Annotated in this window: 58 protein-coding genes and 1 pseudogene (2 of these 59 running past the window's edge); 33 read left to right on the top strand and 26 right to left on the bottom strand. The window is 65.9% G+C overall.

The window, feature by feature from the left end; genetic code table 11:
• Together metX and QA600_RS03780 are read right to left on the bottom strand one after the other, a co-directional pair.
• Nucleotides 1-886: the 5' portion of a homoserine O-acetyltransferase gene (metX, locus tag QA600_RS03785; protein WP_278290623.1), read on the bottom strand. 323 nt of this gene lie to the left of the window's left edge; only the first 886 of its 1,209 coding nucleotides appear in the window; the start codon lies at nt 884-886; its stop codon lies off the left edge, out of view.
• A gap of 3 nt (nt 887-889) precedes the next feature.
• Complete coding sequence (locus tag QA600_RS03780) at nt 890-2,230, bottom strand: O-acetylhomoserine aminocarboxypropyltransferase/cysteine synthase family protein (RefSeq protein ID WP_278290622.1); 1,341 nt, start codon at nt 2,228-2,230, stop codon at nt 890-892.
• A 113-nt stretch (nt 2,231-2,343) separates the two neighbouring features.
• Between QA600_RS03780 and QA600_RS03775 the strand changes: the two genes are divergently transcribed.
• From QA600_RS03775 to QA600_RS03765, 3 genes are all read left to right on the top strand, one after another.
• Nucleotides 2,344-3,576 (top strand): MFS transporter, encoded by a 1,233-nt coding sequence (locus QA600_RS03775; RefSeq protein WP_278290763.1) that lies wholly within the window; start codon nt 2,344-2,346, stop codon nt 3,574-3,576.
• Nucleotides 3,577-3,703: 127 nt separating this feature from the next.
• Nucleotides 3,704-4,402: a twin-arginine translocation signal domain-containing protein gene (locus tag QA600_RS03770; protein WP_278290621.1), complete on the top strand. Its 699-nt coding sequence runs from the start codon at nt 3,704-3,706 to the stop codon at nt 4,400-4,402.
• A gap of 405 nt (nt 4,403-4,807) precedes the next feature.
• Nucleotides 4,808-5,833: a DMT family transporter gene (locus tag QA600_RS03765; protein ID WP_278290620.1), complete on the top strand. Its 1,026-nt coding sequence runs from the start codon at nt 4,808-4,810 to the stop codon at nt 5,831-5,833.
• Here the strand turns inward: QA600_RS03765 and QA600_RS03760 are convergent.
• Nucleotides 5,803-6,147 carry a hypothetical protein gene (locus QA600_RS03760; protein WP_278290619.1) on the bottom strand — a complete coding sequence of 115 codons (345 nt, stop codon included), beginning with the start codon at nt 6,145-6,147 and terminating at the stop codon, nt 5,803-5,805. The genes QA600_RS03765 and QA600_RS03760 overlap by 31 nt on opposite strands.
• Before the next feature lie 98 nt (nt 6,148-6,245).
• Here QA600_RS03760 and QA600_RS03755 point away from each other — a divergent pair, with 98 nt between their 5' ends.
• A complete protein-coding gene (locus QA600_RS03755; RefSeq protein WP_278290618.1) occupies nt 6,246-7,358 on the top strand; it encodes an alanine--glyoxylate aminotransferase family protein in 1,113 nt (370 codons plus the stop codon).
• A 422-nt stretch (nt 7,359-7,780) separates the two neighbouring features.
• Nucleotides 7,781-8,062, top strand: a complete 282-nt coding sequence (locus QA600_RS03750) for a hypothetical protein (RefSeq protein WP_278290617.1) — start codon at nt 7,781-7,783, stop codon at nt 8,060-8,062.
• A 100-nt stretch (nt 8,063-8,162) separates the two neighbouring features.
• Here the strand turns inward: QA600_RS03750 and eif1A are convergent, their stop codons facing one another.
• Nucleotides 8,163-8,453 carry a translation initiation factor eIF-1A gene (eif1A, locus tag QA600_RS03745; RefSeq protein ID WP_278290616.1) on the bottom strand — a complete coding sequence of 97 codons (291 nt, stop codon included), beginning with the start codon at nt 8,451-8,453 and terminating at the stop codon, nt 8,163-8,165.
• Nucleotides 8,454-8,578: 125 nt separating this feature from the next.
• Between eif1A and QA600_RS03740 the strand changes: the two genes are divergently transcribed.
• Nucleotides 8,579-8,758 (top strand): hypothetical protein, encoded by a 180-nt coding sequence (locus QA600_RS03740; RefSeq protein WP_278290615.1) that lies wholly within the window; start codon nt 8,579-8,581, stop codon nt 8,756-8,758.
• A 39-nt stretch (nt 8,759-8,797) separates the two neighbouring features.
• Here the strand turns inward: QA600_RS03740 and QA600_RS03735 are convergent, their stop codons facing one another.
• The 3 genes from QA600_RS03735 to QA600_RS03725 are packed head-to-tail and all read right to left on the bottom strand — an operon-like array spanning nt 8,798 to nt 12,684.
• Nucleotides 8,798-10,771 (bottom strand): DUF460 domain-containing protein, encoded by a 1,974-nt coding sequence (locus QA600_RS03735; protein ID WP_278290614.1) that lies wholly within the window; start codon nt 10,769-10,771, stop codon nt 8,798-8,800.
• Between the two features lie 51 nt (nt 10,772-10,822).
• Nucleotides 10,823-12,067, bottom strand: coding sequence for a DCC1-like thiol-disulfide oxidoreductase family protein (locus tag QA600_RS03730; RefSeq protein ID WP_278290613.1), 1,245 nt, complete (start codon nt 12,065-12,067; stop codon nt 10,823-10,825).
• Complete coding sequence (locus QA600_RS03725; protein ID WP_278290612.1) at nt 12,064-12,684, bottom strand: hypothetical protein; 621 nt, start codon at nt 12,682-12,684, stop codon at nt 12,064-12,066. The genes QA600_RS03730 and QA600_RS03725 overlap by 4 nt, the downstream gene beginning before the upstream one ends.
• 175 nt (nt 12,685-12,859) lie before the next feature.
• Here QA600_RS03725 and QA600_RS03720 point away from each other — a divergent pair, with 175 nt between their 5' ends.
• Entirely contained in the window at nt 12,860-13,834 is a 975-nt protein-coding gene (locus QA600_RS03720; RefSeq protein ID WP_278290611.1) for an aldo/keto reductase, read from the top strand.
• A 34-nt stretch (nt 13,835-13,868) separates the two neighbouring features.
• Here the strand turns inward: QA600_RS03720 and QA600_RS03715 are convergent, their stop codons facing one another.
• From QA600_RS03715 to rnz, 4 genes are all read right to left on the bottom strand, one after another.
• Entirely contained in the window at nt 13,869-14,597 is a 729-nt protein-coding gene (locus tag QA600_RS03715) for a type 1 glutamine amidotransferase (protein WP_278290610.1), read from the bottom strand.
• A 6-nt stretch (nt 14,598-14,603) separates the two neighbouring features.
• Nucleotides 14,604-15,797 (bottom strand): glutamate-cysteine ligase family protein, encoded by a 1,194-nt coding sequence (locus tag QA600_RS03710; RefSeq protein WP_278290609.1) that lies wholly within the window; start codon nt 15,795-15,797, stop codon nt 14,604-14,606.
• A gap of 350 nt (nt 15,798-16,147) precedes the next feature.
• Nucleotides 16,148-16,417: a hypothetical protein gene (locus QA600_RS03705; RefSeq protein ID WP_278290608.1), complete on the bottom strand. Its 270-nt coding sequence runs from the start codon at nt 16,415-16,417 to the stop codon at nt 16,148-16,150.
• Nucleotides 16,418-16,584: 167 nt separating this feature from the next.
• Nucleotides 16,585-17,511 (bottom strand): ribonuclease Z, encoded by a 927-nt coding sequence (gene rnz / locus QA600_RS03700; RefSeq protein ID WP_278290607.1) that lies wholly within the window; start codon nt 17,509-17,511, stop codon nt 16,585-16,587.
• A gap of 153 nt (nt 17,512-17,664) precedes the next feature.
• Here rnz and QA600_RS03695 point away from each other — a divergent pair, with 153 nt between their 5' ends.
• Both QA600_RS03695 and QA600_RS03690 read left to right on the top strand, forming a co-directional pair.
• Complete coding sequence (locus QA600_RS03695; RefSeq protein ID WP_278290606.1) at nt 17,665-18,801, top strand: DUF4179 domain-containing protein; 1,137 nt, start codon at nt 17,665-17,667, stop codon at nt 18,799-18,801.
• A gap of 51 nt (nt 18,802-18,852) precedes the next feature.
• The gene (locus tag QA600_RS03690; RefSeq protein WP_278290605.1) at nt 18,853-19,857 is read left to right on the top strand and encodes an AAA family ATPase; all 1,005 of its coding nucleotides are present in this window, start codon (nt 18,853-18,855) and stop codon (nt 19,855-19,857) included.
• Here the strand turns inward: QA600_RS03690 and QA600_RS03685 are convergent, their stop codons facing one another.
• Complete coding sequence (locus tag QA600_RS03685) at nt 19,858-20,436, bottom strand: hypothetical protein (RefSeq protein WP_278290604.1); 579 nt, start codon at nt 20,434-20,436, stop codon at nt 19,858-19,860. It abuts the gene before it with no gap.
• Nucleotides 20,437-20,524: 88 nt separating this feature from the next.
• Between QA600_RS03685 and QA600_RS03680 the strand changes: the two genes are divergently transcribed.
• The gene (locus QA600_RS03680) at nt 20,525-20,959 is read left to right on the top strand and encodes an acyl-CoA thioesterase (protein ID WP_278290603.1); all 435 of its coding nucleotides are present in this window, start codon (nt 20,525-20,527) and stop codon (nt 20,957-20,959) included.
• A 68-nt stretch (nt 20,960-21,027) separates the two neighbouring features.
• Nucleotides 21,028-21,480, top strand: coding sequence for a RidA family protein (locus tag QA600_RS03675; protein ID WP_278290602.1), 453 nt, complete (start codon nt 21,028-21,030; stop codon nt 21,478-21,480).
• Nucleotides 21,481-21,561: 81 nt separating this feature from the next.
• On the opposite strand, the gene QA600_RS03670 is transcribed toward QA600_RS03675, so the two are convergent.
• Both QA600_RS03670 and QA600_RS03665 read right to left on the bottom strand, forming a co-directional pair.
• Nucleotides 21,562-21,984 (bottom strand): nucleoside 2-deoxyribosyltransferase, encoded by a 423-nt coding sequence (locus QA600_RS03670; protein ID WP_278290601.1) that lies wholly within the window; start codon nt 21,982-21,984, stop codon nt 21,562-21,564.
• A gap of 85 nt (nt 21,985-22,069) precedes the next feature.
• Nucleotides 22,070-23,155, bottom strand: coding sequence for a TIGR01177 family methyltransferase (locus tag QA600_RS03665; RefSeq protein ID WP_278290600.1), 1,086 nt, complete (start codon nt 23,153-23,155; stop codon nt 22,070-22,072).
• A gap of 202 nt (nt 23,156-23,357) precedes the next feature.
• On the opposite strand from QA600_RS03665, the gene QA600_RS03660 reads away from it, so the two are divergent.
• Both QA600_RS03660 and QA600_RS03655 read left to right on the top strand, forming a co-directional pair.
• On the top strand, nt 23,358-23,918 hold the full coding sequence (locus tag QA600_RS03660) for a TATA-box-binding protein (protein WP_005554970.1): 561 nt from the start codon (nt 23,358-23,360) through the stop codon (nt 23,916-23,918).
• A 312-nt stretch (nt 23,919-24,230) separates the two neighbouring features.
• Complete coding sequence (locus QA600_RS03655) at nt 24,231-24,629, top strand: hypothetical protein (protein ID WP_278290599.1); 399 nt, start codon at nt 24,231-24,233, stop codon at nt 24,627-24,629.
• A gap of 533 nt (nt 24,630-25,162) precedes the next feature.
• Here the strand turns inward: QA600_RS03655 and hisG are convergent.
• Complete coding sequence (gene hisG / locus QA600_RS03650; RefSeq protein WP_278290598.1) at nt 25,163-26,020, bottom strand: ATP phosphoribosyltransferase; 858 nt, start codon at nt 26,018-26,020, stop codon at nt 25,163-25,165.
• A 158-nt stretch (nt 26,021-26,178) separates the two neighbouring features.
• On the opposite strand from hisG, the gene QA600_RS03645 reads away from it, so the two are divergent.
• Nucleotides 26,179-28,170, top strand: coding sequence for an acetate--CoA ligase (locus QA600_RS03645; RefSeq protein WP_278290597.1), 1,992 nt, complete (start codon nt 26,179-26,181; stop codon nt 28,168-28,170).
• 34 nt (nt 28,171-28,204) lie between these two features.
• Here QA600_RS03645 and QA600_RS03640 read toward each other — a convergent pair.
• Both QA600_RS03640 and QA600_RS03635 read right to left on the bottom strand, forming a co-directional pair.
• Nucleotides 28,205-28,432 (bottom strand): annotated as a pseudogene (locus QA600_RS03640) (heavy metal translocating P-type ATPase); the annotation flags it as partial.
• Entirely contained in the window at nt 28,408-28,539 is a 132-nt protein-coding gene (locus QA600_RS03635; protein WP_278290762.1) for a hypothetical protein, read from the bottom strand. The pseudogene QA600_RS03640 and the gene QA600_RS03635, both read right to left, overlap by 25 nt.
• A 326-nt stretch (nt 28,540-28,865) precedes the next feature.
• Between QA600_RS03635 and QA600_RS03630 the strand changes: the two genes are divergently transcribed.
• From QA600_RS03630 to QA600_RS03620, 3 genes are all read left to right on the top strand, one after another.
• Nucleotides 28,866-29,450, top strand: coding sequence for a MarR family transcriptional regulator (locus QA600_RS03630; protein ID WP_278290596.1), 585 nt, complete (start codon nt 28,866-28,868; stop codon nt 29,448-29,450).
• A 196-nt stretch (nt 29,451-29,646) separates the two neighbouring features.
• Nucleotides 29,647-29,910: a hypothetical protein gene (locus QA600_RS03625; protein ID WP_278290595.1), complete on the top strand. Its 264-nt coding sequence runs from the start codon at nt 29,647-29,649 to the stop codon at nt 29,908-29,910.
• Nucleotides 29,911-30,166: 256 nt separating this feature from the next.
• Nucleotides 30,167-32,779: a heavy metal translocating P-type ATPase gene (locus QA600_RS03620; RefSeq protein ID WP_278290594.1), complete on the top strand. Its 2,613-nt coding sequence runs from the start codon at nt 30,167-30,169 to the stop codon at nt 32,777-32,779.
• Nucleotides 32,780-32,858: 79 nt separating this feature from the next.
• Here the strand turns inward: QA600_RS03620 and QA600_RS03615 are convergent, their stop codons facing one another.
• Complete coding sequence (locus QA600_RS03615; RefSeq protein WP_278290593.1) at nt 32,859-33,146, bottom strand: DUF2795 domain-containing protein; 288 nt, start codon at nt 33,144-33,146, stop codon at nt 32,859-32,861.
• A 147-nt stretch (nt 33,147-33,293) separates the two neighbouring features.
• On the opposite strand from QA600_RS03615, the gene QA600_RS03610 reads away from it, so the two are divergent.
• Both QA600_RS03610 and QA600_RS03605 read left to right on the top strand, forming a co-directional pair.
• Complete coding sequence (locus QA600_RS03610; protein WP_278290592.1) at nt 33,294-34,070, top strand: PHP domain-containing protein; 777 nt, start codon at nt 33,294-33,296, stop codon at nt 34,068-34,070.
• Nucleotides 34,071-34,128: 58 nt separating this feature from the next.
• Nucleotides 34,129-34,293: a DUF6757 family protein gene (locus QA600_RS03605; protein ID WP_005554955.1), complete on the top strand. Its 165-nt coding sequence runs from the start codon at nt 34,129-34,131 to the stop codon at nt 34,291-34,293.
• Here QA600_RS03605 and QA600_RS03600 read toward each other — a convergent pair whose 3' ends face one another.
• Entirely contained in the window at nt 34,294-34,617 is a 324-nt protein-coding gene (locus QA600_RS03600) for a ferredoxin family protein (RefSeq protein WP_005554954.1), read from the bottom strand.
• Between the two features lie 98 nt (nt 34,618-34,715).
• Nucleotides 34,716-35,504 carry a helix-turn-helix domain-containing protein gene (locus QA600_RS03595; protein WP_278290591.1) on the bottom strand — a complete coding sequence of 263 codons (789 nt, stop codon included), beginning with the start codon at nt 35,502-35,504 and terminating at the stop codon, nt 34,716-34,718.
• Between the two features lie 388 nt (nt 35,505-35,892).
• Between QA600_RS03595 and QA600_RS03590 the strand changes: the two genes are divergently transcribed.
• From QA600_RS03590 to QA600_RS03560, 7 genes are all read left to right on the top strand, one after another.
• Entirely contained in the window at nt 35,893-37,371 is a 1,479-nt protein-coding gene (locus QA600_RS03590) for a sodium:solute symporter family protein (protein WP_278290590.1), read from the top strand.
• A 190-nt stretch (nt 37,372-37,561) separates the two neighbouring features.
• Complete coding sequence (locus QA600_RS03585) at nt 37,562-39,169, top strand: succinic semialdehyde dehydrogenase (RefSeq protein ID WP_278290589.1); 1,608 nt, start codon at nt 37,562-37,564, stop codon at nt 39,167-39,169.
• Complete coding sequence (locus QA600_RS03580; RefSeq protein WP_278290588.1) at nt 39,166-40,263, top strand: SDR family oxidoreductase; 1,098 nt, start codon at nt 39,166-39,168, stop codon at nt 40,261-40,263. Before QA600_RS03585 ends, QA600_RS03580 begins: the two co-directional genes overlap by 4 nt.
• Before the next feature lie 49 nt (nt 40,264-40,312).
• Complete coding sequence (hemB, locus tag QA600_RS03575; RefSeq protein ID WP_278290587.1) at nt 40,313-41,341, top strand: porphobilinogen synthase; 1,029 nt, start codon at nt 40,313-40,315, stop codon at nt 41,339-41,341.
• Between the two features lie 474 nt (nt 41,342-41,815).
• A complete protein-coding gene (locus QA600_RS03570) occupies nt 41,816-43,567 on the top strand; it encodes an ammonium transporter (protein WP_278290586.1) in 1,752 nt (583 codons plus the stop codon).
• 126 nt (nt 43,568-43,693) lie between these two features.
• Complete coding sequence (locus QA600_RS03565; protein WP_278290585.1) at nt 43,694-45,040, top strand: glutamate-1-semialdehyde 2,1-aminomutase; 1,347 nt, start codon at nt 43,694-43,696, stop codon at nt 45,038-45,040.
• Nucleotides 45,041-45,113: 73 nt separating this feature from the next.
• Nucleotides 45,114-45,800, top strand: a complete 687-nt coding sequence (locus QA600_RS03560; RefSeq protein ID WP_278290584.1) for a hypothetical protein — start codon at nt 45,114-45,116, stop codon at nt 45,798-45,800.
• A 6-nt stretch (nt 45,801-45,806) separates the two neighbouring features.
• Here the strand turns inward: QA600_RS03560 and QA600_RS03555 are convergent, their stop codons facing one another.
• Nucleotides 45,807-46,172: a group 1 truncated hemoglobin gene (locus QA600_RS03555; protein WP_278290583.1), complete on the bottom strand. Its 366-nt coding sequence runs from the start codon at nt 46,170-46,172 to the stop codon at nt 45,807-45,809.
• A 188-nt stretch (nt 46,173-46,360) separates the two neighbouring features.
• Between QA600_RS03555 and hemC the strand changes: the two genes are divergently transcribed.
• From hemC to QA600_RS03530, 5 genes are all read left to right on the top strand, one after another.
• Nucleotides 46,361-47,482: a hydroxymethylbilane synthase gene (hemC, locus tag QA600_RS03550; protein WP_278290582.1), complete on the top strand. Its 1,122-nt coding sequence runs from the start codon at nt 46,361-46,363 to the stop codon at nt 47,480-47,482.
• Nucleotides 47,482-48,273 (top strand): uroporphyrinogen-III C-methyltransferase, encoded by a 792-nt coding sequence (cobA, locus tag QA600_RS03545; protein ID WP_278290581.1) that lies wholly within the window; start codon nt 47,482-47,484, stop codon nt 48,271-48,273. Before hemC ends, cobA begins: the two co-directional genes overlap by 1 nt.
• 4 nt (nt 48,274-48,277) lie before the next feature.
• On the top strand, nt 48,278-49,021 hold the full coding sequence (locus QA600_RS03540) for a uroporphyrinogen-III synthase (protein WP_278290580.1): 744 nt from the start codon (nt 48,278-48,280) through the stop codon (nt 49,019-49,021).
• 146 nt (nt 49,022-49,167) lie between these two features.
• Nucleotides 49,168-49,518, top strand: coding sequence for a hypothetical protein (locus tag QA600_RS03535; RefSeq protein ID WP_278290579.1), 351 nt, complete (start codon nt 49,168-49,170; stop codon nt 49,516-49,518).
• Between the two features lie 60 nt (nt 49,519-49,578).
• Entirely contained in the window at nt 49,579-51,081 is a 1,503-nt protein-coding gene (locus tag QA600_RS03530; protein WP_278290578.1) for a DHH family phosphoesterase, read from the top strand.
• Here QA600_RS03530 and QA600_RS03525 read toward each other — a convergent pair whose 3' ends face one another.
• Complete coding sequence (locus QA600_RS03525) at nt 51,082-51,837, bottom strand: PHP domain-containing protein (protein ID WP_278290577.1); 756 nt, start codon at nt 51,835-51,837, stop codon at nt 51,082-51,084. It lies immediately after the preceding gene.
• Nucleotides 51,838-52,092: 255 nt separating this feature from the next.
• Nucleotides 52,093-52,473, bottom strand: coding sequence for a hypothetical protein (locus QA600_RS03520; protein WP_278290576.1), 381 nt, complete (start codon nt 52,471-52,473; stop codon nt 52,093-52,095).
• Nucleotides 52,474-52,636: 163 nt separating this feature from the next.
• Between QA600_RS03520 and QA600_RS03515 the strand changes: the two genes are divergently transcribed.
• Both QA600_RS03515 and QA600_RS03510 read left to right on the top strand, forming a co-directional pair.
• Nucleotides 52,637-52,954 (top strand): DUF5783 family protein, encoded by a 318-nt coding sequence (locus QA600_RS03515; RefSeq protein ID WP_278290575.1) that lies wholly within the window; start codon nt 52,637-52,639, stop codon nt 52,952-52,954.
• Nucleotides 52,955-53,002: 48 nt separating this feature from the next.
• On the top strand, nt 53,003-53,359 hold the full coding sequence (locus QA600_RS03510; protein ID WP_278290574.1) for a NifU family protein: 357 nt from the start codon (nt 53,003-53,005) through the stop codon (nt 53,357-53,359).
• A gap of 55 nt (nt 53,360-53,414) precedes the next feature.
• Here QA600_RS03510 and QA600_RS03505 read toward each other — a convergent pair whose 3' ends face one another.
• The 3 genes from QA600_RS03505 to QA600_RS03495 all read right to left on the bottom strand — a co-directional run.
• Complete coding sequence (locus QA600_RS03505) at nt 53,415-54,314, bottom strand: ketopantoate reductase family protein (protein WP_278290573.1); 900 nt, start codon at nt 54,312-54,314, stop codon at nt 53,415-53,417.
• Nucleotides 54,315-54,354: 40 nt separating this feature from the next.
• Entirely contained in the window at nt 54,355-54,654 is a 300-nt protein-coding gene (locus QA600_RS03500; RefSeq protein ID WP_278290572.1) for a hypothetical protein, read from the bottom strand.
• 261 nt (nt 54,655-54,915) lie between these two features.
• Nucleotides 54,916-55,642, bottom strand: partial view of an alkaline phosphatase gene (locus QA600_RS03495; RefSeq protein WP_278290571.1) — the final stretch only. 809 nt of this gene lie beyond the right edge of the window; the window shows 727 of its 1,536 coding nt (coding positions 810-1,536); its start codon lies beyond the right edge, outside the window — the gene reads right to left on this strand; it ends in the stop codon at nt 54,916-54,918.

Here is a 55,642-nt window from a genome sequence, read left to right as displayed (position 1 = left end):
AGCCGGCCGAGAGATCGAAGTCGTCCATCGCCCGCGTCAGGTAGAGGTAGCTGTTGGCGTCGAAGCGGTCGGTGAACTTCTCGGCCTGGTAGTCGAGGTAGGACTCGACCTCGCGGTAGGGGAAGAAGGCGGCCGCGGGGTCGGACGGAGTCTCGTGAACCGTCTCGCGGCCCGCCGATCGGCGGCCGAACTTCCGGGCCATCGAGGTCTTCGAGAGGTACATGATGTGACCGATCTGACGGGCGCGGGCCAGTCCCTCCTCGGGCTCCGCCCCGCCGTAGTAGTGGCCGCCGTTCCAGTTCGGATCGCTCGTGATCGCCCGGCGGGCAACGGTATCGAGCGCGAGACACTGAGCGTCGAGCCTGGCGGCCGTGGCGACCCCCGCGGCCCGCTCGACGTCGTCGGGGTAGCGTCGCAGCCAGTCGAGCACGTTCATCCCACCGACGCTACCACCAACGACGGCGTGGAGCCGGCCAACGCCGAGTTCGTCGAGCAGCAGCCGCTGAGCACGGGTCCAGTCCCCAATCGTCACGGGCGGGAAGTCGGTGCCGTACGGCTCCCCCGTCTCGGGGTTCGTACTCGAGGGGCCCGTCGTCCCGTAGCACGAGCCCGGCGCGTTCGCACAGACGACGTAGTACTCGGAGGTATCGATCGCCTTCCCGGGGCCGACGACGTCGCCCCACCAGGCTCGAGCCTGGCCCGCAGTCCCGTCGCCAGCGTCGGGCCGACGGGCGACGTGGGCACTGCCGGTCAGAGCGTGACAGATCAGCACCGCATTGTCGCCGGTGAACTCGCCGTACGTCTCGTAGGCGACCTCGAGGCTCGGGATCGTCTCGCCCGAGCGGAACTGAAACTCGCCGAGGTCGGCCGTCTCCTTCGTCGTCACGAGTTATCCCTCGTCGCCGGCGCGTGTAGCTTCGTCGATCGCTCCCTCGAGATCGGCGAGGATGTCCTCGGGGTCCTCGATCCCGACCGACATCCGGACGAGGTCGGACGTGACCCCGGCCTCTTCCTGTTCTTCGGGAGTAAGCTGACCGTGAGTCGTGCTCGCGGGGTGGATGACCAGCGTCTTCGCGTCGCCGATGTTCGCGAGGAACTGGGCAACCTCGACGTTCTCGCAGAACGTCTTGCCCGCCTCGTACCCGCCGCGCTCGCCCGCGCCCTCGAGCCCGAACGCGATCATCCCGCCGTAGTCGGAAAGGTACCGCGAGGCGTTGTCGTGGGTCGGGTGGGACTCGAGCCCAGGGTAGGTGACCCAGGCGACGTCCTCGTGGCTCTCCAGGTAGTCGGCGACGACCGCGGCGTTCTCGCAGTGTTTCTCGACCCGAAGAGACAGACTCTCGAGGCCCTGCAGAGTCTGCCAGGCGTCGAACGGCGACTGCTGGTTGCCGAGGCTTCGCAGCGAACGATATCGTGCGGCCGCAGCGAAGGGGGCCTCGGGAAAGTCCCGCGAGAAGTCGACGTCGTGGTAGGCGTGGTTCTGGCCGGCGATCTCGTCGTAGCCGTGTTCCCCCCAGGGGAAGGAGCCGCCGTCGACGAGGATCCCGCCGACCGTCGTCCCGGAACCGTGGAGCCACTTCGTCGTCGACTCCCAGACGACGTCGGCGCCGTGTTCCAGCGGGCGACACAGCGCGGGCGTCGCGAACGTGTTGTCTACCACGAGCGGGACGCCGTTTTCGTGGGCGATCTCGGCGACGCGCTCGAAGTCGGGCGTCACCAGCGAGGGGTTGCCGACGGTCTCGACGTGGACGAACGCGGTGTCCTCGTCGATCGCCTCCTCGTAGGCCTCGTACTCGAGCGTCGAGACGAACCTGGTCTCGATGTCCCGGCGGGTGGCGGTCTTCGAGAAGTAGGCCGTCGTCCCGCCGTAGGTGTCCGTCGAACAGACGACGTTGTCACCCGCCCTGGCAAGGAGCAACACCGCCGAGTCGAGGGCGGCCATCCCGCTACTGGTCGCGACCGAGCCTGCACCCCCCTCAAGCGAGGTCAGGCGGTCTTCGAGCACTCGCACCGTGGGGTTGGCGATCCGCGAGTAGATGTACCCCTCTCCCTCGAGGGCATACAGCTCCGCGGCGGCGTCGGCGTCGTCGAAGACGTAGGAGGTCGTCTGATAGAGTGGCGGTGCCATCGCTCCCGTCGAGGGATCCGCCGACTGGCCGGCGTGGACGCTCCGCGTCCCGAATCGACAGCCCTCCCGATCGCTGCGCCCGTCGCTCGCGTCGTCACTCATGTTTAGTACGCATACTTCTCCACGTTCATATGCGTCCCAGTAACGGCAAAAACCGCAGGGCCGAAGCGGCCCGGACGAACGGCTTCTTAGGCGACGAGCGCCAACCGGAGGTCGTGCACTCGAGTGACCGCGACCGGCTCCTCCTCGCGGCGGTCGTCTTCGCGGTGCTGTTCTCGCAGCTGTTGCTCTACCCCGGCGTCGCGACGCTCGTCGAGACCCTCGGCGCCGAAGCGACGGCCTCGCCGTTTGCCGAGACCGCGCTGGACGCGAGCATGTGGTTTCTGGTGAGCGAGTTCGCGGCCTACGTCGCCTTCGTCGGGGCCTGGGGGCTCGCGAGCGATGCGGCGGGCCGTCGTCGTCCGTTCATCGTCGCCGGCGCGCTGGCCGGCGCGGTCGGCTACGCCACCCTCGCCGCCGCACCCCTCCTCGGCGGCGTCCCGTTCGAGGGCGTGCTCGTCCTGCGGCTCTTCCAGGGAGCGATGACGATCGGCGCGTTCTCGCTGACGATGACGATGCTGATGGACCTCGAGGGCGGCCACGGCCGCAACATGGGCGCGGCCGGAATCGCGATCGGGCTCGGAGCCGCCCTCGGCGCTCCCGTCGGCGGACAGCTGACGGAACTCCATCCGCTGGCACCGCTGGTCGTCGCGTCCGCCCTGCTTGTCTGTGTCGGCGCGCTGGTCTCGTTCGCCCCCGACAGAACCGGCGGGAGTCGACGGTCCGCTCGAGCCCTCGTCGAGGGCGTCCGTCGGCGGCCGACCCTGACGATCCCCTACGCGTTCGGATTCGTCGATCGGCTGACGGCCGGCTTCTTCGCGCTCGTCGGAACCCTGTACTTCCAGGACGCGTTCGGCCTGGGCCCCGGGGCGACCGGGCTCATGCTGGCGTGTTTCTTCGCTCCCTTCGCCCTGCTGCAGTACCCGATGGGTGTGCTCTCGGATCGGATCGGTCGAACGATTCCGATCGTCGTCGGCTCGCTGTGTTACGGCGTCGGGATCCTCGCGGTCGGCGCCGCGCCGTCGGTCGCGACCGCCGCTGCCGCGATGGTCGCCGTCGGCGTCCTCGGCGCGCTGGTCTCGCCGGCGACGATGGCGCTGGTCACCGACATCGCACACGAGCGCGAGCGCGGAATCGCGATGGCCGGCTTCAACCTCGCCGGGAGCCTCGGCTTTCTCGGCGGGTTCCTGATCGGCGGGACCGTCGCCGGCAGCTACGGCTACGGCTCGGCGTTTCTCGCCGTCGGCGGCCTCGAGATCCTGATCGCGCTCGTTGCCGTTCCCCTCTTCTTGCGACTGTCGGTCGATCACAGCGAGCCGTTTCGTGCGAGCGACGGCGGCAACGACTGACGGACGTCTTTGGTTTCGATCATAAGACAGTTCGGTCGATATTACCGTGAACCGTGGTATGAGACCTCATAGCGACGGCCGGGTAGAGGCTTGCCATTTTTATGTGCTCGGTTCTAACCCATCGGTGATGACACGAGATAACGGCATTTCGCGACGGACCGCGATGAAGGTCACGGGTGCTGCGGCTGCGACGACGCTCGTTGCAGGCTGTGGTGACAACGGCGACGACGACGAGAACGGCGACGACGAGAACGGCGAGAACGGCGACGGCATCGAGATCGAGCCCGGCGAGCGCATCGTCTTCTACGGCGACTCCGCCGCCTGGGAGGGCGAGGAGCCCGAGGACATCGCAGGCGAGGAGAACCCGACGCTGATCCTCGAGGAAGGCGAGGAGTACGAGATTGGCTGGGAAGAAGGCGACGGCACGGCCCACAACATCGAGATCGTCGACGAGGACGACGAGATCGTCGACGACTACGAGACCGACACCGAGGAAGAAGGTGGCGACGACCAGTTCCTCGAGTTCGAGGCCACCGACGAGATGTACGAGTACGTCTGCCGTCCCCACGAGAACGCGATGCGCGGCGCCTTCGAGATCGAGGAAGGCGAGAACGGCGCCGACGACGAGGAAGAGGATGACGAGGAGAACGGCGACGACGAAGAGAACGGCGTTGACGACGAAAACGGCGCCGATGACGAGGAGAACGGCGATGACGAAGAGAACGGTGTCGACGACGAGAACGGCGACGACGAAGACGACGAGAACGGTGCTGACGACGAGGAAGACGACGACGAACTCGTCGGCGACGACGAAGACGACGAGTAACTCCCTCGTCCTCTCGCGCGACGATTCACCCATTTTTGCGGCACCGACGGCGAGCGAGCGGTAGCTCCCTCGAGCGACCGCACAGCGGTCCGAAGCACGACGGTCCGAACCTCAAGTCGTCAGATCGTGCTCGGCCCTCGAGCGGCAACGGGCTACGGTCGTTTGTTCCACTACTCGACTTTTCTAACTAATATCGAGGGCGACCATCGGCACATCAGCAGGATGGACTCCGTCTCCCGAGTCGGGACCGCCAGCGTTCGTGCCGGAAATTCGTTCCGTCTCAGTTACTAACATACACTGTTCTTCCCGTGTTCATAGCTAGCAATTCTCTCCGAATTCAGTACGTAACACCACGCTACTGCCGAATATCAAAATACAAATCCCCCCAGGTCGTTTCGTGTTAAAATGACTTCACAGCGAGATGTCTTCCTCTTCGTTGCGCTCGCGGTCGCCTGGGGGACCGCCTTCGGCGCGGTCGAGGTCGGCCTGGAGACGCTGCCGCCGATCCTCTTCGCCGCGCTTCGACTCGACGGCGCGGTCCTCCTGTTCGTCGCGGCCATCGCCGCGCTCGGCTACGAGTGGCGACCGCGAACCAGGGCGGACTGGGTTACGATCATCGTCTCCGGCGGACTCATCGTCGGCGCCCACTACGGGCTCATGTTCCTCGGTCAGTCGTACGTCTCGAGCGCGGTCGCGGCGATCGTGCTCAGCCTGACGCCGATCGTGACGCCCCCGCTCGCGCTGGCGTTGTTACCCCGCGAGCGGATCCGCGCGCCGGCGGTCGTCGGCCTCGGGCTCGGACTGGTCGGCGTCGTCATGATCGCGCTTTCGGGTGGAACCCTCGACGGACAGGTCGTTGGCGTCGGCCTCCTGTTCGGCTCGGCGCTCGTGTTCGCGATCGGCTCGGTGCTGACCGAACGAACTCGAGGGACGCTCCCGCTGCTCCCGCTCCAGACGTGGGCGATGGCCGTCGGCGCCGCCATGCTTCACGCGCTGAGTTTCGCCCACCCCGGCGAGAGCGCGGCCGGACTCCGGGCCGCGCTGACCGTCGAGACGACCGCGGCGCTCGCGTACCTCGCGATCGTCTCCACCGCGGGCGGCTTCCTGGCGTACTTCGTCCTGCTCGAGCGTGTCGGCGCGAGCGAGCTCAGCCTCGTCAACTACGCCTCGCCCGTCATCGCGGCGCTCGTCGGCTGGGCGCTGCTCGGCGAGACGATCACGCTCGCGACGATCACCGGCTTCGCGCTGATCATCGCCGGGTTCGCGCTGTGCAAGATCGGCGCGCTCTGGAAGCTCGGCGCGCCCGTCGTCGGCTACGGACCGACCCGACCCGCGGCCGCGGCGGCCAGAGCCGGGGACATCGTCGTCGACGGCAACGTCTACGTCGTCGGCACCGACAGCTACGCCGGCCGGGCGCGGTCGGCGGACTGATCGGCGGCGATCGACCGTTTAGCACACGACGAGACGTATGCCACAGGTCGAGCGATCGGATCGCATGACGACCACATCTCCATCTCGGTTCGGGCGTCGGTGACCTCGGAACGGCCGCGTTCCTCCCGGCGTTCGGACTGGTCGCGCTGGTGCTCTACCACGCGAAGTTCGACCGCGTACTCGAGGCGATCGGCGTCGGCGAGACGCCGGACTACGGCAGGGTCGACGAGTGAGACGATGTGCCGGTAGCGGCGCCGAAGCGACGACCGCACCATCCGGTTCGGACCACGACGATCCCGCCAATCCTGTGCCATTCACAACGGTACAGCGCGGAAGTCCACGGCTGTAGCCGCGGGTAGATGACAACTACCATACCGCCTCGCGACGCAGTGGTCCGTACTCAGGTGGTTACGTGACCGAAAAACGCGAATACAGAGACGACTATCCCGACAAGACGCTGTACATTCCCGGCCCGACCGAGGTGCGCGAAGACGTCATCGAGGCGATGTGCGAGCCGATGTTCGGCCACCGCATGGACCGGATGACCGACCTCTACACGACCATCGTCGAGGACACCAGAGAGTTCCTCGGCACCAACAACGACGTCGTCGTTCTCACCGCTTCAGGAACCGAGTTCTGGGAGGCCTCGACGCTCAACCTCGTCGACGAGAACATCCTCGTCGCGACCTGTGGGAGCTTCAGCGAACGCCACGCGAACGTGGCAGAGCGCCTCGGCAAGAACGTCGACCGACTCGAGTACGAGTGGGGGAAGGCGGTCAAGCCCGCGGATATCCGGGAGGATCTCGAGGCGAGCGACACCGACTACGACGTCGTTGCCTGCGTGATGAACGAGTCCTCGACGGGCGTTCGGAACCCCGTAGAGGAGATCGGCGACGTCGTCGCCGAGTACCCTGATACGTACTTTGTCGTCGACGCCGTCTCGTCGCTGGGCGGGGACTACGTCGATATCGACGAGCACAACATCGACGTTATCTTCGCGTCCTCCCAGAAGGCGTTCGCGATGCCGCCCGGAGTTGCGATCTGTGCCGTCAGCGACGACGCCTACGAGCGCGAACTCGAGAAGGGATCGGCCTCGTGGTACGGCGGCTTCCAGCGAACCATCGACTACTACGACCGGAAGGGCCAGACTCACTCCACGCCGGCGATTCCGATCATGCTTGCCTACCGCAAACAGATGAAACACATGCTCGAGGAGGGCCACGAGGCCCGAAGCGAGCGCCACCGCGAGATGGCCGAGTACACCCGCGAGTGGGCCCGCGACCACTTCGGGATGTTCCCCGAGGAGGGGTACGAGTCACAGACGGTGAGCTGTATCGAGAACACGCAGGGGATCGACGTCGCCGAGACCATCGAAACCGTCAGCGAGGAGTACGATTTCGCCTTCTCGAACGGCTACGGCTCGCAGCTCGGGGAGAAGACGTTCCGCATCGGTCACATGGGCGAACACGACGTCGAAAGCATCGAGGCGCTGACCGACGCCATCGAGGACGTCGCCGACCTCTAAGACGGACGTCCGTACGTCGGGTCCGAAATCGCGAGCCGTCCCGCGGGGGCTCCGGTACGCAGTCACAGCAGCCCGTCCGAATCGCCGGCCGCTCGTCGGCAACGCCACGATCGATCGACCGTTCTGATCCACGACCTCGTTTTCACCCTCGTTTCGACTCGAGACGGGAGACTCGAGTCTCTCGAGCGATCGCGCCGTTCGTCCGACGTCGATCGACCGAATCGGCGGTTCCACATGATCGTTCCGGCACGATTTGTAACTATTTCGAGATGCAGGGAGAGGGTACCATGGCACTCGTTACGTGGTTCTGTAGGCCATCACGATACGAAATTATCGAATGTCGCATGATAGCACGTATCTAAAAGTACCAGAAGGGTGAAAGGTTATAAGCGTCGAGTGTGTACTTCGAACCGAAACCACTCATGACGCGATACTTCCACCCCCAGTCGGCCGAGTCGACTCGAGAACGAACTGCGAGGTCTGATTCGATCGGCGGCGGGCTCCTCTTCGTCCTCGCGGCGATGGGGTTGCTCATCGCGATCAGCTACCCGCTGACCGTCGCCGCCGCCGTCGGCGCCGTTGCGGCCGCAGTGCTGGTCTTCCGACTCGGCGCACCGGCGCTGGCCCGTGAACTCCACGGCCGGATGACCGAACTCGAGGTTCCCGGCATCGGCACCGTCCGAATCCGCGTCGACGCCCGATAACGCCGCTATTTTGCTGACTGTCGGTCCCGAAGAACGTAAGCGAAATGACGCCGTCGCTGCGACGCTCGAGGAGCACGCGAACGGAGCGCAGAAACCGAAGCTACTGAATGTGGCCTTCGCGTCGGAGCTGATCGGCCTCGCTCTTCTCGTAGCGCCAGGTGATGTCGGCCTTCTCGTCCTGCCAGTCCCAGGGCTCGACGAGGACGACGTCGTCCTCGCGGATCCAGATGCGTTTTTGCATCTTTCCGGGGATTCGTGCGGTCCGTTCGGTTCCGTCGGCACACCGCACCTTGACGCGGTTCGCTCCGAGCATGTTGGTCACGGTCGCGAACACCTCGTCGTCGTCGGGCATCCGAAGGTCGTTCCGACCGCCGTCACCGTCGTCGCTCATATCGCGGGCTTCGCGTTCGATCGGTTTAATCCTTTATCGATTTTCCCGGTCGAATCGCCCCGGCTGTCGGTCTGTACCCGTGACAAACCACGTCGTTTATCTCTCTGCCCTGACCAGTCCAGCGTATGCTGAGGCATCTCGGTCCGCTCGGAATCGCCGGTATCGCGCTCTTGCTGGTCGGTCTCGCCGTTATCGCCTACGAGAGTCTCCTGGTCGCCGCAGGGCTGGCGCTCGTCCTCCTCGGGATCGGACTGGCCGTAAAGGCGCTCGTCTCGAGCGTGTTCCGGCAGTTCGGCATGATGTGAACGGTCGGCTCGTCGACCCCGCCTCGAGCCGGGGTGCGGTCATACCTCGTTGTCGCCTGCCCGATGTTCGCTGATGAGCTGATCGACCATCTCCGCCTTCCGGTCGCGAGTGCGCTCCTCGGCGCGGTCGTGCCAGTCGTCGATTACGGCCTCGACGTCCTCCTCGCGGGCGACCGCGAGCTCGTCGACCTCCTGCATCGCGACGTCGTCGGCCGGACCGACAGGAATCTCGGCCTCGAAGAGGATCTCGTCGGCCACGTCGGACAGCCCACCCTCCTTCAGCACGACCCGTGGCTCGAACCCCGCGAGCAGCTCCGCGGTCGATCGACCCGCGCCGCTGGCGTCCCGAAGGTGGACGACGTCGCCGGCGGCGATGCCGTACTGCTCGTCGGCCTCGCGGATCGCTCCCTTGGTGAACTTCTCGACCACCTTGACGGGGACGAGCCCCTCTTTCTTCGCGGAGACGTCGCTGAAGTTCGAGTGGTCGAGCTTCCAGAGTGCCTTCATCCGGTCGACTTTCCCCTCGAGCTCCTCGACTTCCTCGAGGGCCTCGTCGCGCTCGCGCTCGAGTCGGTCGGCCTTTCGGTCAAGCCTCGAGACCTCCCGATCCCTGCGGACCTCCTTTCGCTCCTGACGGCGGGCGCCGCTGAGGCTGTTCTCGAGTTCGTGGATGCGCTCGTCTTTCTCCTCGAGGCGGTCCTCGAGGGTGCCGACGTGGGACTGGAGCCGTTCGACCCGTTTCTTCAGGTCCTTGATCGTCCGTTCCTCCTCGGTCAGCTCGCGGGGCTCGTGCTCGGTCGACTCCTCCTCGCTACCGTCGTCCTCAGTCAGGTCGGTCAGGACGGCCTCGACGCTCTCCTCGCCGGCGACGACCCGGGCCGTGACCTCGCCGCGGTCGATCCCCGGGGGGATCCGCTCGGCGATGCGCTCGAATTGACTCTCGTGGTCGTCGACGGCGAACAGCGCGGCCGCCATCGCATCGCGCTGGTGATCGTCGTCGTAGGGCTGTTCGCGAGTCCGGTGTTGTTTCTCGTCGACCGGCAGATCGGTGTCGGGAACCCAGCCCGCGGCGTCGAAGCTCCGGCGGAACTTCTCGACCGTCTCGGGTATCGGCGTCACGTCCGCGGCCACGACGATCGGCCGACCCCGTTCGACGATCCACTCGATCACGTCCGCGGTGTCGCTCGTGCGCGAACTCCAGACGTCCAGTACCTCGCCCTCGAGCGAGACTATCGCGGCTGCGGTCGTCGTCCCTGGATCGATGCCGACGACGACGTGGTCCCGGCGTTTGGCCAGCGGGCGGAACTCGATCCCGTCGCGGCGCTCGCGTTCGATCTCGACCCGGACGTCGCCTGCGCGGTTCCGCGAGACCGGAATGTCCTGCGGGCGGGCCTCGACGGTGAAGACGGCGTTTGCGAAGCCGCCGTAGGCCTCCCGCACGTCGCGCTCGTACTCGAGGTTCGCGTCCTCGAGTTCCGACTCGACCTCGCGGGCCCGCTTCTTGACCGAGCCGTGAATGCGACGGGTGAACCGGTCCTCGCTCCAGCCGCCGCTGCCGGTCGAACGGCCCCTCGAGACCTTGACCGTCGTCGTATCGGTAAACGCCGAGACCTCGTGGCCGACGTTGTGTGCCGCCAGTCGGGCCGCGGCCTCGGCCTCCTTCATCGGCTGTTTGCCGTAGGGGATCCCGTGGCGTTTCGCGACGCGAGAGAGCGGCTCGGGCTGTTCGGCGCCCGTCACCTGCACGAGCTTCGTCCCGGCGGGCAACGAACCAAGGAAGTGGATCAGCTGATCCTTGTCCGCCGCGAGCTCGTACATGTTGTCGGTGGCGACGATGGCCGGCTCCTCGTCGTCGATCAACCGTCTGAGTTTCCGGTGCGTGACGACGTCCCGGCTGACGTCCTCGCCGTCGTAGACGACCAGAGCGTACGACGGCGCGTCGCCGCGCACGTCGCCGCTCTGGACGTCAACGCCGAAGACGACCGCGTCGAGCGCACTCGTTCGCGTGCTCACGGCGGGCCATAGGGTCGACCCGGGTATAAATCCGACGCGGGGAACGGGTCCTCAGGAGCCGCCGGGTTCCGGCGCGTCCGAGCGATATCGACGACGATCGGAAACGACACGGTCGTAGGCACGGGTTCCGACCCCTCGAAGGGGCGACACGCCCATCACCCACGTGATGGGCGCCAGCAGCCGAAACTGCCCGATCAGTCGACGGAACGCCTCGTACCCCTCGGCGGTCTCCCCGTCGTCTGAGAGGATCAGTGCCGCGTCGCGATCGGCCAGCTCGGCGGGAGCGTCGGATCGCGGAACGAACCGAACCGAGTCGGTGCCGTCGAGGTGGGCAAACGGGACGAGCGCGCGGGCACACGCGTGACAGCGATCGTCGTACACAACCGTCGCCTCGTCGTCCGCGTCAGCCGCGAGTCGCCGGTAGGCAAGATCCCAGGCGGCAAACAGCGAGAGGACGAGGATCATGTCGATGAAGTACAGCCCCAGGGTGAGGATCACCGAGACGTGGAATCCGATTATCCCGAGGATCGGAAGCGTCACCGAGAGCCCGATCACCGCGGCAACGAGCAGCGATACCTGTACCAGCGCGGTCCCGACGAAGCCGACCCACGCCAGAAGTTCGTTCTCGACGATCGGCACGCCGGCGGCGCGATCGATCCCCGTCAACTCCCCGTAGAAGAGGACGTCACGCTGGAGTTCGGCACCCGAGAGCCAGATCTCGAGCGGGCCGTTCAGTGCCTTTCCCCAGGCTGAGCCGACGTAGATGATTGCGACCGCGAGCAGTCCCCACTTGAGCGCACGCATCCGGTAGACCCGGTCGGTCCTATCGGTCAGGACGGCGTTCAGTTCCTCGAGCGAGCGGTCGCGGCTTCTGCGGAGCGCGTCGATCGACAGCCGGTCGTCCTCGGCGAACAGCGCGAACATGAGGATCAGGTACGAGCAGACGAACAGCGACTCGACGGTTCCGGCCAGATAGATCGTCGCCTTGACCGACAGCATGTGCATCAGCAGAAGGCTCGCGAGGCCGCCGGTCCAGCGGGTCCGGTAGCCGACGACAAACAGCACCAACAGGGCGGCGACGACCCACTGCTGGTAGGGCAACAGCGCAAAGAAGAGATCCTGGTGGAGGAAGCCGATCGTCTCGTCGACGTGGAAGTTCGGCCACTCCCCGTAGGCCGCCCACTCGAGCGAGAGCACGCGCCAGATGACGTACATCCCGAGCAACACGCGGACGACGGCGAGGTTGATCGGCGAGGCGCGGCCGTCGTCGGCGACGTAGTTGACGAACGCGCTCATCGGCTCTCCTCGTGTTCGGTGACGGTTCCGTCGGTCGGATCGATCGTCACCCGGGGCCGCTCCTCGTTCGATTCGACCGCCGTGTTGTCGTCGCTGTAGATCACCGTGCGCTCGTAGATCCGGATCGCCTCGAACGCCTCGTAGTCCTCGAGCTCCGCGGCGGTCCACGCGCGGTCGTCGACATAGCGCGGTGGCTGCAGCCGGTCGGTGATCGACCGGTCGCCGGACTTGACCGCGTTCCGGTGTTCCTTGGCGTTTTCGAGGTAGAACTCGCCCATCTCGAGGCGCTGTTCGTCGGTGTACTCATCGGCCATCTGACCGGCGACCGTCGACGTTCGGGTACCCGTCGTCGGCGGCGTCGAGCGGTCGTCGAACCAGAGTTCCTCGCCCGATGCGTCGACCATTCGAATCTCGTAGTAGGTCTCTTCCTCCTCGGACGGTTGGGCGAACTTGTGCATGTCGACGACCGGAAGCAGCGGCATACCGACCAGCGTGACGGCCAGCAGCGTCGTAAAGAACCCCGCGAGCCAGACCTCTCGAGCGTATCGACGACGAGCGAACGCAAGGATCCCGAGCGTCCCCAGAAAGAACAGCACGTACACGGCGGGGAAGAGCACGGCCGTGACGTTAGATAACGCAACCAACAGGACGGATCACTGTAACGTTCTATCGGAACGAAATATATAGGTTTTCTGGAGTCTGACGTCCCGTTAAGTGAATTTTAGAGGGAAGAGAGATAACGAAAGTTCGGTAGCGGTAGGTATTTGGACGCGACGGCCATCGATCGGTTCGATGGAGTACACGACGCTCGGTTCGACCGGGACGACCGTGAGCAAGATCTGTCTCGGCTGTATGAGCTTCGGCAGCGGTCAGGACTGGATGTTGGACGAAGAGGAGGGACGCGAGCTCCTCGAGCGGGCGATCGACCTGGGGATCAACTTCTTCGACACGGCGAACGTCTACTCGGCGGGCGAGAGCGAGATGATTCTCGGCGACGTGCTGGCCGACTACGACCGCGACGAGTTCGTCGTCGCCTCGAAGGTCCGGTTTCCGGGCGCGAACGACCACCGCAACGCCGAGGGTCTCTCGCGGAAGACGATCGAGCAGGAGCTCGAGGCCTCCCTCGACCGTCTCGGGCTGGACACCCTCGACCTCTACCAGATCCACCGCTGGGATTACGACACGCCGATCGAGACGACGATGCGCGCGCTCGACGACGCCGTCCGCCGCGGGCAGGTCCGTCACCTCGGGGCGTCCTCGATGTGGGCCCACCAGTTCCTCGAGGCCCGGCGGGTGAGCGAACGGGAGGGACTGGCCCCGTTCGAGACCATGCAAAACCTCTACCACCTGGCCTACCGCGAGGAGGAACGCGAGATGTTCCCCGTCTGTGACGCCTACGACGTCGCCACGATGCCCTGGAGTCCCCTCGGCGCTGGCTACCTCGCCCGGCCACACGACGAGTTTCGGACGACGACGCGGGCAGACCACGAGGTCGAGAACGCAGGCGTCCCCTACCACGAGTTCCCGGCAAGCGAGGAGATCAACGAACGGGTGGGGGAGCTCGCCGACGAGTACGGCGTCACGATGGCCCAGATCGCGCTAGCCTGGCAGTTCGAGAACGACAACACAACCGCACCGATCGTCGGCACCTCGAGCGTCGAGCACCTGGAGGAGGCCGTGGAGGCGCTCGAAATTTCGCTTTCGGATTCGGATGTCGAGTACCTCGAGGAGCCGTACGAGCCAGTGCCGGTCTACGGCCACGACTGACTCGTTACCCTCGGCCGCGCCCTGCCGGTCGCGGTCAACGAGAGGGCCGGTTCGGTCCGCCGTCCGCTGCGAGTCGTTTCGCCTGGATCTCTTCGACGTACGTGAGGAAATTGTCGAACAGCCGTTTTGCCTCGCAGGCCGCGTCGTAGTTTCCGGCGTGGATCCCCTCGAGAACAGCGTCGATACGCTCCTCGGGGAGCTGATCGGACTTTCCCGCGGTGACCGATTCGGCCGTCTTCATGTCGTACTCCGGATGAAACTGCACGGCGAAGACGCGATCCTTTCGGAAGCCGTGGATCCCGTACTCGTTTCTCGCGAACACCGTCGCACCCGGCGGCTCCTCGCAGACGTGGTCGGAGTGGGTGGTAAAGACGGTCATCGTTCGGTCGACGCCCTCGAGAAGGCGATTCGCACCGTCCTGTTCGACCATCCGGTACCCGATCTCGTACTCGCCCATGGCTTTGACGCGGCCCCCCATCACGTCCGCGAGGAGTTGGTGCCCGTAACAGACGCCAAGCGCCGGCAACCCGGCCCGGATCGCATCGCCAGTCCAGGACTTCAGTCGGCCGATCCACTCCCGGTCCCAGTAGACCGACGCTCGCGAACCGGTGACGACGAATCCGTCGTACCGGAAGTCGTCGGGAAACTCGCCGGACGGGCAGTGAAACTCCGTCAACTCGGCGTCGAGCTCCCGGCGGAAGTTTCGTCGTGTATCGGTCGCCTCGTGAGCCGCGTTCAACAGTGCGAGTTGTATCTCTCCCATCCGTTCTCACCGGGAGTTGGGCCGAAACGAACTCTCGTCGCTGCTCGGATGCGCTTGCCCGTCGCTCGCCGTCGAAGGAGCGCCCCGAGACAAATCCTGCTCGAGGCGGTCGGCATACTGGATCCGAAGCGTTCGCGTCTCGGAACGTGTCGGCTCCGCCGTCGCGAGGAGGTCGTGGGAGAGCGGGTCGTACGCCGACACGTCGAATCCCATTCGTCCCAGGTAGGATCGTACCATGCTCGATGACAGTCCGTCCCGGATGGCGGTGTCGACGGATGATCTCAGCGCCTCGAACTCCGGAAGAACAATCGAGTCGCTCGTCACGCGCCCGGTCTCACCCTCGATACGGACGTCGACCTCGGTAGCGTGTCCGACGATGCCGGCGATTTCGTCGGCGAGTCGAACGACCTGGCTCGGGAGGGCAGTGTCGGGTGAGCGCCATTCGACGGTCGAGAACCGATCGCGAAGTTTGACCGGCGTCCAGGCCGTTCCCTCCGGCTCGAAGTGCGACTGGACGTATTGCTGGTCGAAACCGGAAATCACGGCTTCCGTCAGGAACTCCTCGTAGCAGCGGTCCACGCGCCTCGCCCACGTTTTCCTGTCAGCGGCGTACGGCCACAGCTCCCCCTGATGGGCGAGAGCAGCGTAGGCCAGCCGGCGGTACAGCTGTGATCTCGCACCGGCAGCCAGCTTCGTTCCGCCGAAGTACGGCGAGGAGTTGACCAGCGCCAGCGCGGGATCGAGTGCGATGAGCGTGTTCAACTGATCGATCTCGCGACCAGGCTGCTGTTCGATGTGGATGTGCGTTCCGGCGCAGTGTCGGACGTACTCGAAGTTCTCGCCGAGGACGCGGTCCTGAATCCGCGTGCGCTCGTTCGGACGGTCCTCGATCGGGCCGTGGTGGATCGGGGTGGCAAGCGGGACGAGTCGCTTCCCTTGCTCCTCTGCCCGACGGAGAACGCGACCCAGCCGACCGAACAGCTCGTCGCGGAGTTCGTCCGTCGACTCACACGGCGTCGTCTTGATCTCGAGTAGCGGCGCGACGAACTCCTCTTCGACGCCCGGGGAGGCCTCGAGGAGGTCTCCCGGTTCGGTCAGTCGGCCGCGCTCGTCGATCACCCAGTACTCGATCTCGACGCTTCGTCGGATCGGCCCGCCCTCGTTCGTGAATTCGGTTTCAGTATCGAGTGTGACAACCATCTCTCAACCCCGGAAGACGCGTCTCGTTCGATCGCCGCATCGCATCGGTCGGTGCTGAATCCAGGTAGCCGAGCCCAGACCGATCGAACCGTCCGTTCCGTCTCTTCGCCAGCGGCAAATCGGCGGGCCCGCACCCCGGTCAGGACGCCTGTGCGTGCTTTTCACATGCTCGAGAACCCATCCTGTGTAATAACCGTTGTGTACACACAGTATAGATATACCTTATACATTGACTGAATGGGCAATTACTTGCGAATAGAGAAAAAATTTCGACAGACACTTGGCGTTATAGTTTTACTATATACAATAGTCAGGTATCACATAGAACGGGCCGCGGCACCAAAACCCGTTCAGGAGGAGGTCGTCTCGACGGTCCAACCGGGATCCCGCCCCGTCTGCTCGATCCGATCGGATCGACAGGCCGGACAGTAGTCAGGGGTCGAGGATTCACTTCGGGGAACGTAGACCGCGCCGCTACACTCCACGCAGGCGTCGGGAGCGACCGTTACGCAGTCCGCACAGACGTTGAAATCGTCGACTGTGAGTCCGCGCAGGGTCTCGAGTTGTTTGTCCAGGATGTACTCGTCGATAATCGCCTGACAGTTCTGGCACGGTTGCATATCGATACCCCTGTCACTGGGTAACAATAGTACAAAATACTATCGGCCGACCGCAGTACGAGACGACCTTCGAGAGGTAACTCCGCTCGGACGGTTTACTGTGATCAGTTACGGCGCAGCCGCGATCCGGCAGCGGTTGTGCCGGGACATCGGTACAGCAATCCGTATCAGGCATCCGGGTACTCGAGCTCGAGGGTCTCCCCATCGTCGGGGACGAAGACTTCGCCCGCGAAGATCTCACGGGCCTCCTCGAGGTGGGCCGAGACGTCGCCGGCGTACCGCGACGAGAGGTGCATCAGCGCCAGCCGCTTCGCGCCGGCTCGGTTGGCGATCTCGGCGGCCTGACGCGCCGTCGAGTGGGCGGTGTCGGCGGCGCGGTCGGCGCGGTCGTCCGCGAACGTCGCGTCGTGGATCAGCAGGTCGGGATCGTCGGCGGCCTCGATCGTCGCGGCCGTCGGTCGGGTGTCGCCGGTGTAGACGATCGCGCGACCGGGGCGGGGGTCGCCGACGACCTGTTCGGGGTCGACGACGGTGCCGTCCTCGAGCTCGACGGACTCGCCCTCGTGGAGTCTCGAAAACTTCGGCCCGACGGGAACGCCGAGCTCCTCGGCGCGCTCCCGGTCGAACCGGCCCTTGCGGTCGTCCTCGACAAGCGCGTAGCCGACCGACCGAGTGTCGTGGTCGGTCGCGAACGCGCGAACCTCGAACTCGTCAGCGCGGTAGGCGACGTCGCCACCTCCGGCCTCGTTGATCCGCACCGGAAACGAAGGGCGATTGCCAAGTGCGTGGACCAGCGACTCGAGGTCGCGTCGGGTACCTCGGGGGCCGTGGATCGCCAGGGCATCCTCGCGGTCGTTGAAGTCCATCGTCTGGAGCAGGCCGGGAATCCCCAGGACGTGATCGCCGTGGAGGTGCGTGACGAAGATGTGCGCGATCGAAAACCCCGTGCCGAAGCGCATCATCTGGCGCTGGGTTCCCTCGGCGGCGTCGAACAGCAGCCCCTCGCCCTCGCGGGCGACGAAGATCCCGCTCGGATTCCGCTCGGTCGTCGGAACGGCCCCGCCGGTCCCCAGAAACGTCACGCGCAGTGGCATCACTGCGTGTTCGACGCGCTGAGACTAAACCGCCTTCGGATCCAACGCCAACCGATTCGCACGCGAACGACGGTCGGTCCGTTCCGGCGCGGCGAACGGACTGTGCGTTTTACGTTCCTGTAGCTCTAACGTGTCGAACAACACCATCCCCAAATGAGTTCGAGACCGACGTTCGGAACTATTAAACGAGTTGCCGCCATCCTGATTGCGATCACAGTGGTCCTCGCGGCCGGTATCGTCGTTGGTCAGGCCCCTGTCATCTTCGGCGTCGACGACGAGCCATCTGCCTCGATCGCGTTCGAGGACCAGGAGAGCGACGGCGTGAGCGTCACCATCGACGAGGTTACGCTCTCGGACGGCGGCTTCGTCGTCATCACCGGCGCGGGCGACGAATCCCTCGCCGTCTCGACGTACCTCGAGGACGGAACACACGAAAACCTCACCGTCGAGAGCGAGGAGAACGAGACCGATCTCGTCGGTCAGTTGACCGCGACGGTTCACCAGGATACCACCGGCGACGAGACGTTCACGTACTACGAGACCGAGGGCGAGGAGGACCAGCCCTACCTCGATGACGGCTACCCGGTTAGCGACACCGCATCGGTGACCCCGGACGACGAGGAGGCGGTCTCGGACTCGTTCGTCGTCGAATCGATGACCGCGCCAGAGTCGGCGACGACCAACGAGACGATCGGAGTCGTCGCGGAGGTTCGAAACCCGACGGAGTTCGACCAGCAACAGGTCGTCGAGTTCCGGCTGAACGGAACCGTCCTCGAGCGGCAGATCCTCGAGCTCGACGGCGGCGAGGACCGCGAGGTCAGCTTCGAGGTCGACCTGAGCGGGACACCGCCCGGAACCCAGTCGATTGGCGTCTACACCGACGACGACGGCGAGGTCGGCGAGATCGACCTCGAGTTCCACACCGATCCGTCGGTTTCGGTCGTCGACGCCGACACCGACGAGGTGACCGTCGACGTCGCCACGCCCGAGGACGGGTTCGTCGCAATCGAGGACGACGACGAGGTGCTCGGAACCAGCGACGAACTCGAGGCCGGCGAACACGAGAACGTCAGCGTCGCGTTCGACGACGACGTCACCGTCGACGAGGACGACGAGCTCACGGCCGTCGTCTACGAGGGCGAGCCCGACGACGTCGAGTCGGCGGAGCCGCTCGAGCACGACGGCGAACCAGTCGAGGAGACGTTCACTATCGCCGACGTCGAAGCCGAGGACGAGTCGAACGACGAGGATGACGACGATGATAACGAGGACGACGGCGACGACGAGTAACGCGGCGTCCAACCGACCGATTCTTACCGCCCTCTCCCCTACCGGCGAGCGATGGACGCGCCGCTGTGGACCGACACCCACGCCCCGGAGCTGGCCGAGTTGCCACAGGACGACGCTCGCGAGTACCTAGAGCGAGCCGTCGAGGAGCCGCTGAACCTCGTCCTGCAGGGACCGCCCGGCAGCGGCAAGACCGCGGCGGCGCGCGCGCTCGCTCGAGAAGCGCACGAGGACCCCGACAACGATCTGGTCGAGATCAACGTTGCCGACTTCTTCGGCCGAACGAAGACTGAGATCAAGAACGACCCCCGGTTCGCCTCGTTTCTGACCGGTCGGTCGTCGATGTCCAAACGCGACATGATCAACCGCGTGCTCAAGGAGTCCGCAAGCTACGCGCCAGTCACCGGCGAGTACAAGACGATCCTGCTCGACAACGCCGAGGACGTCCGTGAGGACTTCCAGCAGGCGCTTCGCCGGATCATGGAACAACACCACCGGACGACACAGTTCGTCATCGCGACCCGCCAGCCGACGAAGCTCATTCCGCCGATCCGCTCGCGGTGTTTCCCCGTTTCGGTGCGGGCGCCGACCAGCGAGGAGACCGTCGCGGTCCTCGAGCGAATCGTCGACGCGGAGGGGGTCGACTACGACGCCGAGGGCCTCGAGTTCGTCGCCGGCTACGCGAACGGCAACCTGCGACAGGCGATCCTCGCAGCCCAGACCACCGTCGAGGATGCGGGCGAGCTGACGATGAGCGCGGCCTACGAGACGATCGGCGAGGTCGGCCTCGAGGACGAGGTCGAGGGGATGCTCGACGACGCCGAACGCGGCGACTTCACGGACGCGCGGAAGACCCTGGACAACCTGCTCGTCGACGAGGGACTCGACGGCGAGGAGGTACTGGATCTCGTTCTCGAGATCGCACGAAAACGCTACCAGGGCGAGAAGCTCGCCCGTACCCACCGACTCGCCGCCGACGTCGAGTTCGAGATGCACGAGGGAACGAGCGACCGGATCCACGTCTCGCATCTGCTCGCAGAGCTGGGACGGGACGCCTGATCAGTCGGCTTCCCGATCTCGTGCCTGGCGCTCGAGTTCGGCCATCGCGTCCGGTTTGATGACGTACAGGAGTCCAATAAGCAGACAGATCGCTCCCGCGACGAACGGATTCCGTCGTCCCGCCGCCTCCCAGTATCCAGCGGTATACAGTCCGATAATTCCGATGCCGACGGCCGAAACGACGACGCCGAAGACCCGCCCCGAGAGGGAAATAAAGCGCGAGAGGATCAGTGCGAGTGCGAGCAGGATCCCGGCACCGAGTACGACGACGAACTCGCGGTCCAACCACTGGCTGTCTGGCGCGAGCGCCGCCAGGATCCCGACGGTGATGCCGAGACAGGCGAGCAATGCCAGCCCGGACAGCGCGTTTCGATCGCGCCACCGCGTCTTCGAGACGTAGAGGTAGCCAAGCAAGAGACACAGGACGGCGATTCCACCGACTCCCTGCAGCACCGCTCGAGTCGACGTCGCGTCCTCGAGGGTCCGGTAGGTCATCCCGAGGAGGATCACCGCGACCAGCCCGTAACACACGAGCCGAAACCAGCGGGGCCACGGCGGAGCCGGTGTTCCGCGATCCATACGGACTGACCCAATGGAACTGTCAAAAATGTGCCTGTAGCGTCCCGTTTCGGACGGGTTTATTCGTCCCGTCGCGTACCCCTCGAGCATGGCGTCACTCCTCGACACTCGCATCGAGAACCGGTTCCGTGTCCAGCCCAACCACGCGAACAACAACAACACGCTCCACGGTGGGAACCTGATGAAGTGGCTCGACGAGACCGCCGCGATGTCGGCGATGCGCTTTGCCGGCGAAACCTGCGTCACCGCCCGCGTGAACGAACTCGACTTCGAGCGGCCGATCAGGATCGGCGACATCGCGCTGGTCGAGGCCTACGTCTACGACGCGGGCCGCACGAGCGTCCACGTCGCGCTGCGGGCCTGGCGCGAGGAGCCGCGCACCGGCGAGGTCGAGAAGACGACCGAGTCCTCCTTTACGTTCGTCGCGATCGATAGCGAGGGGAAGTCGGTGCCGGTCCCTGAACTCTCCGTCGAGAGCGAGAAGGGCAAGCAGTTGCAAGAACGAGCGCTGAAAGCCGACTGAATCGGTCCAGTGGTGAGTCACTCTGACAGTAAGCACAATTATATGATTTCAACGAAAACTTCATCGGCGTGAAAAAGATCGCGCTCCTCCCCGGCTTGCTAGGTGAGCTCGACTCGGACAGTGCGGACGAACCACAGATGAGCTACGCTGTCGCAACCGAACACGGCAGGTATCGGCACGTCGTCTTTTCGGGCAACACCCACGAAGAGGGGACCCTCCGCGAGCAGGCGCGGACGATCCTCGAGTACTTCGAAGAGGGCCTGGCAGCGTTTGGCGGCGGCATAAATGACGTGATCGAATCGCGCTGGTACGTCCGTGAGGATGAACTCTCCCGCGAGGGACAGGTGGCGCTCCACGAGGTCAGATCCGAGTTCTTCGAGCGACCGCACTACCCTGCGAGTACGATGATCGGGGTGGCATCGCTGCTCGACGATGCACTGGTCGAGATCGAACTGATCGCGAAAATTCCAGACGACGAGTGGGAGGTCGAGACGATAGACCTCGACGATGTCGACGTGTAACCGGCGCATCAGTCGTTCGTTGTCGGAAACCCCTCGTCGATCCGCGGTCCGACCACGTGCTGAGAAAAACCGAGTGCGTTCTCAGCGAGTTCGCTCGAAGAACGCCTCGAGAACGGGCTCGACCTCCGCTACGGTTCGGTACTCGGCCACCTCGATGGCGTCGTTGCCCCGTACCATCGCCGACAGATCGTGTTCGCCCTCTGGACGGTAGAGCGCAAGTACGGGCATCTCCCAAGCGACGGCCCGCCCGAGTTCGTAGCCGACGCCGAGACTCGGCTTCGTCACCTCGGCGACCACGACGTCGGCCTGCCGGAGCCAGGCGACGTCCTGATCGTGGATGTCGCCATCCGTGAGCCCGACGTCGGCCTGTTCGGCCTCGACGTCCTCGGTTCCGACGTGTTCGGTGAGAACCGTTCCGTGCTGCTCGAGGAAGTCGATAAGTTCGGCGTACAGATCGACGTCGTCCCGACCGCCGCGGATGGAGCCGCTGAAGAAGATCTCCATACGGGACCGTGGCGGTATCGGGTCTTAACAGTCTCCTATCGTGACTCGTGGGGATCGAAACGGGTCGACCGGTCTCGAACGGCCGTCACTCGAGCACCAGCACGTACCGCGTCAGCGACCGGTGGACGCGGCGTTCGAACGCGGCCTCGAGCTCCCAGCCGGCCTCGCGAGCTTCCGCGGCCCACGAGCGGTCCGCGACGACGACAGCCCGAGAGGCGACCCGCCGAGTTTCGGCGAGCGCACCGGAAACGAGGTCCTCGAGGCGGTGAGTATCGATCTTCGACTGGCGACCGTAGGGGGCGTCGAAGACGACGCCGTCGACCGCATCGTCGGCGATCGGCAACCGAGTGGCGTCGCCGCGACCGACGTGCCACGAACCGCGTTCGGTGCCCGTCGGCGACGGCCCGTCGCGCTCGAGGAAGTGCTCGAGGTTCGTCCGCGCACCGCGGGCCATCTTCGCCTGAGCGTCGGTGCCGACGACGTCGGCGCCGACCAGCCCCGCCTCGACCAGCACGCCACCCGTGCCACACATCGGGTCCAGAATCGTCGCGCCAGATCGGGCACCGGCGACGTTCGCGACCGCGCGGGCCAGCAGCGGATCCATGCTCCCGGGCTGGAAGAAGGGTTTGTCGGTGGGCGCACGGGTCCCGAAGTCTCGGACGCTCTCGGCCGCGAGCCAGCCGAGCGCACAGACCGAGACTCGCTCGCCTCGCGGTTCGCCGCCCTCGTCGTCGAGAGCCGAGAGCAGGTCGCCGCGGCCGTCCCCGTCGCGCTCGAGCCGTCCCTCGGAGAACGCCACCCGCAGGACGTGATCGGGATCCTCGAGGTCGACCTCGAAGCCGCGGTCGACCAGGACCTGACCGAGTTCGCGCTCCGCGCGGTCGGTCGCGACGCCCGCCGAGCCGTGGACGTCGGTCGCGCGCACCGCGACCGTTCCCGACCGGTCGATCGGCGCGGCCTCGAGCAACACCGTCGCACTGGCGAGGTCGGCGTCGGTCCGGCCCAGCAGCGCGCTCGCGCGGTGCGTGTAGGCCAGTCCGCGGATGCGCTCGGGAACGACGGCGTTCGCAACGGCGAGCCCGGGCGCAACCGGGCGGACGTCAGCCGCGGCGCTTTCGGCCTCGCGGGTTGCGAACGCGTCGTCCTCGCCACCGAGCTCGAGGAAGTACACGTCGGATCATCGCTCCGGCTCGAGTATCAGGGTACCGTTTTCCTCAGCCAACGCTCGGGTGACGATCACAGCATCGCCGCCGAACCGGCAGAAGGCGGCCGAGCGACACTGATCCCGGTTTCGAACCGATCGATATAAACCGGACATATCAGGTGCCGGTACCAACCTTTATAAACCTTAAATACGTCTTTTTAAGCGACTTATGACGGATCCGAAGGACACCATCAACATCGAAAACGTGGTGGCGTCGACCGGCATCGGACAGGAGCTCGATCTGCAGAGCGTCGCGATGGACCTCGAGGGGGCCGACTACGACCCCGAGCAGTTCCCCGGTCTCGTCTACCGCACGCAAAATCCCAAGTCCGCTGCACTGATCTTCCGCTCCGGGAAGATCGTCTGTACCGGTGCCAAAAGCACCGACGACGTCCACGAGAGCCTCCGTATCGTCTTCGACAAGCTCCGGGAGCTCCAGATTCAGGTCAACGAGGACCCCGAGATCGTCGTCCAGAACATCGTGACGAGCGCGGACCTCGGACGCAACCTCAACCTGAACGCGATCGCGATCGGGCTGGGTCTCGAGAACATCGAGTACGAGCCAGAGCAGTTCCCCGGTCTCGTCTACCGGCTCGACGAACCAGAGGTCGTCGCCCTGCTGTTCGGCTCCGGGAAGCTCGTCATCACCGGCGGGAAGAAGCCCAAGGACGCCGAACACGCCGTCGACAAGATCGTCTCGCGCCTCGAGGACCTCGGCCTACTCGAGTAACGCGTTTCGAAACCGATTCTCGCGAACGACAGTCCGCTCAGAGAATCGTTCGTACTGACCGTTCACGACGACGTCACCGAAGGCCGTCCGTTCGAACCGGCAACCGATACAACCCACCCGTCGATCGCCGCGAACGGACCGGTAATCCCGGTTTAACTCCTACATAGCCACGAGCGACGGGTTCGATCCGATCGTTCGCGCGAGTTGAAGACCGTTTATTCCGCTTCGGATCGCAGAGACTGGTCTGAACCGGCGCTGACGGTTCGAAACGACCGACCGCGTTTATTCGGGATCCGTGAGTCTCTACCGACGATGACGATCCATCCGGACCGAACGGCCGTCTCCGAGGGGTTCAGTGGCGAAAGCGTCCGCCTCCGCGCCATCTCCCGGGGAGAGTTCGGTCGCGTGCTGGCGAACGATCGTCGGCGCGAGGTGCTCAGGTACCTGCTCGCCTCCGACGAACCGATTACGGTCCAGCGCCTCGTCGGCTGGCTGGCCGATACCGAGGACGAGACGACCGCCCTGACGACGATCCACGAACTGCGCCAGCGAGTCCACGTCGCGTTGTGTCGCACCCACCTCCCGCTGCTCGAGCGCTACGGGATCGTCGAGTACGACCGCGAGCGCGGGCTCGTCTCGCCCGCGGCGAACCTCTCCGAGTTCGAGTCGCTGCTCGAGGACGTCGACCTCGATCTCGAGCGACCCTGGTAGTGGAGGGGTTGAGCCGTCGTCCTTCGTTTCTCGAGGGAAGCGTATCCTTTTGGGGCTATAGGGTCCCCGGCGCGGTGGCACGCACCGAGTCACACCCGAAATAGAAATCTGTCGGCGAAGGCATGGCAGTCCTCGATGGTAGTACGAGTCGTGTCCGCGAGCAGTTGCTCCGGTACGGCAGCTAGATCAGCCATCGCTCACAAGACTGTGTATCACAGTGGTGTCGCTGGGCCGATGGCTCCCGCAATAAAGACATCCGCAACGAACAGCACGAATCCGAACCACGGCTGAAACGTGTGTTCCGGCGCGGTGATACAGGCGTGAACGTAGGCGGCTAAGCTAACGACCAAACTGATAGACCCGTTCATATTGATAAAATGCTACTGAATTGATGTTCTGATGGCCGTCGGCGGTCGATACACTCCAACACGGAGCTTGACTCGAGGCGACACTAGCTATCAAGCAGTCGATAAAGCCGTTTGGCCATCAGTACGCTGGAACGCCACGAACAACGACTTAAAACGCTCGAGCCCCTACTCCACGAGCCGTTCGATCTCCGTGACGAGAATATCGCTCGCGCCGGCCGCTTTGACGTCGGTGATCGTCTCGAAGACGTCCCGCTCGTCGACGACGGCGTGGACCGCCAGCATCCCGTCGCCGTTGTCGTCGGCGATGTCCATGATCGTCGGCCCGCCGAGACCGGGAATTACCTCGCGGACGTCCCCGAGCCGATCCTCGGGAACGTTCATCATCAGGTAGCGTTTCCCCTCGGCGTGTTTGACCGACGACAGCGCCGTGCGGACCTCCTGCACTTTCGGATCGTCGACGACGTCCTCGCGGGCGAACAGCCGCACCGAACTCGAGAGCACCTCCTCGACGATCGCCAGCCGGTTCATCTTCAGGGTCGTCCCAGTGCTCGTGATGTCGACGATGGCGTCGGCCATCTCGACGTGGGGCGTGAGTTCGGTCGCGCCCGATACCTCGACGATGTCGGGCTCGACGCCGGCGTCGGCGAAGAACTCGCGGGTGATGTTCGGGAACTCGGTGGCGACGGTCTTGCCGGCCAGATCCGCGACGGCTTCGATCTCGCCGTCCTCGGGCGCCGCGAGCACGAGCCGGCAGCGACCGAACTCGAGGTCGAGCAGTTCGGCGACGGTGTCGACGCCGGCCTCGCGGACCTGGTCGTAACCCGTCACCCCCATCTCGGCCGCGCCGTCGGCGACGTACTCGGGGATGTCGGCCGCGCGGGCGAACAGCACCGAGACATCGGGGTCGACGGTGTCCGCGTACAGCTTCCGTTCGGCACCGTTCTCGAGGTGCAGCCCCGCCCGCTCTAAGAGGTCGATGGTCGGCTCGTGCAGGCGGCCCTTGTTGGGAACGGCGATTCGCATTTACCGGCGGTTCGGGTTCGGGAGGGAACTGCTTTTCCATGTGACGCCGACGAGACCGTTTTCCCGCGTCGAACCGTGCCAGTGGATCGCGCCGTCGCGTATCTAGCGGTGACAACAGCCAAAACGATCAGGTGTGGCGACGGCGTAGCCTCGGATCTATGGGCAAACGCGCGGACGGCAGCGATCCACGAGTGGCATCCGACGGACCCCGTCCCCCGCCATCCGGGTTCGTCGAGAAGGCGACCGTCGCCGACGGCACCCTCCGCGACGAGTTCGATCGCAAGTGGCCGGGCTGCTGGGAGCACGCCGCCGCCCTCCTCGAGTGGGACGAGCCGTACGACGACGTCCTCGAGGACGACGACGCGCCCTTCTACCACTGGTTCGTCGGCGGGCGACTGAACGCCGCAAAAAACTGCGTCGACCGCCACGTCGCGGCCGGGCGGAAGAACCAGGTTGCGCTCCGGTGGGAAGGGGCTCGCGGCGAGCGCCGGACGTACACTTATCTTGACCTCCAGCGGGAAGTGCAGGCCGTCGCGGCCGCATTGTGCGACCTCGGTGTCGCAGCGGACGACGTCGTCACCCTCTACCTGCCGACGCTGCCGGAGCTTCCGATCGCGATGTTGGCCTGTGCCCGGATCGGTGCCCGGCACAATGTCGTCTTCGCAGGGTTCGCACCCGACGCGCTGCGCGAGCGGATGGACGGAGCCAACTCGAGCGCGCTGATCACCTGCGACGGCTACGTCCGTCGGGGAACGGCGATCGGCCAGAAGCGGAAAGCGGACGCCGCGTTGACGGCGCTATCCGGATCGGACTCGAGGTCGGAACAAATCCCGACGGTCGTCGTCGACCGTCTGGGCAAAAGCCACGAGACCCAGCTGGGCGAGGAACAGTACGCCTACGACAGCCTCGTCGAGCGCTTCGATGGGGCCGAGGTGCCGCCCGTCTCGCGGGCGGCAACCGCACCGCTCTTTCACATTCACACCTCGGGAACCACCGGCAAACCGGAGCGGATGACCCACGCGATCGGTGGTTACCTCGCCGGCGCCGCGTGGACGAGCCGGACGGTCTTCGACCTCTCTGTGGGGGACACCCACTGGTGTACGGCCGACATCGGATGGATCACCGGCCACTCCTACGTCGTCTACGGGCCGCTCTCGAGGGGCGCGACGGTCGTACTTACGGAGGGGACGCTGCGCTACCCGGACCGACACCGCCCCTGGGAGGTAATCGAACGCAACGGTGTCGAGGTGTTCTACACCACGCCAGGGGTGATCCGGACCTTCCGGAAGTGGGGCGAACGGTTCCCGAAGAGCCACGATCTCTCGTCGCTACGCCTGCTCGGCAGCGTCGGCGAGCCGATCGGAGCCGACACCTGGGAGTGGTACTACGAACACGTCGGGCGCGAGGAGTGTCCGATCGTCGACACCTGGTGGCAGACCGAAACCGGGAGCGTCCTGCTCTCGACGCTGCCGGCCGTCGACGAGATGAAACCCGGTGCCGTCGGGCCTCCGCTGCCCGGCATCGAAGCCGCCGTCGTCGACGAGCACGGTCGGGAGCTTCCGCCGGGCGAGCCCGGCTATCTCACGATCACGCGACCCTGGCCGTCGATGCTCGTACCCTACGACGACGACCCATACTGGCTGCTCGCGGAGTACTGGGAGCAGTTCTCCGACCGCCGGGCCGACACCTGGCGGTACGTCACCGGCGACCGCGCCGTCGTCGATGAGGACGGCTACGTCACCGTCACCGGCCGCGCCGACGACGTCATCACGCTCGGCAACCGCCGGCTCGGCACCGCCGAACTCGAGGCTGCGATCACTGCCGTCGAGGGCGTCACCGAGGGAGCCGCGATCGCGGGCGGGGACTGCGGGACGGAGCTCTACATCTTCGCGACGGCCGAGCGCGGCCAGCCCGAAGACGACGAGTTGCGAGCGGCAATCGCCAACGCGGTCGCCGACCGGATCGGGGAGTTCGCCAGGCCCGCGGCCGTGGCGTTTACGCCCGAACTCCCCGAAACGCACACTGGAAAGACCATGTACCGCGTTCTCGAGGACGTGATCGGCGAGAGCAGCCTCGAGGACGCCGACAGTTCGTCCCTTCGGAACCCGGAGATCGTCGGCGAGCTCTCGGCGCTGTGGAACGGCGAGTAGCGCGGATAGAGCGAACAATTCCGACGGCTGCGAATCAGAGAACGAGCTCCGCCCGCCGAAACAGTTGCGCGTTGATCGCCACGGTCACCGTACTTGCGGACATCAGCACCGCGCCGACAGCCAGCGAGAGCAGGATGCCGATCGGCGCCAGCACGCCGGCCGCAAGCGGCAACGCGAACACGTTGTACCCCGCGGCCCAGGCGATGGTCTCCTGCATCTTCCGGTAGCTCTTCCGACTCAGGCGCGCGAGCCGGGCGACATCCTAGAGATCGTTCGACTCCCGTCCTCGAGGACGCCGTCGGCGGGAACGTTCGAGCCGGGTCGGACGAGCACGAGGTCGTCCTCCTCGAGGTTGGCGGTCGGAACCATCTCGGTTTCGCCCCCTTCGGTGATCCGCTCGGCGTTCGAACAGCCGCCGTCGCTTCTCGACCGTTCGGCTCGAAAGAGGGGCGACGCACGGTGTGCCTCGAGGAGGGGCGGTCTCCCGAGAGAGTTGTTGGTTGCCACGTCGTGCTCGTCGTTTCCGAGAGAAGATAGTTCTCACACACAGTTCTCCGACGCTGTCGCTGTCGGTTCGACGGTTCCGGTCTGGTAATCGGAGTTCCGAAACCAACGGACGGGGTCGTGGTGGCCGACGATCCGACCCGCCGGAAGCGTAACAGGTAGGAGCCCCACCTGAGACCTTCTAGACGACAGTGGACCGAACCACACTCGACGCCGTAGTCGCCGTCTTCGTCGCCGGGATCGTCGTCCTCGGCGTCGGCGCCGCCTGGCAGACGTATCGCCAGTCCCAGGTTCACGGCGAGATGATGGGCCACACCGCCGTTCACGGCCCGCACCCGTCGGTGTACCTGTTCGGATCGATCCTCATCGCGGGCGTCGTCGCCGGCGCGTACTGGATCGTTCGAGAGCAGGTGGGCGCGGAGACGGAACATCGAGCGTCGCCTCGAGCGGCCGAATCCGAACCCGAGCCGGAATCCGACTCCGGATCCCGAGCCGACGTCGGGTCGGAATCACCGTCCCGAGCCGAGTCGACGACCGAACCCTCCCGGCCGACCCCTCGAGTGCTGGACGTCCTGCCGGAGGACGAGCGCCGTATCCTGAAACCCGTCGTCGACTCGCCGGGGCTGACCCAGATCGAACTCCGAGATCGGGCCGACTTCTCGAAGAGCAAGGTCAGCCAGACCGTCACCGACCTCGAGAAGCGAGGGCTGCTCTACCGCGAACCACAGGGGCGAACGTACCGCGTCTATCCGAGCGACGACCTCGAGGAGCGCTGACCGACCGTCTTTGGACGAAGCGAGCCGTTCGGCTCGCTCGAGTCGGCCGAAGCGCCGCGCGGGCCCCGCACGAACGGTTTCGAATCCAGGAAACGGTTAGGTGCCTTTAGAAACGTTCTCGAACGATCTGCACAGTGAGTTCACGACCGAGCGGCTAACCGTCGAGCCGCCCTCGTCTCAACTGAGGTGACGACCAATGCCAACACCGACGCTACGACTGACGATCGGCCTGCTCGCCGTGGTCGCACTGCTCGGCGGCGCGGCGATAGTAAGCGCTGACGACGCCAGCGCGGACGCCGCCGCGATCGAGTGGATGAACGACTGGATGGGAGACCACGATGCGCATCACGACAGTCACGCTGACCACGATCACGGTGCGCACCACGACGATGCGAACCACGCCGAACACCACGCTGACCACGAGCCAGGCAACCACCACACCGGTGCCGGTAGCTGTTAACCGGTCCGGCTCGTCTTCGTCCGACGCGGCGAGACCGAGCGGAAACTACTGTTATCCGACGAACGAGATAAGCAGCTCTTCCCCACGACTGTAATCGAACTCGAAGAATCGATACGTACGTGGCCCAACGAGAGGGAGAGCTTATATAATCGTATTCAATTTCCGTTTTAGTTTATTTTCAAAATATATACACTTAGATATTCGTGGTAGCAAAGTCATAACCCGCTTGAACGTGTAGCCCATAGAATTGAGTATCATGAGTACGAGACGAGCGCACCTCGAGATCACCGGCATGTCGTGTTCGACGTGTTCGGGGAGCGTCGAGGATGCGGTAGGTGACCTCGAGGGGGTCGCGTCGGCGAGCGCGAACTACGCGACCGACGAGGGGACCGTCGAGTACGATCCCGTGGAGACGTCGCTGGCCGAGATCTACGACGTGATCGAAGCGGCGGGCTACGAGGCCGCTTCGGAGACGGAGACGCTGACCGTCCTTGGAATGTCGTGTTCGACCTGTTCGGGAACCGTCGAGGACGCGGTCACCGACTTGCCGGGCGTGGTTCGAGCCGACGTAAACTTCGCCTCGGACGAGGCCCGCATCGAGTACAACCCGAACGACGTTTCGCTTTCGGAGATCGTCGACGCCGTCGAGGAATCCGGATACGAACCGGTCCGAGACGAGCTCGAGGAGAGCCAGGGCGCCAGCCAGCGCGAGCGCGCCGTCGAGAAGGAGCTCCGGCGCCAGCGAAAGCTGGTGATCGGCGGCGGCCTGCTGACGCTGCCGTTCGTGCCGATGATGGTCGACATGCTGTTCGGATTCGTCGACGTCGCCTCGCCGGTTCCGATGGCGATCGCTCATCCGCCGGGCTGGCTCGAGTTCGTCCTCGCGACGGCCCTGATGGCGACGCTCGGCAAGGAGTTTATCATCGGCGCCTGGCGGGCGTTCTCGAACAACCGACGGGCGAACATGGACACGCTCGTCGCCGTCGGCACGTCGGCGGGCTACGTCTACAGTACGGGGGTGCTCGTCGGCGCGATCACCGGCGGGTTCTACTTCGAGGCCGTCGCGTTCATCCTCTGGTTCATCACGCTCGGTAACTGGCTCGAGGTTCGGTCGAAGGCCCGCGCTGGCAGCGCGCTGCGGGAACTCCTCGAGATGGAGGCCGACGAGGCCACCGTCGTTCGGGACGGCGAGGAGCGCCAGGTCCCCCTCGAGGACGTCGAGCCGGGCGACGTGCTGAAGGTTCGACCCGGCGAGAAAATTCCCACCGACGGAGTCGTCCGCGAGGGCCAGAGCGCGGTCGACGAGTCGATGCTGACCGGGGAGTCCGTCCCGGTCGAGAAAGGAGAGGGCGACGAGGTCGTCGGCTCGACGATCAACGAGAACGGCGTCTTGCTGGTCGAGGCGACGAAGGTCGGCTCGGAGACGGCGATCCAGCAGATCGTCGAGCGGGTCAAGGAAGCCCAGTCCCGACAGCCCGAGATCCAGCGGCTGGTCGACCGGGTCAGTGCCTACTTCGTCCCCGCCGTGATCGTCAACGCCGTCCTCTGGTCGGTCCTCTGGTTCCTGTTTCCGGAGACGCTGTACGGCGTCTCCGCGGCGCTCGGTTCGTGGATCCCCGTCCTCGAGCCCGTGGGAGGTGGTCCCGTCGTCGGCGGTGTGCCCGTCTTCGAGTTCTCCGTGGTCGTGCTCGCCTCGGCGCTGTTGATCGCCTGTCCCTGTGCGCTCGGGCTCGCGACGCCCGCGGCGACGATGGTCGGCTCGACGCTGTCGGCGACCAACGGCGTCCTGTTCAAGGGCGGCGACGTCCTCGAGCAAGTTCGCGGAATCGACACCGTCGTCTTCGACAAGACGGGAACGCTGACCCACGGCGAGATGACCCTGACCGACCTCGAACTCGTCGGCGAGCGGACGGCGACGGACGGTGGGACGGTGACGGGACTCGAGCGCAAGGAGGATCTCGAGTCGTTCGTCCTCGGCGCGGCCGCCACCGCCGAGTCCGGCTCCGAGCACCCGATCGCGCGGGCGATCGTCGACGGTGCGACGGATCGGGACGTCGAGATCGGCGAGGTCAGCGAGTTCGAGAACGTCCCCGGCCACGGCGTGCGAGCGGAAACCGACCGCGGGAGCGTTCTGATCGGTCGTCGGAAGCTGCTCGAGGACGCGGGGATCGACACCGGCCCCGCCGAGGAGACGCTCATCCGGCTCGAGCGCGAGGGGAAGACGGCGATGCCGGTCGCGATAGACGGCCGACTGGTGGGGGTTCTCGCCGTCGCCGACGAGGTTCGCGAGAGCGCGACGGAGACCGTCGCGGCGCTGCGAGCGCGCGGGACCGAGGTCGTGATGCTCACCGGCGACAACGAGCGCACCGCGGCGGCGGTCGCTCGAGCGGTCGGGATCGACCCCGACAACGTCCGCGCGGAGGTGTTGCCCGAAGACAAGGCGGATCACGTCGAAGCGCTGCAGAACGACGGCTCGCGGGTGATGATGGTCGGGGACGGCGTCAACGACGCGCCCGCCCTTACTACGGCACAGGTCGGCGTCGCCATCGGCTCCGGGACCGACGTCGCAATCGAGTCGGCAGACGTCACGCTGATGCGTGACGATCCCGCGGACGTGCTGAAGGCGGTTCGGATCTCCGAGGCGACGATCTCGAAGGTGCGCCAGAACCTGTTCTGGGCCTTTATTTACAACACGACGCTGATCCCGATCGCCTCGCTCGGTTTGCTGAACCCCGCACTTGCGGGGCTGGCGATGGCCGCCTCGAGCGTCAGCGTCATGACCAACAGCCTCGCGTTCGCGAGGTACGACCCGCACGAGGACTACCGGCTCGCCGTCACGAAGCCGCTCTCGTGGCTTCGCGGGAACTGACGGCAAGGGCAAGCCGTCGCTGGTGTGAGTAGGTGTAAAAAACGCGTTCGGAGCGAGAGCGATCGTTACTGAAGCGGTTCTAGAACGACACCGCGTCTGGAGCGTACGGGCTCCCGACCGGCGTCGGGTCGCGATCGCTGTAGCCGACCCGACCGACCGCCTTGTCGCTCACCGCAGAGTAGACGGCGAACCGGGCGTCCTCCGGACTCTCGAAGGTCTCGGACTCGAGGCGGGCGAGTACCTCGCTGACCGTCTCGGTTCCGTTGGGGAGTTCGAGGGTTCGGTCGCCGTGTTCTGCGATCAGTTCCTCGGTGGTCGCGGGGTACTCGTAGTCGTCGATGACTTCGCCGGTGCCGTTGAGCAGCATTACACCCCTATCTGTGTGAACGATGATTATAAACATTTTCCATAATCGATCTCTAGGCCTACCGTACACCTTAAAGACCTAGAGGAGGTGGTGGGTTCTCACCGACACAACAGTGAGCTTACGGCTGCGGGACGGCTCGAGTAGGACATGCCCTACGCGGATCTCCACGTCCACACGACCCGTTCCGACGGCGCCCTCGAGCTGGCCGAGGTTCCCGACGCCGCGCGACGAGCGGGTGTGGCGGTCGTCGCGCTTACCGATCACGATCGCCTGCAGCCGTTCGACGAACCCGTTATCGAACGAGACGGGGTTCGGATCGTCCACGGGATCGAACTCCGGGTGGAGACGGACGCCGGCCAGCGCGTCGACCTGCTCGGGTACGGAATCGAGCCGATCGCGGACCTCGAGGCGACGACCGAACGGATCCAGCGAAATCGGATCGAACGCGGGCGGGCGATCGTCGACCGCGTCGAGGACCGACTCGACGTCGATCTCGGCGTCACTGTCGACGACGGGTTCGGCCGGCCCCACGTCGCGCGGGCGATCGACGCCCACCCCGGGACGGAGTACGATTACGAGGGAGCGTTCGATCACCTCATCGGCAACGACGACCCCTGTTTCGTCCCCAGGGAGCTCCCGTCGTTCGAGCACGGTCGACAGGTACTCGGGGAGGCGGGCCGGCTGGTCTCGCTCGCACACCCGTTCAGGTACCCCGATCCCGAGGCCGCCCTCGAGCTGACGAGCGAGCTCGACGCCGTCGAGCGCTACTACCCCTACGGACGGGCGGTCGACTCGGGTCGGGTCGATCGAGCCATCGAACGGGACGGACTGCTCGCGACGGGCGGGACCGACGCCCACGAGCACGAACTCGGCGTCAGCGGGCTCTCGAAGGCCGAGTACCGGCGGCTCGGGCTCGAGAACTGACGTGGTGAACGCCGCCGAGAACGGAGCCTTCAATGTCCCCTGGCTCGTACGAGCCCGTATGAACTGCCACTACTGCGACCGCGAGGCGGCCTTCGCGGCCGAATCCGACGAGCTCAAGGTCGGCCTCTGCGAGGAGCACTTCCGCGAGCGGTTGCAGGAACTCGCCGAAGCCGACGGCCTCGAGACGCTCAAGGAGCAGGTCGACGTCGACCGCGCAGAGTGATCACGCCGTCCGGCCGGCGTCGACGTCGATAGCGTCGACGGGGCAGACGTCGACACAGAGCATACAATCGATACACTGGGCCTCCTTCGCCGGATCCGCTTTCTCCTCGCTCTCGGGGTGGCCCGGCGTGTCGACCCACTCGAAGACGTCGACGGGGCAGTCCTCCAGGCAGGCGCCGTCGGCGATACAGAGGTCGAAGTCGACCGCGACGTGGGTGCCGTGAATGCCGAGCTCCTCGGGTTCGTCGACGGGCCCCCAGACGGCGTGGCCGTTGTGTTCGTCGACTTTTTCTCGGTTCTCGTGGAACTGCGGATCTATGGTCATTGCTAACAGGTAAAAATCGCCGCCGGGACTTAAAAGTATGTGCCGTATTCCGGCCGACGGCGGCGGAACGCTGCGACGCGATCATCCGGTGAAACGGCTCAGTCCTCCCGCTCTCGGAACGCGCGACGGTCGTCGAGGAGCTCGCGAATCCAGACCGCTACGCCGTGGTCGTGGCCGTACGTCCAGATCGCCGTCTGCTGGATGACGTCGGGAAGTCCCCCCTCCTTGATCGCCGCCGCGACGACCGACTCGTGGTCGACGAGCAGGAGCTGAGCGGGCCACTCCGAGTAGACGGCGTTGGTCGTCTCGAGGTCCGGGGCGACGACGACGGTCGCATCCGGAACGGCCTCTTCGAAGGCCTCCCTGTCGTCCTCCGTCGGAACCTCGACGACGACCTCGACGCCGCGGTCGGTCGCTTCGCGCAGTTCCGCGAGGATCGCGTCGTCGACCACCTCGTCGCTCGCGACGACGTGGTGGACCGACTCTTCCGCGTTCTCGATAAAGGAGGCGATCCGATCGGTGACGTGTTCGGTCTCCGAGATCGACCAAACGCCCGCGTCCTCAGTCGATTCGGGCTGTTCGATCTGCTCGAGGGCGTTCTCGGCGGTATTGATCCGGGAGTCGTAGTTTTCGCGGATTCGGCGACAGGCCGTCTCGACCTCGACCGCCCGGTACTCTCGGGGGTCTGACTGCTGGACGTCGACAAGCCCCTTCCGGTCGAGTCGCTCGATCGTGTCGTACACGCGGGATCGGGGAACGTCGGAGACCTGACTGATCTCCTTCGCCGTCCCGGTCGTGAGCTTCGTCAGCGCGACGAAACACCGCGCTTCGTACTCGGTGAGCCCGAGTTCCGACAGCGCGGAGACCGCTTCCTCAGTTTTGGGCATACGTGGACACGGGTATCGGCGGCTAAAAGTCGGACGTTCTCGCGGTATCGTTCACCCCAGTTGACCGAGCTCCGTTCCGCCGCACGGACAGCCACCGGTACTGCCAATCGATTGATCTTACCAGACGGCAACAGTCAAACCGCCAGCACTCGTCTTCAGTTGTTACTATAGGGTGTTGCTCCGCCGGTGACAACGCATCGGCGACAGTCTTCCGGAAGAAGCGCTGTGGCCGTCCGCCGAGTCGCTACCACTGGGGGAGTACCAGCTGTGACTCCGAATGGCTCGCTGAGAAGCTGATAAGCGGCCTACACTTGCAGGCCGTTTCGGCAAATTTCCAATTGAGAGAGGTATCGTATGACGAGAGTGGAATTTTTCACGTGGTATCTGTATGATTGATACGCTTACTGATCCGATCGTCGCGACGATGATCGGGTACTTCGCGGTGACGCTTGCCGTCGGACTCTGGTACGGACGGGGCGCCGGCGAGGGGTACGTCGAGTTCACGCTGGCCGGCCGAAATCTGAGCCTGCCGGTCTACCTGATGACGTACTTCGCGACGTTCGCGGGGAGCGGACTCACGATGGGACTCGCTCAGCACGCGTTCATCGAGGGCATCAGCGCCCAGTGGTACGCCATGACCCAGGGGCTGGCCTGGATGACGATGACGCTGTTCATCGGCTTTATTTACTCGTTCGACGTCGTGAGCGTTCCCGAACTGCTCGGCCGGGTATACGGGGAGTACACGCAGTACTTTGCCGGACTGTTTACCGTCGCCGGACAGGTCGCGCTCACTGCCGGTCAGACGATCGGGATGGCATCGGTGCTCGCGGTCACCACGGGAATGAATCTTACGACGGCGTTCTGGATCAGCGTCGCCATCTTCGTGGGGCTCACCGCCTACGGCGGGATGAGCACGGTCGCCTACACCGACACGCTCCACGGCGTCGTCATCATCGTCGGAATGATCATCGCGATCCCGCTTGCCGTCTCGAACGTCGGCGGCGTCGGAGCGATCTCCGCGGACGTGCCGAGCGAGCACATGAACTGGTTCGGCGTGGGGATCGTCCAGATCGGGACCTGGTACCTGATGTACCTCACCGTCGCCGGCGCCCAACAGCAGATGCTCCAGCGAACCTGGTCCGCCAAGAACAGGCAAGTCGCGATGTTCGGGACCTTCCTCGCGGGGACGATCATCACGGGCTTCGGGATCCTCTCGGCGGCCGCCGGGATGATCGCGAACGCCCAGGGGGCCGACATCGCCTCCGAGATGGCCTTCGCCTGGACGATCACGAACACGCTCCCCGACGCGCTGGCCGGCCTATTGCTCGCCGCGGCGGTCTCCTCAGTTATCACGGGTGCGGACTCGTTTCTGCTCGCTGGCGCGACGAGTTTCATCAACGACATCTACATCCCGATCCGCGGCGGCCGCGAGGCGGTCAACGAGGACCGCCTCGTCCTGGTCACGCGAATCGCGATCGTCGTCTTCGGCGTCGGTGCCGCGGTGATCGCGTTCAGCGGGATCGAGATCATCGTGATCAACACTCTCGGGATGGGCATCATGTCCGTGCTGTTCGCCGGCCTGCTGATGATGCTCTGGGACGGCACCGTCCGCGAGGCCGGACTGCCCGGCTTCATCGTCGGCGGGATCGTCTTCGTCATCTGGGAGTTCGGCCTCGGCTCGCCCGAAATCATCGCCGGACAGGGGCAGGTCGAGCCCGCCGTGCCGGCGACGCTGTCGGCCCTAATAACGATCTGGCTCGTCAGCGTCCTGTACAACGGCGAGACATTCACCAACGAGAAGATCCGGGAACTCGCCAGCGAGGACATGGATCGGCTGCGGGCCGACGAAGTGGCCTCGGACGACTGAGACGGATTGCTGTACCGATTTCCCGGTGCAACCGCTACCCGAATGGCGGTTGCGCCGGAACTGACTTACAGTAAACCGTCTGAGAACTCCGCCGAATCAGGGCGGGGTACCAAGATACTCTCGCTGGAAGAATACCCCCCGAACCATGGAGATACCGTCTCGTCACTCAACAGGTGAGGCATAGTACAGAATGACGATAGAATCAGAGACAACGGCGGCTGCACTCTCCGCGACGCAGCTTTCGCCGAACCGACTCGAGACGCTGTCGAACCGTGTCGCTGCCGACTCGGCAGAGCAGTTCACCGTTCGTGCTCCTGCGACGGACGGCGAAATCGGCGACGTCCCCGCGTGTACGGAACGCGACGTCGAGAGGGCCGTCGAGCGTGCCCGCGACGCACAGTCGAACTGGGCCGAGACGCCGGTCGACGAGCGTGCCACGATCCTCGAGCGGTTCGGCGACCTCGTCCTCAAACACCGCGCGGAGCTGCTGGATCTGCTCCAGCTCGAGACGGGCAAGTCCCGCCGCCACGCCGTCGAGGAGGTACTCGATGTACCGCTGACCTGCTCGTACTACGCTGACAGCGGACCGACAGCGGTTACCGACGAACGCCGGCGCGGGGCGATCCCGCCGGCGACGACCGCCAGCGTCACGAAGAACCCGGTCGGCGTCGTCGGCGTTATCTCCCCGTGGAACTACCCGCTCACACTCTCGCTCACCGACGTTGTTCCCGCACTGCTCGCCGGGAACACCGTTGTCCTAAAGCCCGACGAGAAGACGCCGTTTATTGCGCTCGCGCTCGTCGAGTTGCTCGAGCGAGCCGGCCTTCCCGACGGCGTCCTCGAAATCGTGACGGGAGCAGGGTCCGTCGCCGGCCCGACACTGATCGACCACGTCGACTACGTGAGCTTCACGGGGAGCACCGAGACCGGTCGGATCGTCGCCGCGCGGGCCGGTCGGAACCTGATCGACTGCTCGCTCGAACTCGGCGGGAAGAATCCGCTGGTCGTGCTCGACGACGCCGACGTCGAGGAGGCCGCCCGCGGTGCAGTCCAGGCCTGTTTTACCAATGCTGGCCAGCTCTGTCTCGCCGCCGAGCGCATCTACGTCGACAAGTCGGTGTACGACGCGTTCGTCGACGCCTTCGTCGGCGAGACGCGGCGGCTCTCACTGGGCACCGGCTTCGACTTCGAGGACGACGTTGGCTCGCTGATCGACGGCGACCACCTCGAGCAGGTCGAGACCCACGTCGAGGACGCCGTCGACTCGGGGGCGTCCCTGCTCACCGGCGGTCGCCACCGGCCTGACGTCGGCCCGTTCTGTTACGAGCCGACGATCCTGACCGGCGTCGATCCCGACTCACTGGTCGCCCGCGAGGAGACGTTCGGCCCTGTCGTCTCCGTACAGCCCGTTCCAGACGCCGAGACGGCGATCGAGGCGGCCAACGACTCCCCGTACGGGCTGAACGCCAGCGTCTGGACTGGCAGTCGAGACCGGGGCCTCGAGGTCGCCCGTGAGATCGACTGCGGCACCGTCTGTGTCAACGACGCCTACGTCTCCGGCTGGGCGGCGATCGATGCCCCGATGGGCGGGGTCGGCGACTCCGGACTCGGCCGGCGCCACGGCCCCGAGGGGATCGATCGCTACCTCGAGACCCGAACGATCGCTACCTCCCGGGTCGGGCCGCTCGACGCACCGCCGGGCGTACCGACCTCCTGGTACGCCCGCGGGATGGTCACGCTGACGCGGCTGCAACGCCGGCTGCCGACCGCCGCGAGCGTCGCGAGGTGGCTCCGATGAGCGGCGACGACGGCGACGGGGAGCCACCGACCGTCCTCCTCACCGGCTTCCCCGGTTTTCTGGGCTCGGCGCTGGTCGATCGACTGCTCGAGCGCGGCGACGGGCCGATCGCCTGTCTGGTCCAGCCGACGTACCGCGCACTCGCCGAGCGCCGCGCGGCCGAACTCGCCGGCCCCGACGACGACCGGATCCGACTCTACGAGGGCGATATCACCGAGCCCGGGCTCGGACTCGAGAACTCGCTGGCCGAACTCGAGCCCGTCGAGGAGCTGTACCACCTCGCGGCGATCTACGACCTGGCCGTCGATCCCGAACCAGCCGAGGCGGTCAACGTCCGGGGAACCGAACGCGTCCTCGACGTCGCCGAGGAGCTCGATGTCGACCGGTTCCAGTACGTCAGCACGTGTTACGTCAGCGGTCGGTACGACGGGGTCTTCACTGAGGCCCACCTGCGTGAGGGCCAGACGTTCAACAACCACTACGAACGGACGAAGTACGAGGCCGAAGTCGCCGTCCAGAAGCGACTGGCCGACGGGCTCCCGGCGACGATCTACCGGCCGGCGATCACCGTCGGCGACAGCGAAACGGGCGAAACCGAGAAGTACGATGGACCGTACTACCTGCTCCGGATGCTCCGTTCTCAGCCGTCGTGGTTGTCGGTGACGACCAGCCTCCCCGGTGCGGCCGGGAGCGAGCTCAACGTCGTTCCACGGGATTTCGTCATCGACGCGATCGATCACCTGAGCGCCCGCGAAGACACCACTGGCGAGGTGTACCAGCTGTGTGATCCGGCGCCGCTGTCTGTGCCTGCGTTCGTCGACGCCGTCGCCGACGCGATCGGACACCGCGTCCTCTCGGTGCCCGGCTCGAAATCGGTCACGAGGCGCCTGCTGGACGCCGCCGCGGCGCGAGGAGTGCCCGCCGAGCCCGCGACGCTCGACTATCTGGACCATCCGACGCGGTACGCCTGTCCGAACACCCGGCGCGCGCTCGCCGGAACCGGGATCGAGTGTCCACCGTTCGAGTCCTACGTCGACGCCCTAGTCGAGTTTGTCCGCGAGAACCCCGAGGTCGGTGACGAGACGATGTCCTGACCCCGTCCTCGAGCGCACCGCTTTTGGACGTGCCCTCGATAGGGCAGGTATGGATCTCACCCACCGTCCGCGGCGACTCCGCCAGGACCGGGTTCGCGGGCTCGTCAGCGAGACGAGCCTCGAGCCCGCCGACTTCATCGCCCCGGTGTTCGTCGACGCGACGACCGACGACCGGATCCCGATCGAGACGATGCCCGGCCACGAGCGGGTGCCGATCGACGACGCCGTCGCCCGCGTCGAAGAGGTGCTCGAGACCGGCATCGAGGCCGTCATGCTGTTCGGGATTCCCGAATCGAAGGACCCGGAGGGAACCCGCGCCTGGGCCGACGACGGCGTCGTTCAGGAGGCCACTCGGCGGATCACGAGCGAGACCGACGCCTACGTGATCACGGACGTCTGTCTCTGTGAGTACACCGATCACGGCCACTGCGGCCCCCTCGAGGCGGAGCTGCGCGGCGAGGACGCCGGGACGTACGACCACGCAGCCGACTGCGATCCGGCGCTGACCGTCGACAACGACGCGACGCTTGAGGCGCTGGATCGAATCGCCGTCTCCCACGCCGAGGCCGGCGCGGACATGATCGCCCCGAGCGGAATGATGGACGGCATGGTCGCCGCCATCCGCGAGGGCCTCGACCGCGAAGGCTACGAGCACGTCCCGATCATGAGCTACGCCGCGAAGTATGAAAGCGCCTTCTACGGGCCGTTCCGCGACGCGGCCGACGGCGCCCCCGCCTTTGGCAACCGACGACACTACCAGATGGATCCCGCGAACGCCCGCGAGGCGATGCGCGAGGTTCGGCTGGACGCCGAACAGGGCGCGGACGTCCTGATGGTCAAACCCGCCCTACCCTACCTCGATATCGTCGGCGACCTCCGCCGGGAGTTCGACCACCCCATCGCCGCATACAACGTCTCCGGCGAGTACGCGATGCTCCACGCCGCGAGCGAGAAGGGGTGGCTCGACCTCGAGGCGGTCGCCCGCGAGTCACTGCTGTCGATCAAGCGCGCGGGTGCGGATCTGATCCTCACGTACTTCGCCGAGGACGTCGCCGCCGGGCTCTCCGAGGGAAACTGATCGCAGTCGCGCCGTCACCGAGTGGCCGTTCGGGGAACGAACACCCGATCGCTCGTCGAGTGCCGTACGAGCGCAGCGTCGGCGGTTTCTGACGAACGTCCATCTGCAGGTCGATCGGAACGTAGATGGGGCAACATTTTCCGCGCGAGCTCGGATCGACACCGACGAGAGAGAAATTTACCTCGAGCGTCGATGATCTCACGTGAACGTCGTTCGCAACCGGTACGTCAGCGGTCGGAACCGCGATCGCAGCCGCTCTCGGATGGCCTTATACAGAATATATCGCTTATAAATATCTACGTCTGTCACAGGTAGCCAACAATATGTGCACATTCACCAACACTAATCCTTATACCATTCACTTCCATCAACCATACCCGTGAATCCGAACACATACGCAAAAGATAGTGGACTCGGTGTGGACAGTCGTTTGCCAAATTCGGACGGAAAGACTACGACCGAGGTGGGTAGCTCGTGATCGAGCCGATCGCCCTCGAGGTCTCGACGGCCGATATTGAGCAGCTCGCGACGGGAATGAACCTGATGTGGGCACTCACCGTGACGTTCCTGATCTTCTTCATGCACGCCGGCTTCGCGATGCTCGAGGCGGGCCAGGTCCGCTCGAAGAACGTCGCGAACCAGCTGACGAAGAACATGCTGACCTGGGCGGTCGGCATCTTCGTCTTCTTCGTGATCGGGATGGGGCTCTCGAACAACGTTGGTGCGGCACTGGGCGGCGGCGACGCCGGCCCGCTGACGATGTTCGGCGAGGGCTCGTTCGACTGGGCGATGTGGCTGTTCAGCGCGGTGTTCGCAATGACGGCCGCCACGATCGTCTCGGGTGCCGTCGCCGGCCGTGCGAGGCTCCGGGCGTACGTCACCTACACGTTCCTGCTCGCGGCAGTCATCTACCCGGTCGTCGCCGCGATGGTCTGGTACGCCCCCGGTGGGGAGCCGGTCCTGGCGAGTCTCGGCTTCTCGGACTTCGCGGGCGGAATGGTCGTCCACGGCGTCGGCGGGGTCGCCGGGCTCACCGCCGCCTGGATGCTCGGCGCTCGGATGGACAAGTACAACGACGACGGCAGCGTCAACATCATTCCCGGCCACTCGATGACGTTCGCCGTCCTGGGGACGCTGATCCTCTGTTTCGGCTGGTTCGGCTTCAACGTCGGGACGGCCGCGACGGTCGTCGACGTCGACGCCGGCGCGGCGGCCGGCGAGGTCGTCGGGCTGGCCGACTTCGAGTACGTCGGTAGCGTCGCGATGGTCACCGCCCTCGGGATGGGGCTGGGCGCGATCGGTGCCTCGAGCGTCTCGCTGGCGATAAACGGCAAGGTCGACACGCTGTACGTCGCCAACGGGATGCTCGCCGGGCTCGTCGGCGTCACGGGGCCGACCAATCTCATCACGCCGATGGGCGCGATCGCGATCGGTTTCCTCGCCGGCGCCCAGCTCCCGATCGTGTTCAAGTTCGTCGACGAGCGGCTCAACATCGACGACGTCTGTGCGGTGTTCCCGGTTCACGGGACCGCAGGAATGCTCGGACTGGTGATCTACCCGCTGTGGTCGATCGAGGGAACCGCGATCGGCGGCGGCGTCGTCGCCGGCGGGATCCTCTCGATCGAGGCAAGCGCGTTCGTCCCACAGCTCGTCGGCGTCGCCGTGATCACGGTCTGGACGGTGGCCGCGACCGCCGCCGTCTGGGGCGCATTCAAAGCGATCGGACAGGCCCGCGTGACCCCCGAACACGAGCGCGACGGGCTCGACGTCACTGAACACGGCGTCGACACCTACCCCGAGTTCGGCGGTCCAGACGTCGCGACGGACGGCGGAAGCGTCGACAACAAGCGCATTCGAACCGATGGGGGAAGCCCGAACGGCGGTGAGATCAAGATGGTCACCGCGATCGTCCGTCCCGACCGCCTCGGCGCGGTCAAGCAGTCGCTCGCCGAGGCCGGCGCACCCTCGCTGACGGTGACGAACGTCTCGGGTCGTGGTTCACAGCCCGCCAAGAAGGGCCAGTGGCGCGGCGAGGAGTACACGGTCGACCTCCACCAGAAGGTCAAGATCGAGTGCGTCGTCGCCGACATCCCGGCCGAAACGGTCGTCGACGCGATCTGCGAGGGCGCGAACACCGGCGAGTCCGGCGACGGGAAGGTCTTCGTCACCCCCGTCGAGCGCGCCGTCCAGATTCGAACCGGAAAGACCGGCACCGACGCGGTCTGATCGGATCGAAACGGGTACCGCGGCTTTTTTCGGTCGGCTCGAGGTCGCGAGCGCGTCGCCCGCTCGAGCGCGGACCGACGAGCGAACCTCGGTACTACTTTGCCGTCCCGCTCGTAAGGCTCGCCCATGACCGACGATCACTCTCGCGAGCTGTACGACCGGGCGCTGTCGGTGATGCCCGGCGGCGTCAACTCGGCGGTTCGGGCGGCGATCGAACCCTACCCATTCTTCGTCCAGAAGGGCGACGGCGGCCACGTCATCGACGCGGACGGCAACCGCTACATCGACTGGGTGATGGGGCTGGGTCCGCTGCTGCTGGGCCACGACCTGCCCGAGCCCGTTCGCGCGGGCATCCAGCGAAACGCCAGCGAGGGGCCGATCTACGGCACCCCGACCGAGATCGAGGTTGACCTTGCGGAGTTCGTCGTTCGCCACGTACCCAGCGTCGAGAAGATCCGGTTCGTCAACTCCGGCACCGAAGCGACCACCTCCGCGGTGCGACTCGCCCGGGGGTACACGGGGCGAAACAAGATCGTCGTCATGCAGGGCGGCTACCACGGCGCCCAGGAGTCGACGCTGGTCGAGGGCGACGCCGAGAACCCGGCCCCCTCCTCCGCGGGCGTTCCGCAGTCTTTCGCCGAACACACCCTCCCGGTACCGTTCAACGACGAGGACGCGATTCGGAAGGTCTTCGAAGAACACGGCGACGACATTGCCGCAGTGATGACCGAACCCATCCTGGCGAACCACGGGGTTGTCTACCCCGAGGACGGCTACCACGAGTTCCTCCGCGAGATCACCGACGAGCACGGCTCGCTGCTGATCTTCGACGAGGTGATCACGGGCTTTCGGGTCGGCGGACTGGGCTGTGCCCAGAGCGAGTTCGGCGTCACCCCCGACCTGACGACGTTCGGCAAGATCGTCGGCGGCGGCTTCCCCGTCGGCGCGCTCGGCGGTCGCGCCGAGATCATCGAACAGCTGGCACCCTCGGGCCCGGTGTTCCAGGCCGGCACGTTCTCGGGCCACCCCGTCACGATGGCCGCGGGTCTCGAAACCCTGCAGTTCGCCGCCGAGAACGACGTCTACGACCATGTCAACGGGCTCGGCGAGCAGTTGCGGAGCGGGCTGACGGAGATCCTCGCCGAGCAGGCGCCGAGCTACACCGTCACCGGCACCGACAGTATGTTCAAGGTGATCTTCACCCGCGACGGACCGGGCGCGAACTCCCTCGAGGAGCAGTGCTCGAACGGCTGCCGACAGCGGCCGACCTGCCCGCGCTACGACAGCTGTCCGAAGAACGCGGCCGACGTCAAAAACGCCGAGACCGACCGCTGGCGGCGGATCTTCTGGGGCCAGATGAAAGAGCGGGGCGTGTTCCTCTCGCAGAACCAGTTCGAGTGCCAGTTCGTCAGCTACGGCCACACCGAGGAGGACGTCGAGGAGACCCTCGAGGCGTACAAGGAGGCGCTGTAGTCGCGACGGTGATGGCGGAGCTTCGGCAGCGGACGGACGGGCGACCGCCGACCGACTCGAGTGTCGACGACTGATGGACTTCAGGTTGCCCTCGAGTGCGGTCGAACTCGACTGGGCCCGCGTCGCGGAGCGACTGCTCTATCTGTTCCCGCCGGTGATCGGCGTCGGCGTCGTCGGGGTGCTCCGGGAGGCCGATCTCGGGGTCCCGCTGCTCCAGCGGGGGCTGGTCCTGTTCGGCACATTCGGGTACACGCTCCTGACAATCGGGTTAGCCGGGGCACTCCTTCTGGACGCGCGTCGAGTGCGTCGACAGCCGCGAGCGAGCGGCGAGTGGCGACCGAACCCGTGGCTCAACGCGGCGTTCGCGCTGCTCTGGGCGCCGATCGCGGGCGTCGTCTACCTCTTTCGGCGCCACCGTCGCTTCGGGACGCCGCCGGGCTGGTCGGAGTGGTGGCTCGTCGTCGCGGTCTCATTCGCGACGACGGTGGTCGGGCTCGTCGCGGCGGTCGTCGCCGTCGCCCTCGCGTTTCCGGGGCCGTTGCTGACCGTAATCGGGCTCTCCGGGGCGATCGCCTTCGGGGCGTTTCCGATCGCGATCCACCAGGATGCGGCCTACGTCTGTACTCGAAGCAACACCTGGCGACCGAATCCCGGGCTCTACCTCGGCTTCGCCTTCCTGACCCTGTTTGTGGCGCCGTTACAGCCGATCCTCGCCGGCTACTACCTGCTGCGTCGCCACCAAACCCTCGGAAGCCCGTGATCGCGCTCAGTCCGACGCGGTGACGATCTCCGGTCGGTAGCTCGCGACCGTCTCCATGACGGCCCGTCGGTCCTCGTCGTCGACGTCGAACGATGCCAGCGTCTCCTCGAGGTGGGTCGCGATCGCGTCGAACTCCGTCGGTGTGATCCCCATCCCCTCGTGGGCCGCCTCCATGTCCGCCCCCGAGTACTCGACGGGGCCCCCCGTCACGGAGCTGATGAACTGCGTCTGGTGGGCCCGCTGTCGTTGCATGTCGATATCCTCGAAGTAGTACGCGACTCGCTCGTCCTCGAGCACCCGGTCGTAGAACTCGTCGACGACGGTGCCGATCGCGTCTCGGCCGCCGAGTCGTTCGTACAGAGTCTTCGTCATCCCGCGTAGGTTGCGACTTCTCCCGAATAAACCCCCTCCCGAATATGTTACAACGGAGATAGTGACTGAGAGTAACACGCTCTCCTGAACCCTGCCGGTTCCGCGACACGAACCGGTGCCGAGAACGGCCGGCTGCTGGGCGTCCGACAAGCGTGCGCTTTTCATACCTCAGGCGACGAGTACTGCCCATGAGAACGCGCGGGACGCTGCGACTGGCGACGCGGGGGTCGGATCTGGCCCGGCGACAGGCCGGCCTCGTGAAGGAGGCTCTCGAGGAGCGACGGTACGAGGTCGAGCTCGTCACCGTCGAGACGACGGGCGACCAGATACGGGACGAACTGATCCACCGGCTGGGGAAGACGGGAGCGTTCGTCCGCGAGCTCGACGAGCGGGTCCTCGAGGGGGAGGTCGACGGGGCGATCCACTCGATGAAGGACATGCCGACCGACCAGCCCGAGGAGCTGGTGACGGCGGCGGTTCCCGAGCGGGGACGGCCGGGCGACGTCCTCGTCACGCCCGACGGCGCTACCCTCGGGGAGTTGCCCGACGGGGCGACCGTGGGCACCTCGAGCCTGCGCCGGCGCGCACAGCTGCTGTCCGAGCGACCCGACCTCGAGATCGAGCCGCTGCGGGGGAACGTCGACACGCGCCTCGAGAAGCTGCTCGCGCCGTCGCTGCAGGTCGAACACCAGGAGCGCAACGACGCCGAGGAGAAACGGGAGGCTAATGCCGACGACGAGGAGTTCGAACCCGAGTACGACCGAACCGTCGACGAGTGGTTCGACGACCTCTCCGAACTCGAGAAGCAGGCGCTGGGTCGAGAGGTCGAGACCGAGTACGACGCGATCGTGCTCGCCGAGGCCGGCCTCGAGCGAAGCGGGCTCGTCCACTCCGTCGACTACCGACAGCTGTCGCCGACGACGTTCGTCCCCGCGCCGGGACAGGGGGCCCTGGCCGTCACCGCGGTCGACGGCGAGACCGCAGACGATCTCCAGACGCTACTCGACCATCCCCGGAGCCGCGCCGAGACGACCGTCGAGCGCACCGTGCTCGCGGAGCTGGGCGGAGGCTGTATCGCGCCGATCGGCGTCTACGCGGTCCTCCAGGGAGAGTACGTCCGCGCCACAGTCACGGTGTTCGACCGCGACGGCGAGGAGTCCGTTACGGCGAGCCGAGATCTGCCCGTCGAGCGCCACGCCGAAGCCGCCCGCGAGTTCGCCGCCGACCTCGCCGACCGCGGCGCCGCAGAACTGATCGACGACGCCCGCGAGGACGCCGAGCCCACCTCGGAGGAGCCAGCGGGGAACTGATGACCGACGCTGCCACAGCGCCGGAGCCCGGAACCGTCTACCTCGTCGGCAGCGGGCCCGGCGATCCCGAACTGCTGACCGTGAAGGCGAAGCGACTGCTCGAGCGCGCGGACGTCGTTCTCCACGACAGGCTGCCCGGCCCCGAGATCCTCGAGGGGCTGTCGGCCGAACGATGCGAGGACGTCGGCAAACGTGGCGGCGGCGAGCGCACGCCCCAGCCCGAGATCAACGAGCGGCTGGTCGGATTCGCCCGCGAGGGGAACTCGGTCGTCCGGCTGAAGGGCGGCGACTCGTTCGTCTTCGGCCGCGGCGGCGAGGAAGCAGAGTACCTCGCGGCCCACGGCATTCCGTTCGAAATTGTCCCCGGCGTCACCTCGGCTACCGCCGCCCCCGCCGTCGCCGGGATCCCCGTCACCCACCGCGAACACACGTCCTCGATCTCGATCGTCACGGGCCACGAGGATCCGACGAAGCCCGAGTCCGCCGTCGACTGGGAGGCCCTGGCCGCCGTCGGCGGAACCATCGTCGTCCTGATGGGCGTCAGGCGGCTCCCCGACTACACCGGCGCGCTGCTCGAGGCCGGGATGCTCCCCGAGACGCCGGTCGCGCTCGTCGAGCGCGCCACCTGGCCGAACCAGCAGGTTGCGACGGGAACACTCGAGACGATCGTCGACGCCCGCGATGAGGTCGGAATCGAGCCCCCCGCGGTGACCGTCGTGGGCGAGGTCGCCGCGACCAGGGCGACCGTCCTCGAGTTCATCGCCAACGAGACGGCGGACAAGGAGGTGTGATCGAATGCGAGATCTCTCCGTCGCGGTGTTCCGCCCGGACGACGAACGCCTCGCCACCGCGGTCGAGCTGATCGACTCGCTGGGCGCAACGCCGATACCGGACCCGATGCTATCGATCGAATCGACCGACGCCACCCCCCGGGGGGACGCCGACTACGTCGTCCTGACGAGCAAGACCGGCGCCGAACTCGTCGCCGACTCGGGCTGGAATCCCGGCGACGCGACCGTCTGTGCGATCGGCCCGAAGACGGCCGAGGCCGTCCGCGGGGCGGGGTACGAGGTCGACGTCGTTCCCGACGAGTACACCTCGAGCGGCCTGGTCGCCAGCCTTTCCGATCGGATCGACGGAGCCCGAGTCGAGGTCGCCCGCAGCGACCATGGGAGCCCCGTCCTGCTCGACGGGTTCGAGGCCGCCGGCGCGTACGTCCACGAGACGATTCTCTACCGGCTTGTCCGACCCGAAGGTAGCGGCGAATCGGCCGAGCGGGCGGCCAGCGGCGAACTCGACGCCGCCTGCTTCACCTCGTCGCTGACCGTCGAGCACTTCCTCGAGGCCGCCGCGGCTCGGGGGCTGCGCGAGGAGGCGCTCGCGGGGCTCGAGGGCGCGACCGTCGGCGTCATCGGAGAGCCGACCCGAGAGACGGCCGCCGAGCACGGAATCGACGTCGACGTGGTCGCGAGCGAGGCGACGTTCGACGCGCTGGCCTGCGAGACGGTCGAGGCCGCGGCGCCGACGTACCGCGACTGACCGACTCCAGACTATCGGCTGGAGCGAGAGCGACGGCGAGCCCTCGAGAGCGCAGGCTCGCTTTCGGCGAAGATCCGTGTGAGTGGGTCTCAGTCGGCTCTCGCAAGGACGCACCGTAATTTCTCCGCGTGGCTAGGCGAGGTCGAATGACAGTAGAACGATCGCACACGCTCGAGGTCGACCCGCCCGGAACGGTCGGGCTCAGAGTCGCGTTTTTCGTCCTCTGGGGAATCGACATGGTCGCCGCTACGCTCTTCTTTCTCGTCCCCTACGCGACCGAACTCAACCCCGTCACCGTGCTGTTCTACGACGTGTTCGGCCTGCCGGGCGTCGCGCTCGCGGCGGCGTGTTACGCCGCGATCGTCGTCGCGATCGGCCACGTCCTCTCGGACCCGCTCGACCGCCGGTTCGTCGGCGGGATGGTGGCGGTCTACTTCGTCCTCGTGACGAACAACGTCATCCTGTTGCTCTCCGGGAGCTCGCCGATCGCCGCTTAACGGTTCGGTCGGGACCGGAGCTTTATCCCGTATGCCGACCCACGATCGACCGATGAGCCGATGACCGGACCGGTTCCCGAACTCGACGAACGAGCGCTCGCCTGTGCACGACACCTCCGCGACTGCGACCGCGTGTTGCTCGCCTCCCACATCGACGCCGACGGACTGACGAGCGCCGCGATCGCCGCGCAAGCACTCGAGCGCGCGGCGATCCCCTTCGAGACCGTCTTCGAGAAACAGCTCGACGAGACGGCGATCGCCGACATCGCCGCGACCGACTACGACACCGTGTTGTTCACGGACTTCGGCAGCGGCCAGCTCGATATCATCGGCGAACACGAGGACGACGGCGCGTTCACGCCGGTTATCGCCGACCACCACCAGCCCGCTGACCGCGACACCGAGTACCACCTCAACCCGCTGCTGTTCGGGATCGACGGCGCCTCGGAGCTGTCGGGTGCGGGCGCAAGCTACGTCCTCGCGCGGGCACTCGCCGAGCTCAGGGCGGAAACCGACGACAGCGACCCGATCGCGGCGGCCGATGGAGGGACTGCGACCGCACGCGCCGACAACCGCGACCTCGCCGCCCTCGCGGTGGTCGGCGCCGTCGGCGACATGCAGGCCTCCGGGGGCGAACTCCACGGCGCCAACGAAGGGATCGTCGCCGAGGGCGTCGAGGCCGGCGTCCTCGAGACCGGAACCGATCTCGCCCTGTACGGCAAACAGACCCGCCCACTGCCGAAGCTCCTCGAGTACGCAACCGACGTTCGCATCCCAGGAATCTCGAACGATCAGCGCGGAGCGCTCTCGTTTCTCGACGGGCTCGACCTCGAGTTGCAGTCCGGGGGCGAGTGGCGCTGCTGGGCCGAACTGACCAGGGAAGAACAACAGACCGTCGCCAGCGCCCTGGTCAAGCGGGCGGTCGAACGGGGCGTTCCCGCGCCGAAGATCGACCAGCTGGTTGGCACCAGCTACGTCCTCAGCGAGGAGCCGGTCGGCACGGAGCTGCGGGACGCGAGCGAGTTCTCGACGCTGCTGAACGCGACCGCCCGCTACGAGCGCGCCGACGTCGGCCTTGGGGTGTGTCTCGGCGACCGGGAGGGAGCGCTCGAGCGCGCTCGCAAGCTCCTGCGCAACCACCGCCGGAACCTCTCGGAGGGGATCGACCTCGTCACCGAGGAGGGTGTCACCCACGAAACACACGTCCAGTGGTTCCACGCCGAGGATCGCATCCGCGAGACGATCGTCGGCATCGTCGCCGGGATGGCGATGGGCAACGACGGGGTCAGTCGATCGAAGCCGATTCTCGCGTTCGCCGAAAAGGGTGGAGACGGGAACGGCGAAACCGAGACCGACGCCGAGGAGATCAAAGTTTCGGGCCGCGGCACCCACGGTCTCGTCCGAAAGGGACTGGACCTCTCGCGGGTGATGGGCGAGGCCTCGCGGGCGGTCGGCGGCGACGGCGGCGGCCACGACGTCGCCGCCGGCGCGACGGTTCCGAAGGGAGCGGAGGCGGAGTTCGTCGAACGGGCCGACGAGATCGTCGGCGACCAGCTCTCCTGATCAACTCGAGCGGTCCATCGACGCCGGCACCGTCGGCATCAGTGGCGCACGCGAGGTCAGCAGGTACGTCGACTTCCGGACCGCCCCCTTGGCGTACTGGATCGAACTTTTATACACCGGCGTGCGCTTGCCTCGAATCTGGGTCCGTCCCTCGAGGATGGCGTCGATGAGGTCGTCGCCGTCGATCTCGGCTTTGGTCGGGTTCGCGGCGTCGGGCGTGACGAGGATTTCGGTGTAAGCGCGGCCGACGTTCGGCAGGTAGTGAGCGTCGCTGGCGCCGATCTCGGGGTACTCCCGTCGTCTGGCGAACGTTCGGGCGCGACGGTTGCGGTAGCCGGTAAACAGCATCGAGTTGTAGACCTCGATCGCATCGGCGTCTCGGATGTGGCGCTTGCGAACGCCGTGACGGCTGCGCTGGAACGGGTGGGGAACGATCGCGACGCCACCGAGATCCCGAACCGTCTCGACCGTCTCCACGAACGGCTGGCCCGGATCGGGGCGCTCCTCGACGCCGATCGCCAGCAGGTGGCCGTGTCGCGTCGAGACCTCGACACCAGGGATTCCGACGAGGCCGTACTCCGGTGCGATCTCGGCCGCACGGAGTGACTCGCCGATCTCGTCGTGGTCAGTGATAACGACCCCGTCGAGCCCGATATCCGCAGCGTGCTCGAGAACGAGCTCGATCGGCTCGTGGCCGTCGTATGAGTCGTCCGAGTGAACGTGAAAGTCGATGGCGAAAGGGATCTGAGCAGTCATGAGACCTCTCGAATAGCGTCCGTTGTACACGGTAGTTCGGACGGTCGCATAAGCGCTCCGCCACGTCTCGCGGACGGATTCTATATCGCAATATGAAATTTATTGGTGCGTCCGGGTCGGACTGCCTCACCACGAAAGACCGATAGCGGCGAACTCGCTTCTGACGCCGACCGCTCGCAAAAATTGCAGCGACCGTACCTTGACATAGCCGGTCAGTAAGCGGTTATTACGGCGGGCGAACTCAACTCCGGGGCGTCAGCGGGAGCCGTCCGGAATCGCATCGCCAAGCGAGACGCCGTTTAGAACGCTCCGGATCTCGAGCGGATCGGTCCGGTTCTCGAGGCGGTCGTGTAGTCGGGACATACACTCGAGCAGCCCCTCGACGGCGGCCCCTCGGGTCGGCACGCGACCGATGCACTCGGTGAGCGCCCGGTCATCGAGTGCGTACCGGTACTGCAGTTCCCAGCAGTGGCCTAATCCGAGTCCGGGATGGAACCCGTCGGCGGTCGTCTGGTCCGCGATGAGTTCGATCGGTGGCCGAGCGTGACGGTACGCGAGGTAGCCACGACAGCACTCGACCGGCCCCCATCCTGGCGGAAGCGCTTCCGGCGGGACGGGGTGTTGATCGGATGACATCGTTGCCGGCTATCCCGGTGAGAGGGATGGTGGTGCCGCTTGCGTACGCGTGCGCCGTATGTAGGAACCCCGTACCGTATCAGTGTCGTTACTAGTACCCGTGTTAACTGGGGTCAAGCGGACGATCGTCCGACTTTTGTCCTCGCTCGCGTTCGTAGACGGTATGGCAGAGTTCGACCCCGAGAAGTTCGAGGACAAGTACGCCAACTACTTTCCCGAACTCCAGCAAGCCTACAAGAACGCGTTCAATCGGATGAACGACCGCTACGACTCCGAACTGGTCCACGCGATCGACCAGCAGGTCTTGAACGAGAGCGAGCCGTTCTACGAAGGGGGTGGGGAATTCCGCGTCGAACTCCCCGACGACCCCTACGACCGGGTGACGGGCGTGCTGGTCGAGGAGGAGCGCTTCGAGGAGGTCCTCGAGATCCACATCGAGGAGATCGAACGGGAACTCGAGCGGGTCTTCGAGTTCGACTGAACGGGAAGCGACGGAAGGTTTAGGGAGGTTCGCCCCCAACGGCGGGACATGAGCACCGAAACTCAGGACGGAGACGATCTCGAGGACCGCGTCTCGAACTTCCTGCGACGGAACTTCCCGCAGATCCAGATGCACGGCGGCTCGGCGGCGATTCAGGACCTCGACCGCGAATCCGGCGAAGTCACCATCGCGCTCGGTGGCGCCTGCAGTGGCTGTGGGATCTCACCGATGACGATCCAGGCGATCAAGAGCCGAATGGTCAAGGAGATCCCCGAGATTGAGAAGGTCAACGCCCACACCGGCATGGACGGCGGCGACGACATGGGCGGCGGCATGAGCCCCTCGTTCCCCGGCGAAACCGTCGACGACGGCGAGTCCGACGAGGGACCAGAGGCTCCGTTCTAAGGCGTCGTTTCCGATCCGTTCTCGTGTTTTCTCTGGAATCGAGAGCTGCCGGACTCTATCGGAGGCCGCGTCCCCGTTCCCACGTCCGTACGAGCGCCGCAAGCATGCGGTTCGTCGGAGCTTCGAGCCCGCATTCGGCCGCCCGCTCGAGGACGTAGCCGTTGATCGCGTCGATCTCCGTTCGGCGTTCCGCGAGAACGTCCTGGCGCATCGAAGAGGTGTTGGCCGCCGTCTCCGCGACGACTCGCTCCGTCGCCGCGAGCGCCTCGCGGTTCGAGAGCCCGACGCCCTCGGCGCGGGCGACGCGAGCCGTCTCGCGAGCCGCCCCGCGAGCGAGGTCCGCGGCCGGCTCCTCGAGCACCGCCGCGTTCTCGGTCGCGGTCAGCGCTGTCACCGGATTGATCGCGGCGTTGACCGCGAGCTTCTCCCAGAGCCGGCAAGGCATCGACTCGGAGGCCGTGGCCTCGAGCCCTGCTGAGCGAAAGGCGTCGGCAGTACGGTCGGCGACCGTGGATCCGCCCCCGCGGCGGTCGCCGAGGACGATCTCGCCGACCCCGGTACACTCGACGACACCCGGTTCCCGCAGAACGGCGCCGTAGGAGGCCGTTCCGGCGAGTACGGGCTCGCCCAGCGTCTCGGCGAGTACCTCCTCGTTTCCCATCCCGTTTTGCAGGGAGAGGACGGCGTCGAACGCCCCCGTCGAGAGCGTTTCGGCGGCCCGCCTCGTGTCGTAGGATTTCACCGCCACGATCGCGAGGTCGGCCGCGAGTTCCGTGCCGGCGGTCGTCGCCTGCGGCTCGACTATCGCCTCGAGCTCGCCCTCGAGGACGAGCCCGCGCTTCCGGACGGCATCGACGTGGGCCTCGCGTCCGACGAGCGTTACCTCGTGTTCGCGCGCGAGAACGCCACCGACGAGACTCCCCAGGCTGCCGGCGCCAAAGACGACGATCTCCATCGCTCGAGGGGTGGTTTCGGAACGATAAAAACGGTTGTCGTTAGTCCTCAGTCCAGTAGTACAGATCCTCGCGATCGGCGCCACAGGACGGACAGCTTTCGGGTAGCTCGGAGTCGAGCCGTCCCATCTCTCCACACTCCCAGCAGCGCCACATAAGGTGGGCCTCGCCGAACTCCTTTCCCGAACGGACGTGCTCCACGCTCATCCCCTCGAGCCCCTCGCGCATCGTGACGTAGAACCCGTCCTCGTCGAACCCGCGGATGCGCCCGACCTGGGTCCCGTCCTCGGTGTAGATCTTCGTGCCGAACCCGAGACGAGTGGTGTCGCCGTTTTCGGTCATGCGATCTCCGACGCGCTCGAGCGTCATAAAGGGAATACGGTCCTCGGACGGCCTGAACGTGCCGTTCTCGAGAACGTTCCGCGCTCCGACCGACCGACTGCCAGCCGAGTGGTAAACCACTGCCCGCGATATTAATTCGGTCCGGGATCCGATCACGAGCGAGAGGGAAACGGCTACCGGGTGACGAACGGCGGAAACTCCGTCTTCAGAGCTCCGAAAATCGCGATCGCTCGACGAAGCGCTCGAGTCGGACGCCTCCCGTCACTTGACCCCCAGCGCGTCGGCCATCACGTCGGCGATGTCGGTGTTGTCACGCGCTCTGTCGAAGAACTCGGCGTTCGGCCCGTCGGCGTACAGCGGCACGTCGACGCCCGTGTGACCGTGGGAGGTGAAGTCGATCAACATCTGCCTGTTGAGCATGTCGCGGAGCGCCGGAACCTCGGCGTAGAGCGGGCCGAGATCGATCGCTCGGTAGATATCGGCGTCGGAGTGGTTTCGATCCACATCCTCGAGTTCGATCCCCGCGACCTCCGACATGACGGTCTGGAGGTCTTCGACGTCCTCGACTTCCTCGTCGATCGCGGGTACGATCCCCTCGGTGACACTGGCCTGGAGCGCGTCGATCATCTCGTAGTCGACGTTGTAGATCCCGTCGCGACCGAGCGAGAAGCCGCCGCACTCGTGGTCGGCGGTCGTCACGACGGTCGTCGGCGCCGTCCCATCGTCCCGCGCGAAGTCGAGGCAGGCGCCGACGGCCCGGTCGCCCTCGAGCTGTTCGTCGAGGATCGCCGGGTCGTTCTTGTGCCCACAGTGGTCGACCCGTCCCGCCTCGACCATGACGAAAAAGCCCTCGTCGTTCTCCGAGAGGAGATCGAGCGCCTTCTCGGTCATCTCGACGAGTCCCGGCTGGGTCGTGTCGGACTGGCGATCGAGGTAGTAGTTCAGGTGGCTGTCGTCCTCGGTGAAGAGCCCGAGAACGGGCGACTCC

The organism is Natronococcus sp. A-GB1 (assembly GCF_029688845.1).
GTDB lineage: Archaea > Halobacteriota > Halobacteria > Halobacteriales > Natrialbaceae > Natronococcus.
This window is presented reverse-complemented; position numbering and strand designations above follow the sequence as displayed.

Coding starts and splice junctions, on each gene's coding strand:
- QA600_RS03625 (WP_278290595.1), top strand. CDS start 29,647: ATGCCAACACCGACGCTACGACTGACGATCGGCCTGCTCGCCGTGGTC.
- QA600_RS03595 (WP_278290591.1), bottom strand. CDS start 35,504: ATGCCCAAAACTGAGGAAGCGGTCTCCGCGCTGTCGGAACTCGGGCTC.
- QA600_RS03535 (WP_278290579.1), top strand. CDS start 49,168: ATGACAGTAGAACGATCGCACACGCTCGAGGTCGACCCGCCCGGAACG.
- cobA (WP_278290581.1), top strand. CDS start 47,482: ATGACCGACGCTGCCACAGCGCCGGAGCCCGGAACCGTCTACCTCGTC.
- QA600_RS03750 (WP_278290617.1), top strand. CDS start 7,781: ATGACGCGATACTTCCACCCCCAGTCGGCCGAGTCGACTCGAGAACGA.
- QA600_RS03615 (WP_278290593.1), bottom strand. CDS start 33,146: ATGCTGCTCAACGGCACCGGCGAAGTCATCGACGACTACGAGTACCCC.
- QA600_RS03635 (WP_278290762.1), bottom strand. CDS start 28,539: ATGGTTCCGACCGCCAACCTCGAGGAGGACGACCTCGTGCTCGTCCGA.
- QA600_RS03645 (WP_278290597.1), top strand. CDS start 26,179: ATGGGCAAACGCGCGGACGGCAGCGATCCACGAGTGGCATCCGACGGA.
- QA600_RS03565 (WP_278290585.1), top strand. CDS start 43,694: ATGACCGACGATCACTCTCGCGAGCTGTACGACCGGGCGCTGTCGGTG.
- QA600_RS03600 (WP_005554954.1), bottom strand. CDS start 34,617: ATGACCATAGATCCGCAGTTCCACGAGAACCGAGAAAAAGTCGACGAA.
- QA600_RS03770 (WP_278290621.1), top strand. CDS start 3,704: ATGACACGAGATAACGGCATTTCGCGACGGACCGCGATGAAGGTCACG.
- QA600_RS03590 (WP_278290590.1), top strand. CDS start 35,893: ATGATTGATACGCTTACTGATCCGATCGTCGCGACGATGATCGGGTAC.
- QA600_RS03765 (WP_278290620.1), top strand. CDS start 4,808: ATGACTTCACAGCGAGATGTCTTCCTCTTCGTTGCGCTCGCGGTCGCC.
- QA600_RS03580 (WP_278290588.1), top strand. CDS start 39,166: ATGAGCGGCGACGACGGCGACGGGGAGCCACCGACCGTCCTCCTCACC.
- hemB (WP_278290587.1), top strand. CDS start 40,313: ATGGATCTCACCCACCGTCCGCGGCGACTCCGCCAGGACCGGGTTCGC.
- QA600_RS03655 (WP_278290599.1), top strand. CDS start 24,231: ATGACGATCCATCCGGACCGAACGGCCGTCTCCGAGGGGTTCAGTGGC.
- QA600_RS03690 (WP_278290605.1), top strand. CDS start 18,853: ATGGACGCGCCGCTGTGGACCGACACCCACGCCCCGGAGCTGGCCGAG.
- QA600_RS03620 (WP_278290594.1), top strand. CDS start 30,167: ATGAGTACGAGACGAGCGCACCTCGAGATCACCGGCATGTCGTGTTCG.
- QA600_RS03515 (WP_278290575.1), top strand. CDS start 52,637: ATGGCAGAGTTCGACCCCGAGAAGTTCGAGGACAAGTACGCCAACTAC.
- QA600_RS03760 (WP_278290619.1), bottom strand. CDS start 6,147: ATGGCACAGGATTGGCGGGATCGTCGTGGTCCGAACCGGATGGTGCGG.
- QA600_RS03605 (WP_005554955.1), top strand. CDS start 34,129: ATGAACTGCCACTACTGCGACCGCGAGGCGGCCTTCGCGGCCGAATCC.
- QA600_RS03525 (WP_278290577.1), bottom strand. CDS start 51,837: ATGACTGCTCAGATCCCTTTCGCCATCGACTTTCACGTTCACTCGGAC.
- QA600_RS03670 (WP_278290601.1), bottom strand. CDS start 21,984: ATGGAGATCTTCTTCAGCGGCTCCATCCGCGGCGGTCGGGACGACGTC.
- eif1A (WP_278290616.1), bottom strand. CDS start 8,453: ATGAGCGACGACGGTGACGGCGGTCGGAACGACCTTCGGATGCCCGAC.
- QA600_RS03530 (WP_278290578.1), top strand. CDS start 49,579: ATGACCGGACCGGTTCCCGAACTCGACGAACGAGCGCTCGCCTGTGCA.
- QA600_RS03500 (WP_278290572.1), bottom strand. CDS start 54,654: ATGACCGAAAACGGCGACACCACTCGTCTCGGGTTCGGCACGAAGATC.
- QA600_RS03520 (WP_278290576.1), bottom strand. CDS start 52,473: ATGTCATCCGATCAACACCCCGTCCCGCCGGAAGCGCTTCCGCCAGGA.
- QA600_RS03705 (WP_278290608.1), bottom strand. CDS start 16,417: ATGCAACCGTGCCAGAACTGTCAGGCGATTATCGACGAGTACATCCTG.
- QA600_RS03720 (WP_278290611.1), top strand. CDS start 12,860: ATGGAGTACACGACGCTCGGTTCGACCGGGACGACCGTGAGCAAGATC.
- QA600_RS03695 (WP_278290606.1), top strand. CDS start 17,665: ATGAGTTCGAGACCGACGTTCGGAACTATTAAACGAGTTGCCGCCATC.
- QA600_RS03660 (WP_005554970.1), top strand. CDS start 23,358: ATGACGGATCCGAAGGACACCATCAACATCGAAAACGTGGTGGCGTCG.
- QA600_RS03710 (WP_278290609.1), bottom strand. CDS start 15,797: ATGGTTGTCACACTCGATACTGAAACCGAATTCACGAACGAGGGCGGG.
- rnz (WP_278290607.1), bottom strand. CDS start 17,511: ATGCCACTGCGCGTGACGTTTCTGGGGACCGGCGGGGCCGTTCCGACG.
- QA600_RS03715 (WP_278290610.1), bottom strand. CDS start 14,597: ATGGGAGAGATACAACTCGCACTGTTGAACGCGGCTCACGAGGCGACC.
- QA600_RS03505 (WP_278290573.1), bottom strand. CDS start 54,314: ATGGAGATCGTCGTCTTTGGCGCCGGCAGCCTGGGGAGTCTCGTCGGT.
- QA600_RS03740 (WP_278290615.1), top strand. CDS start 8,579: ATGCTGAGGCATCTCGGTCCGCTCGGAATCGCCGGTATCGCGCTCTTG.
- QA600_RS03780 (WP_278290622.1), bottom strand. CDS start 2,230: ATGAGTGACGACGCGAGCGACGGGCGCAGCGATCGGGAGGGCTGTCGA.
- QA600_RS03510 (WP_278290574.1), top strand. CDS start 53,003: ATGAGCACCGAAACTCAGGACGGAGACGATCTCGAGGACCGCGTCTCG.
- QA600_RS03685 (WP_278290604.1), bottom strand. CDS start 20,436: ATGGATCGCGGAACACCGGCTCCGCCGTGGCCCCGCTGGTTTCGGCTC.
- QA600_RS03680 (WP_278290603.1), top strand. CDS start 20,525: ATGGCGTCACTCCTCGACACTCGCATCGAGAACCGGTTCCGTGTCCAG.
- QA600_RS03610 (WP_278290592.1), top strand. CDS start 33,294: ATGCCCTACGCGGATCTCCACGTCCACACGACCCGTTCCGACGGCGCC.
- QA600_RS03555 (WP_278290583.1), bottom strand. CDS start 46,172: ATGACGAAGACTCTGTACGAACGACTCGGCGGCCGAGACGCGATCGGC.
- hemC (WP_278290582.1), top strand. CDS start 46,361: ATGAGAACGCGCGGGACGCTGCGACTGGCGACGCGGGGGTCGGATCTG.
- QA600_RS03560 (WP_278290584.1), top strand. CDS start 45,114: ATGGACTTCAGGTTGCCCTCGAGTGCGGTCGAACTCGACTGGGCCCGC.
- QA600_RS03730 (WP_278290613.1), bottom strand. CDS start 12,067: ATGAGCGCGTTCGTCAACTACGTCGCCGACGACGGCCGCGCCTCGCCG.
- hisG (WP_278290598.1), bottom strand. CDS start 26,020: ATGCGAATCGCCGTTCCCAACAAGGGCCGCCTGCACGAGCCGACCATC.
- QA600_RS03540 (WP_278290580.1), top strand. CDS start 48,278: ATGCGAGATCTCTCCGTCGCGGTGTTCCGCCCGGACGACGAACGCCTC.
- QA600_RS03585 (WP_278290589.1), top strand. CDS start 37,562: ATGACGATAGAATCAGAGACAACGGCGGCTGCACTCTCCGCGACGCAG.